We start from the raw sequence: 57,671 nt of genomic DNA on the forward strand, positions 1-57,671 counted from the left end.
CGGTTGATATCGCGTAGCAGCGCCAGAATCGACTGGGTGCTTTGCGGGTCCAGCGCCGAGGTCGCCTCGTCGCAAAGCAGCAGGTCGGGCTGCAGCACCAGCGCCCGAGCGATGCCGACGCGCTGCTTCTGGCCACCGGACAGCTGTGCGGGGAAGGCATCGCGCTTGTCCTCCAGGCCCACCAGTTGCAGCATCTCGCTCACCCGCCGCTCGCGCTCGGCGCGGCCAATGCCGGCCAGCTTGAGCGGCAGGCCGATGTTCTCGCCGACGGTTTTCACCGACATCAGGTTGAAGTGCTGGAAGATCATGCCGGTGCGCTGGCGCTGGCGGGCCAGTTGCGCGGTGTCGTAGCCGGCGATGTCCTCGCCGTCGATCAGCACCTGGCCGTTGCTGGGTTGCTCCAGGCGGTTGAGCGAACGCAGCAGCGACGACTTGCCCGCGCCGCTGCGCCCGATGATGCCGAACACCTCGCCCCGGCGTATCTCCAGGTTGATGTCGCGCAGCGCATGCACAGTGCGCTCGCGCCCCGGGTACTGCTTGCCGAGCCCCACCAGGCGGATATGCACGGCGCCTGCCAGCGGCTGTTGATTGAAACTGACCATGGATCAAGGCCTGCCCTGCGAAGGATGCGATTCGACCAAGGCCCGCGCTGTCGCCAGCGCGGGCCACCGGGGCTCAGAAGCCGGGCACTATCTGGCCCTTGTAGCGGGTCAGGATGAAGTCGCGCACCTGTGGCGAGTTCAGCGCCTTGGCCAGCTTCTGGATGCGCGGGTCATCGATGTTGTCGGGGCGTGCGACCAGGTACTCCACGTACAGGTCCTTGCCCTTCTCCACGATCAGCGCGCTGCTGGTATCGATGCCCGCCTCCAGCGCGTAGTTGGCGAAGACGAACGCCAGGTCCACCTGGTTCACCGCACGGGCCAGCAGCGCGCCTTCGAGTTCGCGAATCTTCAGGTGCCTTGGGTTGGCCGCGATGTCGCGCTGGGTCGCCAGGGTGTTGCTCGGGTCCTTGAGGGTTATCAGCCCGGCTTCGTGCAGCAGCACCAGGGCACGCCCGGCGTTGACCGGGTCGTTGGGGATGGCGACGCTGGCACCGTCCTTGAGCTCGGCGATGCTCCTGATGCGGGTGGAGTACGCACCGAAAGGCTCGATGTGCACGCCCACCACCGGCACCAGGTCGGTCTTGCGGGTGGCGTTGAATTCGTCGAGGAACGGCCGGTACTGGTAGTAGTTGGCGTCCAGGTTCTTCTCGGCCAGTTGCAGGTTGGGCTGGATGAAATCGCTGAACACCTTGATGTCCAGGTCCACGCCTTCGGCCGCCAGCGCCGGTTTGACGAACTCGAGGATCTCGGCATGCGGCACCGGGGTGGCGCCCACCACCAGTTTCTCGTTGGCGTGCGCCGACAGCGACAGCACGGCGGCCAGTACGGCCAGGGTCTTCTTCATGGGCTTGCTCCTGAACAGGTAGAACATTGGCCGCCGTGGGATACGTGGGCCGGCGGCAGCGAAACCCGGCTGCCGCTGACGGGAAACACAATTCAACGCCGGGTGAAGCGCCGCACCAGGCGGTCGCCACTCACCTGCAGCACCTGCACCAGTACGATCAGCAGCAGCACGGTCACCACCATCACGTCGGTCTGGAAGCGCTGGTAGCCGAAGCGGATCGCCAGGTCGCCCAGGCCGCCGCCGCCGACCACCCCGGCCATCGCCGTGTAGTCCACCAGCACGATGGCGGTCACCGTCACCGCCGCGATCAGGCCGGTGCGCGCCTCGGGCAGCACGGTGTGCCACACGATCTGCCAGGTGCTGCCACCCATCGACTGGGTGGCCTCCACCAGGCCGCGGTCGACCTCGCGCAGGGCGATTTCCACCAGCCGCGCAAAGAACGGCGTACAGCCGATCACCAGCGGCGGTATGGCGCCGGGCACGCCCAGCGAAGTACCGGCCACCACCTGGGTGAGCGGGATCAGCACAATCAGCAGGATGATGAACGGCATCGAACGCAGCACGTTCACCACCACCGACAGCACGCGGTACACCAGCGGCGAGGCCAGCAACTGGCGCTGGCCGGTGAGGTACAGCAGCACCCCCAGCGGCAGCCCCATCAGCACCGTGAAACCCAGCGCTACGCCGAGCATGCTCAAGGTGTCGAGGCAGGCCTGGCCCACCTCGGGCCAGTTGACATGGGCCAGCAGCTCGCTCATTGCCCAGCGCCCCTGCGCAGCGCGGCGGCCGGGTGCGGCGCGCCCAGCCGGTCACCTGCGTCGAACAGCTTGTTGCGCAGCGTGCCCGGGGCGTAATCGCGCTTGAACAGGCCACGGGCCTGCAGCTCGGGCACCAGCAGGTCGACCACCGCCTCGAAGGTTTCCGGGGCCACCACGCTGGCCAGGTTGAAGCCGTCCACGTCGGTCTCTTGCACCCATTCCTGCAACTGGTCGGCCACCGTCTGCGCCGAGCCTACCAGCACCGGGCCGTCGCCACCGATGGCGCAATAGTCGGCAATTTCGGCGGTGGTCCAGGTGCGGCTGGGGTCGGCACGGGTGAAGGCTTCCACCGCCGACTGGATCGCATCGCTCTGCACTTCGCGCAGCACCTGGTCGCTCTGGTACTGGGCGAAGTCGATGCCGGTCCAGCCCGACATCAGCGTCAGCGCACCGCTGGCGCTGGCGTACTCGCGGTACTCGCGCAGGCGCGCCAGGGCCTGTTCATCGGTGGGGGCGACAATCACCGTAAGCTGCTCCAGCACCAGGATATCGCCCGGTGCGCGGCCGGCCGCCACCGCCGCAGCGCGCACCTGCGCCACCTGGTTCTTGAGCACCGTCTTGCTCGGCGCAGCAACGAACACGCACTCGGCGTTGGCCGCCGCAAACGCCCTGCCGCGCGTCGAGGCACCGGCCTGGTACAGCACCGGGGTGCGCTGGGGCGAGGGCTCGCACAGGTGAAAGCCCGGCACCTGGAAGAACTCGCCCTGGTGGCCGATGCCGTGCACCTTGGCCGGGTCGGCATACACCCCGCTGGCGCGGTCGGCGCGCACGGCGTCGTCTTCCCAGCTGGCCTCCCACAGCTTGTAGCAGACCTGCAGGTACTCCTCGGCCAGGGCGTAGCGCTGGTCATGCGACAGCTGTTCGCGCTGGCCCAGGTTGCGCGCCCCGCTGGACAGGTACGAGGTGACGATGTTCCAGCCGGCGCGGCCACGGGTCAGGTGGTCGAGCGTGGACATGCGCCGGGCAAACGGGTACGGGTGCTCGAACGACACCGAGGCGGTCACGCCAAACCCCAGGTGCTCGGTGACGGCGGCCATGGCCGGCACCAGCTGCAGCGGGTCGTTCACCGGCACCTGCGCAGCCGTACGCAGCGCCTCGTCGGCGTTGCCGCCGTACACGTCGTAGGCGCCCAGCACATCGGCGATGAACAACCCGTCGATCTTGCCGCGCTCCAGGGTCCTGGCCAGCTCGGTCCAGTAGTGGATGTCGGTGTAGCGCGTGGCCTGGTCACGCGGATGGCGCCACAAGCCCGGCGACAGGTGGCCGACGGTGTTCATGGCAAAGGCATTGAGGCGTATCTGCTTGGGCATGGTGGCGGCCTAGTTCCAGTCGTGACGCTGTGGCTTGGCCCCGTTCAAGGCCCAGTTGCCCACCAGGTGGTACTTCCAGCGCACCGGGTCGTGCAGGGTGTGCACGCGGGCGTTGCGCCAGTGCCGGTCGAGGTTGTGGCGCACCTGGGTGGAGCGCGTGCCGCCCAGCTCGAACAGGCGGTTGCTGGCCTCGATCGCCGCTTCGGTGGTCAGCACCTTGGCCTTGGCCACGGCCACCGAGGCCTGGGCCACCGAGTCCTCGTCGGGGGCCAGGCTGGCCCGGTCGAGCACCTTGCCGGCGCGCTCCAGCAGGGCCTCGGCGGCTTCCTGGCGAATCTCCAGCGCGCCGATCTGCACGATGGTCAGCGGGTCCTGGCTGGCCTGCTCCACGCCCGCATCGATCCACGGGCGGGCCTGCTCGCGGATGAAGGTGATGGCGTCGTCCAGCGCCGCACGGCCGATGCCGGCGTCGATGGCGGCGGTGGTCAGTTGCGCGAAGGGGCCGGCCAGGGTCGGGGTTTCGTACGAGCGGTAGGTGGGAAACAGGTTGAAGGCCGGTACGATCAGTTCCTGCGCCAGCACCGTGCCGCTGGAGGTGGTGCGCTGGCCGATGTTGTCCCAGTCATCGACGATCACCAGGCCCGGGGTATCGCGGCGCACGAAGGCCAGTTGCGAGCGGTCCTGCGCGTCCAGCGCCAGCACCCCCAGCCAGTGCGCGTACAACGAGCCGGTGCAGTAACCCTTGCGCCCGTCGATGCGGTAGCCATCGGCATGGGGCACGATGCGGGTCTGGATCTCCTTGACGTTCTTGCCGCCGGTTTCCGACAGCGCATTGGCAAAGCGGTGCCCGGTCAGCACCAGGTCGAAGAAGAAGCGCTTCTGCTCTTCGCTACCCTGCAGGCGGATGTCTTCGAGCAGGCAGTAGTGGTTCTGCGGTATCTGCCCCAGCGAAGGGTCGGCGGCGGAGATGATCGCGATCACTTCGGCCAGGGTGGCGAAGGACACCTGCGCCCCGCCGTATTGTTTCGGTACGGTGATGCCCCACAGGCCGCTGTTGGAGAACGCATCCACCACGTCGGCCGGGACCTGGCGGCTGCGGTCGCGCTCGGACGCGCCTTCGCGCAGCAGCGCGGCAACCCGATGGGCAATGGCGATGGCTTCGGCATCGTCACGGATGACGTGGGCATCCGGCTGGCGGATGTCGTAGTGGGCAGAAACAGGGGTGGCAGTCATGGTCTATCTCGATGAGTACACAGAGTCCCCCGTGAGATAGCACAACCCATGCCACTTGAATTTCACCTATAAATCAATTAGTTACGCACAACAGAAAGCGGCATGGCTGGATGCACGGCAACAAAGTGTTGGCCAACTGTTCGTAGTGCAACAGTACGACAGCGGTCAGTTGCTCCCCGTACACCGCGCGCCTATTCGCAGTAACGGGCGGGCATGAAAAAACCGGCTACTGCGAGCCGGTTCCCATGCAGTACCGCCAGCCTCAGCCGCCGCTGGCTGCCACGCTCTTGCGTTCAGCCACGAAGAACAGCGGGCGAATCCGCACCCCCACCACGTTGCCGGCATACGCCGCCACCAGCCACAGCCAGCCATGCACGCTGCCCGAGGCGATACCGCTGAAGTACGCGCCGATGTTGCAGCCATACGCCAGCCGCGAGCCGTAGCCCAGCAGCAGGCCGCCGATCACCGCGGCCAGCAGCGAGCGCAGCGGAATCTTCAGGCTCGGCGCGAAGCGCCCGGCCAGGCCTGCTGCCAGCAACGCACCCAGCACGATGCCGATGTCCATCACCGTGGTCACGTCCTCCCACAGCGGTGCAGCCAGCGCCTTGGCGTTGCCCGGCATCTGCCAGAACGCCCAGCTGCCCACGTCCACGCCCAGCCCGCTCAGGGTCTTGGCGCCCCACAGGGCGAACGCCGAGGTGATGCCCCAGGGCCGGCCCGCCAGTGCCAGGGTCGCGTAGTTCAGCAGCGCCAGGCCGATCGCGCCCCACACCAGCGGCCACGGGCCACGCAGGAAGCGACGCAGGCCCTCATGCTGGCTGCCTGCCGGGGCCTCGAGGGCGCCGTGGCGACGCTTCTCCAGCACCACCGTGCCCCAGGCGATCAGGCCGAACACCACCAGGTTAAGCACCAGCGCGGGGGCCACGCCAAAGGTCTGCACCACGGAGGTGGCCGGGAACGACGGCAGCGCGAACCACCAGTCGGCGTGGTGGGTTGCAGTTACCGAACCGATGATGAAGAACAGCAGCGTCACCAGCATGCGCGCGTTGCCACCGCCCACGGTGAACAGGGTGCCCGAGGCACAGCCGCCGCCCATCTGCATGCCGATGCCGAAGATGAACGCACCGAACACCACCGACACCCCGGCCGGCGCCACCAGCCCGGTCACCGGCTGGCCGAACAGCGTGCCGGCGCCCAGGGCCGGAAAGAACAGCAGCACGGCGATAGCCAGCATCACCATCTGCGCGCGCAGGCCGGCGCCACGGCGCTCATTGATGAACACCCGCCAGGCGGACGTGAAGCCGAACGCGGCGTGGTACAGCGTGAGGCCCAGGGCGGCGCCGACGATCAGCAGCAGCACCTGTTTGATGCCCACGCTGGCATTCAGAAAGACGGCGCCGACCACCAGCAATGACAGCGCAACCAGTGGCGCGCCGAGACGGCGCTCAGGCGCCGCAGAGAGAGAAAGACCCATGACGATACTCGGATATAGACGGAACAGGCCGCGAGTATACCGTCACCAGCCACCGTGCGGGCTCACGGATAGAACAGCGGGTACATCGCAAGCGCCAGGGTCGAGGCGCAGGCATGCATCGCCATGGGCACCAGCAGGCCGCCGGTTCGGATCCGCGCATAGGCCAGCATCAGGGCGAGGATGAACAACAGCACCACGGTCGACCTGAAGGTGTACTGCAGGTGGATGGCGGCAAACGCCAGGGCGCTGACCACGATCGCCACCACCGCCCACAGCGGCTTGCGGAACGGGAACAGGTTGAGCAGAAAATGCCGGAATGCCAGCTCTTCGCCCAGGGGGGCGAGCACGATGACCATGCTGGTCAGCAGCACGCGATCGGCCAGCGAACCGGCACCGAGCAGGGTCATGAACTGCAGCATGAACGGCTCGGCGGGCTGGTCGACCAGGGCGGCGTAGTTGTAGGCCAGCAGGTAGACCACCACCACGCTGGTCAGGCCAAGCCAGAGGGCCTTGTAGCTGAAGTTGGCCCCCCTGAAGGCATGCCCGGCCAGCGGGTTGCGCCGCAGCAACAGGTACAGCCCGCCGATGGCTGCACACGCCACCAGGTGGGCGCCGAACAAAGCCAGGGTGAAGTCCAGGCCACTGCCGAACAGAAAGGCGCCGGCGAACTGCGCGGTGAAGTACAGCAGCAGACCCAGCAGCGCGAGGCCGATGCGCTTGCCGGCGGTGCTGGCGATGTAAGGGGTGGTCACGGGACTTCCTTGTACGGGGTTGTTCACAGCGTTCTCCTTGGCGGGGGGCGCATTATGGCGAGTTTCGCGGCTGCTGCGCAGCCCATCGCCGGCAGCCGGCTGCTACAGGCTAAGCGCTCAAGTAGATTCACATCTGGATACATCCGGCCATTTGCCATTCCCCTCGCCCTCTGTTTGCATCCGCGCTCTCTCCCCGTGCAGACAAGGAAATCACCCCATGAAAACCCTGGTAGTCGGTGCCAGCAAAGGGCTGGGCAAGGCCCTGATCGAAGGCCTCGGCGAGGCGGGCGACACGCTGGTCGGCGTGTCGCGCACGCGCCCCGACGGCATCGCCGCCAAGGCCGGCGTGCAGTTGAACTGGGTCGAAGCCAACCTGGCCGAGCCGGCCAGCGCCGCGCACGCCATCGCCCAGGCTGTGGCAGAGCACGGCCTCGACACGCTGATCTACAACCTCGGCATCTGGGAAGAGCTGGCCTTCGACCCGGCCTACGACTTTCTCGGCGACAGCGACGCGCAGGTACAGGCCATCGTCAGTTGCAACATCACCGCCACCCTGCTGCTGATCAAGCGCCTGCTGCCCACCCTGCTGCGCAGCGCCACCCCGCGCATCATCCTCACCGGTTCCACCTCCGGCCTGCCCCAGAGCGGGCGCCCCGAGGTGGCCTTCGGCGCCTCCAAGTTTGCCCTGCGTGGCATCGCCGATGCGCTGCGCGAAGGCTACCGCGAGCAGCGCCTGGCCGTGACCTGTCTGAACCTGGGTTACCTCAACACCGAAGACCCGCTCAGCACGCCCCGCGACGTGGCCGAACAACGCGGCGAAGGCCAGCTGATCCCCGTGCACGACGTGGTGCAGGTGGTGCGCATGGCGCTGAGCCTGTCGTCGGCCAGCTACGTCAAGGAGCTGACCTTGCCGGCCCTGCTCGACGAGCGCTTCTGAGCGCTGATCAGCACGCTGGATAAAAACCGGCGAAAGCGCCATCCTTCCCGCCTTTGACGCGCAGCCTGGCTGCGCCCACCGTTATGTGAAGGACCTTTTTCATGCAGACGCTCAACGACACCGACTTCGAGTTCATCGAAGACATCCTGCTGCAGTATGGCGATGACCATTCGGTGCTCAACGCCTCGGAACTGGACGGCTACCTCACCGCGCTGGTGTCCGGCCCGGCGCCTGTGGCTATCGACGAATGGTTCCCGGGGATCTTCGGTGGTCGCCAGCCGGAATGGGAAAGCGCTGCAGACTGCCAGCGCTTCGTCGAGCTGGTGACCCTGCACGCGAACAACCTGGCCGAGCGTTTCTCGCCGCGCTTCGAAGAGACCGAGCACAACGGCCAGCCGCTGACGCTGGCCGAAGAGTGGTGCTTTGGCTACCTGCGCGGTGCAGGCCTGGCCAACTGGCCGGCCTTGCCGGCGGCGCAGCAGGTGGCACTGGATGTGATCGAGACCTGTGCCGCACAGGACAACTTCGAACTGCCTGCCGACCTGGATGTGGTGCTGCATCGCCAGCGCGTGGCCGCCATCGAGCCGGCGGCGCGGGCGTTGCAGGGGTACTGGGCGACGCAGCGCTGAAGCGGGCTGCGGCGCCGCCCATCGCGGGTGGAGCCCGCTCCCACAGGTTCGGCGCAGTTCCTTGTGGGAGCGGGCTTGACCCGCGATGACGCCAGCACATACCCCAACAATCCGGAGCAGTGCATGCCCACCACCCTCACCGCCGCCTTCCCCCACCACCTGGCCCGCGAAGTCCAGGACCTGGCCCGGCACCTCGACCTGCCCAACGGTGACCAGGGCATCGCCGTCACCCTCGACGGCGAACCCCTGACCCTGCCCTACCGCCTTCACCTGCCGGCTGCCGATACAGCCCGGTCACTGATCCACGCCTGCCTGCTCACCCGCCACCCCGACGGCCACGTGCGCGAGCGTTACCTGCAGCAGATCATTCGGGCACCAGAGACGTGGGTCATCCCGTTCGTGTTCCAGCTCACCGGCGAATACGTGATCGAGCTGCTGGCGCTGTGCGAGGCCAACCTGCCGATCCTGGACGCCAGCGCCTACGGCCGCTTCTTCAACGACAACCCCGCCTACTTCAGCCTCACCCGCGCACGCATGGTCAGCTACTGGGATTGCTACCACCGCAGCCGCCACCCGCACCTGCGCAGCTACGTGGGCACCCGCCTGTTCCGCGCCTTCAGCGACTTCACAACGACCACTTCACGGTGAACATCACATTGCGCGGCTCGCCGAAGATGTTGGCCCCGGCCGGGTTGCTGATGCTCTGGTAGTAACGCTTGTCCGCCACGTTGTTGAGGTTGGTCTGCAACGTCACCGCCGGCGTCACGCGGTACTGGGTCATCAGGTCGACCACGCTGTACCCGCCCTGCTTCACGCTGTAGCTGGTATAGGTGCGGCTCTGGGTGCGAAAGGCCCCGCCCACGCTCCATTGATCGAGGTCGCCCGGCAACTGGTAGCTGGTCGCCAGCTTGAACAGGTTGTACGGCGAATCACTGTCGAAGCGGTCACCCTTCTGCGCCGAGCCGGTCGCCTTCACATACTCGGCCGCCGCATAGGTATAGCCGGCCGACGCCTGCCAGCCCGGCGCCAGTTCGCCGCCCAGCTCCAGTTCCAGGCCGCGGGTACGAATTTCGCCGGCCGCCTCGTAGCAGGCATCCATGGTCGGGCAATCACCTGCCGGCAACGACTTGGCCAGGTTCTCCTGGTCGAGCTGGAACAGCGCGAAACTGGCGTTCAACGCGCCACCGAAGTACTCGGCCTTGAGCCCGGCCTCGTAGTTGGTGCCGGTTACCGGCGCCAGCAGGCCACCGCTGCTGTTCTGGTACTCCTGCGGCTTGAAGATGCGCGTCCAGCTGGTGTAGACCGAGTAGGTGTCGTTCAGGTCATAGATCAGCCCCGCATACGGGGTGACCTCGCGGGTGGCCTTGTAGTCGGCGCCGAAGGCGTAGGCCCCGACCTCGGTGTGCTGCTGGTACTCATACCAGTCCAGGCGCGAGCCGAGGATCAGCTTCAGGTCATCGCGCAGGTTGAAACGCACGGCGGTGTAGGCACTGGACTGATCCACCTTGCCCTTGCGCGACCAGTTGTAGTCGATGGCCGGCCGGGGCACGTCCTTGTAGTGGAAGTTGTTGGGGTCCACGACATAGTTGAAGCTCGCATCCGGGCCGCCGCCAGGGCCGTCGTCGGTATCGTCGCGGCGGTAGCTCGCCCCCACCACCAGTTCATGGGTACGCCCGAACAGGCTGAACGGCCCGCTGGCATAACCATCGACACTCTTCTGCGTATGTTCGTAGGAGTAGCGCCCCACATTCAGTTGCAGCTCGTCGGCGGTCGGGTCCAGCCGGTAGTAGCTGCTGCCCAGCATCTCCAGGTTGGCCTTCAGCCAGCTGGCGCTCAGGCGCAGGCGCCAGTCGTTGTCCAGGCGATGTTCCACCTCGGCGAACACGCTCTTGTTGGTCTTGTCCCAGTAGGTCCAGTCGGGGCTGAAGCGCGACGAGCGGGAAATGTCGAGGAAGCTGCCATCGGCATGGGTCGGGCTGCCGTTCCAGTCCGCGCCGGGGTTGTCCTCGCGGTTGTAGTAGCCGCCCAGGGTCAGCGTGGTGGCGTCCGACAGGTCGAATTCAGTGATCCCGTACAGCAACTGGCGCTGGTTGCTGTAGGCATCGGTAAAGCTGTTCTTGTCCTGGTAGCTGCCCACCACTCGCCCGCGTACGGTACCGGCATCATTGAGGCTGCTGCTGGCGTCGATTTCGGTACGGTAATTGTCCCAGCTGCCGGCTGCCGCCGTGAGGGTGATCTGCGGCGCCAGCGTGGGGCGCTTGCGCACCAGATTGAGGGTACCCGACGGGTTGCCCGAGCCCACCATCAGGCCGGAAGCCCCGCGTACCACCTCCACCCGGTCGAACATCGCCAGGGTCGCGGTGCCCAGGGTGTCGCTGTCGTAGGCGATGGGCAGGCCGTCGACCATGATGTTGTCGATGGCCGCACCGCGCGAGTAGAACTGCGGGCGCTCGCCGCCGGTCTTGCGCAGGGTCAGCCCCGGCGTGTAACTGGCGATGTCGTCCAGGGTCTGCATGTTCTGGTCGTCCATGCGCTGGCGGGTGACCACGGTCACCGACTGCGGGGTTTCCCGGGCCGAGGCCTTGAACTTGGTGGCCGTGGCCATGCTGGCGGTGGTGTAGGAGCCAGTGTTTTCCGTGACCTCGCCCAGCGCACTGCCGGTGATGCTGGTGGCACCCAGTTGCAGCGCATCACTGCTGTCGGCCTTCTCCAGGGTCAGGGTGCCGTTGTCGGTCACGCGCAGTTGCAGGCCGCTGCCCGCCACTGCCTGGCGCACCGCTGCCTCGGCGCTCAGTTGCCCGTTCACCGCCGCGCTCTGGCGCCCGCGCAGCAGCGCCGGGTCCACCACCAGGGTGCTGGCGCTTTGCCGGGCGATCTGGCGCAGGGCCTGGTCCAGTGGTTGCGCCGGCAACGCATAGCGCTGCATGGCTGGGTCCGCCCAGGCGCGGTTCAGGTCGAGGGAGCAGGCAGAAACGGCAACCGCGACAGCCAGTGCCAGGCGCGCGGGGCTCAGGAGTTGGGGACGCATGTGAAGGGCTTTCCTCGCAGGAAGTGAATGGGCGTTTCCTGCTATGTCCAGCGAGCCGAAAAAAGCCTTCACCCTGGCGGAATGTTTTTTCAGCGCAGGTCGATCAGGGTGATCGGCCCAAACGCCTCGACACTGATCGGCAGCACCTGCGCCAGCGATTGCAGGGCGCGGTCGCTGTCGTCCAGCGGGAACACCCCGAACACGCGCAGTTGCGCCGCCGCCGGGGAAACCCGCAGCACGCCGTAGCGGTAAGGGCGCAAGGCATCGATCACGCTGCCCAGCGACGCGTCGTCCACCTCCAGGCGACCTTCCATCCAGGCATCCAGGCGGCCTTGCTCATTGCCCAGGGGTGAGAGTGCATCGTCGGCAAAGCGCAGGGTCTGCCCGCTGTCCACCACGATGCTCTGCCCGGCGCGATTGCGCACCTGCACGCTGTGCTGCTGCACGCTGACGGCACTGCGCTGATCCAGCGTGGCGACACTGAAGCGCGTGCCCAGGGCCCGCACCCGGCCTTGCGCAGTGACCACCTCGAGGGGGCGGTGCGGGTCGCGGGCCACCTGGATGTTCAGCTCGCCGTGACGCAGATGGATCACCCGGGCTTCGGCACTGAACGCCACCTCCACGGTAGTGCGCGCATTGAGCAGCAGCACGCTGCCGTCGGCCAGTTGAATGCGCCTGCGCTCGCCGGTGCCGCTGTAGTGGTCGCTGAACATGGCGTCCAGTGGCATGCGCCGTTGCACCGTCAACAACGCCGGCAGGCCCAGCATCAGCAGCAAGGCGCTGCCGCCGCGCAGCAACCGGCGCCGCTGCAGCGACAACCCGCTGCTGCGCAGGGCGCGCGTGGCCGCACTGGCGCTGCCGGGCACTTCCAGCAAGGGGTTCAAGGGTGTGTGGGTGGCCTGGGTAACCGCCTGCCAGGCCTGGCGATGGCTTGCGTCCAGCGCCTGCCACTGCTCGAAGGCGTCGCGGTCGGCTGCCGTCGCCGCCCCCGAGCCCAGGCGCACGCTCCATTCGATGGCTTCGCGCACCGCCGGGGTCAGCGCTGCCAGGCTGCGGCCGCTCACGTGCCCGCGCCCAGTTTCGCCAGGTAGCAATGGGTCACGGCGCGCCGCACCCAGCGCTCGACGCTGCTCAACGACACCTGCATCTGGTCGGCGATCTGCTGGTGGGTCAGGCCCTCCAGGCGGTTGAGCAGAAAGGCATGGCGCACCTTGGCCGGCAACCCGGCCAGCAAGGCATCCACCGCCTCCAGCGCCTCGCGCAGCACCGCCAGGGTTTCCTCGCACGGCGCCACCGGCTCGGGCAGGTTGGCCAGCGCTTCAAGGTAGGCGCGCTCCAGCTCGCCGCGACGCCAGAAGGTGTACAGCACCCGCTTGGCGACCATGCACAGGAACGCCCGCGGCTCATCCAGCTGGCCCAGGTGCGGCGAAGTCAGGGTACGCAGGAAGGTGTCGTGGGTGAGGTCCGCGGCATCGGCGTGGGAATTGAGCCGACGGGCCAGCCAGCCGCGCAACCAGTGATGGTGTTCGGCGTACAGCAGGTGCAACGGGTGCTGGGCGGACGGGCGCGGGTTGGACATGCGAGGGGCACACTAATGGTAATTGTTCGCATTCTTATCCCTCGCCCTGGGATTTGCAAGCCGTGCCCTACTCGCGGCAACTGGGCGAGCCGCCCCAGCGCATGTTGCGAATGCAGAAGTAGCGGTCCTTTTTCAGGGTCACGGGGGCGATCGTGCAAGGCAGCACCGCCGGGTCGATCTCGATCGACATCTCATCGGCCGCGTAGCGATCGTCATCGAATTCGATCACGCAGGTGCCGTCCTCCTGCGCCCGCTCGGGAAAGCGCAGGCCCTGTACCACCTGATCGCCCATCTTCACCCGCAGCGGGCTCGGTGCCGATGAGCTGCACGCCTTGAGGGCCGGATGGTTGACGGTTATCCACAGGGGGTACTCGCCGCCTGTGCGGTCAGGGAACAACGGAATGAACAACAGCGACTGGTAGGTCGACTGACCGTGATTCACCACCTTGAGCCACAACGGGCTGGCGTTGCAGGTGGCGCCCAGCGACGCGCCGTAGCGCAGCTTGGGGTCGGTGTGGTCCTGCCAGCCGCCCAGGCGGTCGGGCTTCCAGTCATGGCCCCATTTGTATTCGGTACAGCCGCCCAGGGTGAGCAGCAAGCACAACAGCGTGGCGATACGGTGCACGGTGAAGTCCTTCCTTGGTGGAGCATCCATCGGGAACACATTGTCGGGGCCAGGCGCCTCGCCGGCAAGGCCGGCTCCTGCACGCCGGCTCCTGAACGGCTCAGCCGCGCTGGAAGCAGCCCGGGGTGATGCCGACCACTTTCTTGAAGGCCCGGGTCATGTGGCTCTGGTCGAAGAACCCGCAACGCAGCGACGCCTCGGCGATGCCCACGCCACTGCGCAGCAACTGCTGCACCCGCGCCACCCGCGTCTGGATCTGATAGCTGTGCGGCGATACGCCCACGCTCTTCTTGAACACCCGTATCAGGTACAGCGGATCGAGCCCCACCCACTGCGCCAGGTCGTTCAGCGCGATGTTCTGCGCGTACTGCTCGTCGAGCATCTGCCGCACCCGTCGCACCACTTCGCGTTCGTCGGCCACCGCCCGGGGCTGCGGCCCGCCGCACCGCTCGAACAGCTGGCTGACCAGGTGCAGCAGCACGCTCTCGCGCTCAAGGCTCGAACACGACTGCTCGATCACCTGATGCTGGTGCAGGAAGGCCTGGGCAAAGCCCATGTCGTGGGTCAGCGCCTGCTGGAACAGGTGGATATGCCCGTCACCGAAACGCCCTTCGAACACCGCACGGTTGAGCCACTGCGGGTCGAGGTAGAGCATGCGGTAGCTCCAACCCTCGGCGCTGCCCGGCACGCCGTCGTGCATCTCGCCCGGGGTCAGGGTGACGATGCTGCCGGCGGTGCCCAGGTGCTGGGTGCCACGGTAGAAGAGCTTCTCCACGCCCGCGCCGATCACCCCCACCGCGTAGCGCTCATGGGAATGGCGGCCGAAGGCCCGTGCGCTGTAGCGCGCCGCCAGCAATTCACAGCCTCCTTCGGGGACGCGCCAGAAGCGCGAGAAGTCCTGTTGCTCCATAGCCTGTCCAGTTTTGTGCAATACGCGCGCAGGGCGGGTGGATAAATTTGCCCGACTTCTTCGCAACAGACCAGAGAAAACCATGCAGTCATCCAACGGGGTCACCCTCTCCAGCAACCGGGCCATCGTCGAACTGACACTGGGCGGGCTGATGCTCAGCCTGTCGGCGCTGGCGGTGGCCTTCGCCCATATCGGCGCCGGGGGCGCGGGTTTCTACCGGATGCTGATCGCCTCGGTGCTGTTCTACCTGCTGCTGCGGGTGAGAAGGCAACCTGCTCGCCTGGCCCACCCCAGGGCTCGACGCTACACCGCCCTGGCCGGCGTGTTCCTGGCCATCGACCTGATCCTGTGGCACCACAGCATCTACATCGTCGGGCCGGGCATCGGCTCGATCCTGACCAACTGCCAGGTGTTCTTCATGACCTTGCTCGGGCTGTGCCTGCTCAAAGAGAAACCGTCGCTGTATTTCGTCGCCTCCATCAGCCTGGCCTTCGTCGGCCTGTACCTGTTGCTGCTGCCGGAGATGGGCAGCGCGCTGGGTATCCAGGGCGTGGTCTATGGCGTGCTGTCGGGGCTGGCCTATGCCGTGTGCGTGTACTACCTGAAAGTCACCACCCAACTGCCCCAGGGCGGCGGCGACAAGATCGCGCAGATGCTGCACCTGAGCCTGTGGGCGGCCGGGGTGATGCTGGGGTACGCGCTGTTGCGGGGCGAGAGCCTGGCCATCGCCGACCAGCAGACCTTCTACATGCTGGTGATCTATGGCGTGCTGGTGCAGTTCGTCGGCTGGTTGCTGGTCAACCGCTCGATTGGTGCCATCAGCCTCGGGCTGGCAGGGCTGATCCTGCTGCTGGAGCCGGTGATCACCTACTTCATCGACGTGGCGTTTCTGGATAAGGCCAGTTCGGCCATGCAGATCACCGGGGCGCTGGTGACGGTGCTGGCGGTGTACATTGGCTCGATAAAGCCGCCGAGCAAGGCCCCGGCGCTGAGCGAGCCGGCCTGACACGGCGCTCGCGCAGCTGCTGCCTGAGCACATGCAGGGGCGGTGCGTAGAGGAAGCCGAACGACACGCTGTGCCTGCGCCCCTTCACCGCGTGGTGCATCAGGTGTGCGTGGTACAGCCGACGCAGATAGGGGTGGCGCGGCCTGGGGCGCGCGGGCCAGTGGCGGTGCACGATGCCGTCGTGCACCAACACGTAGATCAGCCCGAACCCCGCCACCCCGGCGCCCACCCACTGCAACGGGTCGTGGCCGGCATTGCCCAGCACGATCAGGGTGATCGCGGCCAGGGCCAGGATCAGCAGGTAGATATCGTTGGTTTCAAGCGTGCCCAGGTGCGGTTCGTGGTGCGAGCGATGCAGAAACCAGCCCCAGCCGTGCATCACGTACCTGTGCGCCAGATAACCGACACCTTCCATGGCGACCAGGGTGCAGAGAAAAATCGCGAAGTGGGCAATCATGGTCGGTACGGGGTTGGGAAATGACGGTGTCAGGGTATTTGATCGGCGGCCGATGGTCCATGCCCACCGGTAGCCAGGGCCAGCATCTGCATGGCCGGCGCCACTGCCTTGAGCAGGCGCTCACGCGCGACCCCGTCGCGGGCCTGCACCGACAACCCATGCAGCAGCGTGGCAAAAAAATCGCCCAGCGATTGCACATCGACCTCGGGTTTCAACTCGCCCGCCTCGGCCGCCTGCTGCAAGCGCTGAATGATCGACAAGGTTTTTTCGCGGCGGTGGTCGGCCAGCCATTCACGCACGGCGTCGTTGTCGGCCGAGCAGTTGGTGGCTGCCGACACCACCATGCAGCCCAGTGGACCCGCTGGGCGGGTGTACAGGTCGACGGCATCGAGCAACAGCCGCTCGATGGCCTGGTAGGCCGTGGGTTGCTCGCTCAGCGCCTGGGTCGAAAATGCGCCCTCTTCGCGCTCATACAGCTCGATGGCCTCCTTGAACAAGCGCTCCTTGGAGCCGAACGCGGCATAGATGCGCGCCGAAGCGATACCCAGCGCAGCTACCAGGTCGCTCATGGACGTGGCTTCGAACCCTCGTGCCCAGAACACATCCCGGGCGGTGCGCAACGCGGCTTCACGGTCGAACTGGCGTGGTCGGCCTGCCATCTCGATAGTCTCCAACCAGGAATGAAGGCGGCATTATCCGTAATTGTTTGTCGAAAGACAAAGAATACTTGACGGCGCGCAGACTGCATCCTTATTGTTTGTCGATCAACAAACAATAGGAGTTCCACATGATCACGTTGAAAGGCCCCAGCCTGCATCTGGCGCAATTCAGTGCCGACCAGGCACCGTTCGACTCACTGCCCAACATCGCCCGGTGGGCTGCGCACATGGGCTTCAAGGCGTTGCAGATACCGGCCTGGGACAAGCGTCTGTTCGATGTCGAGCTCGCCGCAAGCAGCCAGGCCTACTGCGACGACATCACTGCCATGCTGGCCGAACACGGGCTGGTGATCAGTGAGCTGACCACGCATCTCTTCGGCCAGCTGGTGGCGGTACACCCGGCATACGACGCCTTGTGCGACAGTTTTGCACCGGCCCACCTGCAGGGCGACGCGGCTGCCCGCAGTGCCTGGGCGGTGCACCAGCTCACCTGCGCGGCCATCGCGTCGCGGCGCCTGGGCCTGAGCGACATGGGGACTTTTTCCGGTGCACTGGCATGGCCGTACGTCTTTCCCTTCCCGCAACGACCCGACGGCCTTGTTGAAACAGCCTTCGCCGAGTTGGCCAGGCGCTGGCTGCCGGTGCTCGATACCTGCGCCGAACAGGGCATCAACCTGTGCTTCGAAATTCACCCCGCCGAAGACCTGCACGACGGTGCAAGCTTCGAGCTGTTTCTCGAACACGTCGGCCACCACCCGCGCTGCAAGATGCTGTTCGATCCCAGCCACCTGATCCTGCAGCAACTCGACTACCTGGCGTTCATCGACCACTACCGGGACTACATCCGCATGTTCCACGTCAAGGACGCCGAGTTCCTGCCCACCGGCAAGCAGGGCCTGTTCGGCGGTTATCAACCCTGGCTCAAGCGCGCCGCACGCTTCCGTTCGCTGGGGGACGGGCAGGTCGACTTCAAGGGCATCTTCAGCAAGCTGGCCGAATACGACTACAGCGGCTGGGCCACGCTGGAGTGGGAGTGCTGCCTGAAAAACCAGCACGATGGGGCACGTGAAGGGGTGGCGTTCATCAACCGGCACATCATCCAGGTCACCGACACGGTGTTCGACGACTTCGCCGGTACCCCGGTGGCGCCGGCGGTCATCGCCAGGATGCTCGGCCTTGAAGGCAACCCTGTCGGGGAGCTGCAACGATGAGCACGCATTCTCACCATTACGCCCATGTGCACGGCCTGCGCCTGCACTACGTCACCCAGGGCGAAGGGGCACCGGTACTGCTGATCCCCGGCTGGCCACAGACCTGGTACACCTGGCGGCACGTCATGGCGGCCCTGGCCGACAACGGTTACCAGGCGATTGCCGTGGACCTTCCCGGCATGGGGCTTTCCGACAAGCCGCTGGACGGCTACGACACCGGCACCTGCGCCGCCCGCCTGCACGCGCTGATGGGGCAACTGGGGCACGAACGCTATGCCGTGGTGGGCCACGATGTGGGCATGTGGGTGGGGTATGCCCTGGCCAGCGATTTTCCGGGGGTGGTGAACCGGCTGTGCCTGAGCGAAGCGGTGATTCCGGGCCTGGCGCCGGCGCCGTCGATCTTCGCGCCGCCGGAGCAGAACATCTTCCTGTGGCACTTCATGTTCAACCAGTTGCAGGACCTGCCCGAGGCGCTGATTACCGGGCGCGAAGCGCAGTACCTGAGGTTCATGTTCGAGAAATGGGCTGTGCGCCTGGATCGGGTGGCGGTGGATACCTATGTGCAGGCGTACTCGGCGCCGGGGGGCTTGCGTGGCGGGTTTGCCTACTACCGCGCGATACCCGAAACGATTCGCCAGAACCAGCAGCGCGGGCAGGTGCCACTGGGCATGCCGGTGCTGGCGATCGGGGCGCAACTGGCAACCAATGATGCGCCGCGGGTAACCCTGGAGGGGCGCGCCGCCACGTTGCAGGGCGCGATCATCGAGGGCTGCGGGCACTTTGTGACCGAAGAGGCGCCCGAGGCATTTGTCGGGCACCTGCTGCCGTTTCTGCGCTGAGGGTTGCGGCGCGGCCTTCGCCAGCAAGGCGCGCGCCTGTCATCGAGCGCGTGCCATTGCCGGCGAAGGGCGTTCAAGGCGCCTGCAATGCCTCCAGCTCATCCGCGCGTTCGGAGGTCATGCGCAGGCGGCAGCCACCGCCATTGAGGATGTCCATGGTGCCGCCGGTCTGCGTGAAGTAGAAATCGCAGTTGCTGTCGATGTACTTGATCCACGCCCGCTGCGCATCCCGGAGCTTGCCCTGCTGCACCGGCCCAAACGCGGCCATGGCCTTCTTGTAGACCTGGTTCAGGCGTTTGTCCTGGCGGGCGATCTCGGCGTTGTTGCATTCGTTCATGCTCACCGTGGTGTTCGCGGTGTCCATGCAGGCCTTGTACGCCACCGAAGTCTTGTCCTGCGCCAGCGCCAGCGGCGCAACTGCCGCCAGCGACAGCACCGCAACCCCCATCATCCGCTTGATACTCATGGCTTGCCTCTCCTGTTCTGACTGCCTAGGGCGCACAGGCTCGCATGACCTGCTCGCGCAACCAATGGTGCGCCGCTTCCTTTTTGCGTCGCTCGTGCCACACCTGCTGAAAGGCGAACGCGCGAATCGCCAGCGGCGGCTCGAAACAGCGCAACCCACGCAGCGCCTTGATGTTCTGCACGCTGCGCCGCGCCACGGTCAGCACCAGGTCGGTACCCACCAGCACGTCGCTGGCCGCCGCCCAGTGCGGCAACGCCAGCACCACCCGGCGCTGCTGCCCCAGCGCCGCCAGGGCCTGGTCGATCTCGTTGTCGGCCCCGGGTCGCATCGCCACCAGCACATGGGGGCGCGCCAGCCAGGCGGGCAATGTCAGCCCGCCACGGGCCGGCAGCGTGGCGCGGTCGGCCACACACACGAACCCCTCCTCGAACAGCGTGGCGGCCTGCAACGGCTCGGCCAGGGTGGGGAATACGCCCAGCGCCAGGTCCACCTCGCCATCGAGCAACTGGCCGAGCATCGCCTCGCGGCTGCCCTGGCTGACCACCAGGTCGATGCCCGGTGCGGTCTCGCGCAGGCAGCGCATCAGGCCCGGCAGCACCACCCGCGCGCCATAGTCCGACATCGCCAGGCGAAAGCTGCGCCGCGCCCGCGCCGGCTCGAAACCGGGGCTGCCCAGCAGCGCATCCAGTTGCTGCAGGGCATCCTGCAACGGCGCCGCCAGTTCCAGCGCACGCAACGTGGGCTGCAGGCGGCCCGCACGGCGCACCAGCAGCGGGTCCTGGAAGATCTCGCGCAACTGCGCCAGCGCATGGCTCACCGCCGGCTGGCTGCGGTGCAGGCGCAAGGCCGCGCGCGAGACGTGCTGCTCGGCCAGCAGCGCATGCAGGGTCAGCAGCAGGTTGAGGTCGATACGGCGCAGATCATCCATGTGGCGAATAGCCCCTGTGCACAATTCGAATTTCCATCAGTGAAACAGATAACCAAGACTGTACCAAGCCCTCCATAGCCAGAAGGAAACCACCATGAACCTCAACCTCGCTGTCGCCATACCGCTGCTTGTCGCCCTGCTGGCCGGTGCCGCCGTGCCGTTCCAGGCCGGCGCCAACGCCGCGCTCGGGCGCCTGCTCGGGCACCCGCTGTGGGCCACGCTGATCTCGCTGGCGGTGAGCGTGCTGATGGTGCTGCCGGCCCTGCTGCTGATGCGCGCACCGCTGCCGCAACTGGCCAACCTCGGCCAGGCGCCGTGGTGGGCGTGGCTGGGTGGCGTGGCCGGGGTGGCCTACATCACCGCGGCGCTGATCCTCACCCCGCGCCTGGGCGCGGCCGGTTTCATCGTGTGCGTGATCGCCGGCCAGGTACTCTCGTCGCTGATCATCGACCAGTGGGGGCTGATGGGCCTGCCATCGCGCCCGGTCAACGGCCTGCGCATCGCCGGGGTGGCGCTGATCATCGTCGGCATGCTGGTGGTGCAATGGGGCACCCGCGCCAACCGTTGAGGGCTCACCAGGGGTGGGTGCGCTCGAACACGTAGCCGTGCTGGGGGAACGCATTGAACAGGATCACCCCCAGCACCACCAGCAACAGCAGCCAGTCGACAACGCGCAGACGCGGCACCTGGCGCACCTCGCGCCGGTCATGACAGTGCAGCGCCTGCCCCAGGGTCATCAGTACGAAGGCGCCGATCCACAGGTAGTACCCCACGCCCAGCGCGGTGAGTTGCACGAAATCGTAGGACTGCGGCGTGTTGTCCGGCACCGTGCTCACCACCAGGAACGACAGCCCCAGCAGCAGCGCCAGCACCGACAGGCCCAACCCCACCCGCGGCCACCAGCGATGGGCCAGCAGCGCCAGGCCGAAGACCGGGTTGGCAAACCAGCCATAGATCTGGAACGGGATGCCCCACAGCCCGTACACCAGCAACCATACCGAACTCATGTGGGCACCGTTGTCGGTGTAGTAGGCATTGAAATACAGGCAGGCCACGTACAGCACCAGGCTGAGCGTGAGGTAATGACGTTTCACAGGAGTGTCCGCAGGTCAGATGGAATTGGAGGGTATTGCCGGGGCCGAGGGCGTGACATTGGCGCCGCTGCCCACGCTGAACGAGAACGCCGCCGTGGCATAGATCGCCGCCACCAGCACCCAGGCCAGCCAGCCCTGGCCCGGCCCGCCCGGCGCCTGCCGACGGTTGAGAAACTGGCCGGCTACGTATGCCGCCAACGCCAGCAACCACAGGTAGTAGGCGCCGAGCAGGTTGGCCTGGCCATTGGCCTTGCGCGGCACCAGCGCGCTGTCGCCCCAGCCGATCACTGGCAGCCACTGCGCCGCCAGCACCAGTGCCGCGACCGCCGCCAACAGCGACAGCAGCGGCCGGTTGCGCCGCAGCATCAGTGCCAGGCACAGCAGCGGGTTGGCCCACCAGGCGCTGCCACCCAGCCAGCCGAGGGTCAGCACATGCATGCCGCGCATGGTCACCTCGCTGACCGGCACGGCATCCAGAAACAGGCTGCCCAGGTACAGCGCCAGGCTCAGTACCACGTAATGCCGCTTGAACAGTGCCAGCATCTAGTTGACCCCGAGTTCGCAGTCGTCGCAGGCCGCTGGTGGCTCGCCGAGGTTCATGTAGACCGGTCGCGCCGGCGCGACGGTGGCCTTGACGAACGACAGTGGAATGGTCAGCACGATACCCGCCACCAGCACCCAGTGCAGCCAGCCCAGCGCTGGCTGGGTAAGCCTGGGCTGGCGCCGGTAGCGGTGCTGGCCGATCACGAATGCCAGCATCGAGGCCAGCCACAGGTAGTAGCCGGTGCGCACGTCAGGCCCGCCGTGGGGCGCCGGCGGGATCGGCGACCAGTCGGTCCAGCCCAGCGCCAGGGCCGAGCCCGCCAGCAGCAGTGCGCACCAGCCCAGGCGGTAAGCGGTTTTGGGGTCTTTGCGGTGGGTTGCGAAGGCGCCCAGCAGCAGCGGATTGGCGAACCACAGGCCGCCGGCCAGCCAGCCCATCGACAGCGCGTGCATGCCGCGCAGCACCGAATCGTGCCCCCAGGCGCAGGCCTCCGGGTACAGGCAGGCGAGGTACAGCAGCAGGCTCAGCAAGCGGAAATCGAAGCGCACCAGTAAGTCCATTCAGCCGGGTGGGAAGCGGGGCGCGACGATAGCCCATCGCCTGCCCCGCTGTCCAAGTCATTCAGGCCGATTCGAGCAGCAGCCCGTACAACGCCGAATCCGACACCTCGCCGGCGATGCACCAGCGCTCGCGCAGCAGCCCTTCACGCTCGAAGCCCATGCGTTCGAGGGTGCGCGCCGAGGCACCGTTGCGCGGGTCGATCTCGGCCTCGAGGCGGCGCATGTTCAGGCCGATGGCAAGGTACTCGACGAACAGCTCCAGCGCCTCGCCCATGTAGCCCTGGCCCTGGGCGCTGCTGGCCAGGCAGTAGCCGATTTCGCCGCGGCGCGACTCGGCGTCGATGTTGAAAAACTGGCACATGCCCAGCAGCAGGTCGCTGCCCTGCGGGTAGATACCCAGCTTGAGGCTGCGCCCGGCCAGGTAGGCGGCGCGGTCGGCCAGCAAGGCCACTTCGGCTTCGTCCAGGGTCTGCCACGGCCCGTGGTGCCAGTAACGCATCACCTCGGGGTCGGCCATGATCCCCAGCCACTGCTCGGCATCGCGGGCCTGCATGGGCCGCAGTTGCAGGCGCGGCCCGTTCAGGCACAGCGCGGTGTCGAAAGCTTCAGGCAAACTCATGAAATTACTCCTGGTGGGTGAACCTGCCACCACGCCACCACGCCCACCGTTACCAGCAGGACCGCGGCCTGGGCCAGGTTGAATTCGTAGAGCCGGTGCAGCGTCACCCACGGCTGGCGCCACGCCGGGCCGCCTTCCTGTGGTGGCTGATACGGCAACAGGCCAAGCAGCCCGACAGCGAAGTAGCCCGTCAGCGCGACGATACCGGTCCACGGGTGGGTACCGGCCAGCATCGGGTAGATCGGCAGTGCCAGCAGCAGGCGCGGCACGCCATGGCGCAGCAGCAGACGCTCGCCATCGGGGTTGAGCCGACGCGGGATCAGCCATTCGCTCAGGCGCAGGTCCAGCGCCAGCAGGTTCGGCGCGGTCCACAGCCAGAAACGCATGAACACCGCCGACAGTTGCACCGTCAGCAGCGAGCCCACCACGGCGGCAATCAGTACATTGGAGGGGTGCGCGAAGAAATCCGGCCCCGCCAGCCACAGCACGATCACCAGCACCATGCAGCTCATCACCCGCAGGTAGCTGCGCGGGTGCAGCGGGCGCGGCGCCAGCCTGCGCCAGAAGTACAGGTCGCGGTGCGGCACCTGGTCGAGCAGTTCAGGGTAGTGGTAGAGCAGGGTTTGCGTCAGGTGCTCACAGGCTTCCCAGTCGGCCTCGCTGAAGCCCTGGGCCAGCGCCACCTGCTGCTTGAACTCGAGGTTGCGCAGCAGCAGGTAGGCCGCATTGCCCTCGGGGTTGGTGTGCCAGTGCCACTGCTCGGCCAGGGCCTGCTGGCGGGCGAACCAGGTATCGCGACGGCAGCGCTCGTTCAGGCCCTGCCACAGGTGCGCGGGCCGGGGGCCACCGTCATCGTCGCTCCAGTTGAAGTAGCCGCACACGCGTTCGAACAGCGCGGTGCTGCTGCCGGGGTGATCGTGCAGCAGCTCCAGCAGCATGGCCTGGAACTGCTCGCGGCGGTCGAAGGGCTCCAGCCAGGCCTGCCCGCCCCAGTGCTGCAGGCTGGCGAAAAACGCCTGTTCGTCGCCCGCCTGCAAATAGTGCTGCAACTGCGCGTGGCAGGCTTGCCAGAGGCTGCCCAGCAGTTCGTCGCCCTGGTACGCGCCGATCGGCACCGCCTGCCAGGGGGTGAACCAGCCACGCCTCGGCACCGCCCAGTGCAGGATGGGCAGGCGCAGGGTTTCGTCATCCAGGCTGCGCTGCAGCAACTGCTGCTCGAAGGCCGCCTCGCACCCCAGTTCACCGGCCTGGCGCCACAGGTTGTCGAGCTGCGCAGGGTCCAGCCCTTCGAGCAGCGCGCGGGCCTGTTGCTCCCTGGCGGGTGTGGGTTCGACGTCGACGTGCACCGCCGCGGCCTGCGGGGCTGGCACATCGGCCGATTCCAGCGCTGGCGCTGCATCGTCCTCGTGTGCCCAGCGGCTGCGCGCCAGCGCCTGTTCATAGGCCTCGCGCAGGCGCTGGAAGGCCTCGGGGTCCTCGTCGGGGCGGTGCACCTTGAGCAGGCGCGCATACTGGCGCCTGATACTGCGTTCATCAGCGCCCGGGGCCAGGGCCAGCACGCTCCAGCAGTCTTCGATCACGTCACTCATTGCCGCTCCTTCAGCGCCAGCTGTCCTGGCCCAGTTCATTCACGCGCTGTTCGAGCTCGTGGCGCACCTCGCGGATCTGGCGCTCGTCCTGGGTTTCCAGCACGCGCTGGAACTGCGCGGCCCAGGCCCCGATCAGCTCACGTACCTCGCCCAGGCTTTCCTGATACAGGCGCTCCAGGCGCGCCAGCAACAGGGTGTTGGGTTGCTGGTCACGCGGGTGGGTCTTGAGCTCGGCCAGCGCCGCCAGGCGTTCGCGTACCTCTTCGGGGCTGAGTACGCCGGGGTTGTTCTCGATCACCAGGGCATGCTGCTCGCCGGTCAGCGGGATGCTCACCTGGGCTTCGAGAATGCCGTTGATGTCGTAGGTGAAGCGCACGTCCAGGGCCACCTCGCCGGCCTTGCGCCGTGGCACCGGAATCTCCAGCACGCCCAGCAGCACGTTGTCGCGCACCAGGCGGCTCTCGCCCTGGAACACCTTGACCAGCACCTGCTCCTGCTGGTCGCCGACGGTGTACACCGTCTGCACCCGGCTCACCGGCACCACGCTGTTGCGCTCGATGATCGGCAGGTAGTGCCCGCTCTCGTGGCGGTCACCGACCTGGCGCACGGTTTCCATGCCCAGGGTGTAGGAGCACACGTCGGTCAGCACCACCTCTTCGAGCGCGGCATCCCGGGCCTTGAGCGCGGCCTGCACGGCGGCGCCGTGGGCCACCACTTCATCGGGGTTGAGGCTGATCGAAGGGAAGCGCCCGAACAGCCCGGCCGCCAGCTTGCGCACCAGCGGCATGCGCGTGGTACCGCCCACCAGCAGCACTTCGTCCAGGTCCGAGGCGCGGATGCGCGCATCGCGCAGGGCGCGTTCGATAGGGGTGCGCAGGCGTGCCAGCAGCGGTGCGAACAGGTCGGCCAGGGCGTCCTGGGTGTACACGTGGCGCCATTCGCGGCCCTCCACGCGCACCACGAAGTCGGCCTGCTGGGCCTGACCCAGCTGCCGGCGTACACGCTCGGCCTCGCGGCGCAGCGGCTGCAGCAGCGTGGTCGCGCCGGGGAAGTCGTTGCCCTGCTGGGCCTGCACGAAATGCTTCAGCAGCAACTGGTCGAAGTCTTCACCGCCCAGGTAGTTGTCGCCGGCGCTGGCGCGCACCTCCATCACCCCTTCGAACAGCTCCAGAATCGACACGTCGAAGGTGCCGCCGCCCAGGTCGAAGACCAGAAACGAGGTTTCCTTGTCGCGCTGGTGCAGGCCATAGGCGAGTGCGGCGGCGGTGGGTTCGTTGATCAGTTTGTCGACGCGCAGCCCGGCCAGTTCGCCGGCCACGCGGGTGGCCTTGCGCTGGGCATCGCTGAAGTAGGCCGGCACGCTGATGACCGCCTCGGTGACCGGCTCGCCATAGGCACGCTCGACGTCTTCCTTGAGGCTCTTGAGCACCAGTGCCGAGAGTTCTTCGGGGCGGTAGGCACGCCCACCCAGGGTGACCTGCTGATTGCTGCCCATGTAGCGCTTGAACAATGCGGTGGTCAGGTGCGGATGGGTGTGCAGGCGCTCGCGCGCCGCCTGCCCGACCAGCACCCGGCCCTGGTCGTCGAGCCCCACCACGCTGGGGGTGAGCGTGTGGCCGAGTGCGTTGGCCACCAGTTCAGTGGCGCCATCGCGCCACACCGCCACCAGGCTGTGGGTCGTGCCCAGGTCGATACCGACGATCATCAGCGACTTCCCTCTCATCAAATCAGAGGGCGATGGTACTTGAGGTACCTGCGCTCAAGCCACCGCCTTCACGCGCCGTGATCGTCGTTCGCCGACTAGAACCCCATGCTGAAACTCACCGTTACCGCATGGTCGCGGGTGTCGCTGGACAGCTGCCCCGAATAGCCCAGGCCCAGTTTGCCGGCCTGCCCGATCGACAGGTCCAGCCCCGCCTCGACCACCGCCGCATCGCGGGCGATCGGCACGCCCTGGGTGGTGAAGCCGGCGCCGCCCTCGATGAAGCGCAGGTCGGCATCAGGCTTGGTGTCGCCGTAGGCATGCCGCCAGCCCAGGCTGCCACGCGGGGTCAGGGTGCTGCCGTTGGCCAGCTTGAACGCCTTGCCCGCCCGCAGGCCCACGGTGGAGAAGGTGATGTCCTGGTCGGCACTGGCCTTGAGCCGCGCCGCGCCGCCCTTCTCGCGTGCAGTGTCGCTGTCGTAGTTGACGTAGGCCAGGCCCGCGAACGGTTCCAGCGCCACGCCGCCTGCCTCGATGGCGTAGCTCACCTCGCCGAACACCTGCGCGGTGCGCGCCTTGTACTTGGCCTTGAGGCGGTCGTCGTAGCTGCCGATGGCGACGTCACGCTTGCTCTCGATGTCGTGCCAGCTGTACGCCGCACCCACGCGGGCCGAGAAGGCATCGAGCTGGTAGCCCAGGTAGGTGGCCAGGTGGTAGCTGTCGATGCTCGCATCGGAACGGCGGCCGCTGGCATCCAGGTCGCTGCGGGTATAGCCGGCGGCCACGCCCACGCGCCAGTCGCTGTTCAGGCTGCGGTCCACCCCGAGCAGGAAGCCCTGCACGTTGCGGTCGATGCTGGCGCTGTTGCTGTTGCCGTCCATCTTGCCCCAGGTGCCCAGTGCCTGCGCCCAGCCCACGGCCTCGTCGTGGCAACCGTCGCTGGTGAGCTGGTTGGCGTTCGGTGCCAGGGCCCGACGCGGATCCTCCTCGCGCATGCAGCCTGGCTGGCGCAGGCGGTCGTTGACCGCTTCGCGCACGTAGCGCGAGTCTTCGATCAGCGCACTGGCGGTACTGGCATGGATCTCGCCCGACAGGCTGTCCAGCGCCGCCTGAACGCCACCACGGTTCTGCGCCATGACCGCGCCCAGCACCGCCGCCGGTGCCCCGCTGCTGCCCAGTGCGCCGGCCACGGCCTGCTGGTTGGGGGTCGCAGCCACATCGCCGAGGCTGGTGCCGTTGCGGCTGATGGTGACGCCGACCTGATTGCTGCCGTAGTTGAGCGTGGTGTCGTAGAACGGCGTATCCGGCAACTGCACGGTGGTGAAGGTGCCATTCACCCCGCCGCCGGCAGTCACCACGGTGTACTGCGCGTTGCCCGAGGCCGGTGCCGAGTTCAGCACCACCAGGCTGCCGCCCAGGTTGGCCGTGCCGCCCACGGTCAGGCCGCTGCTGGCGGGGTTGCCGACCACCACCTGCAGGGTGCCGCCCGGGGCGTTGGTGAAGTTGCCGCCGACCTTGAGCCCGCTGGCCGGGTCAGGCTGCACCACACCGTTGTTGACCAGCGAGCCCACGCTGCCGTTGCCGCTCAGTGCGGCACCGGCCCCCACCGTGACCTTGGCCCCGAGCACCGTGCCCGGGTTGGCCGCATTGCCCACCAGCAGCAGGCCCTGGTTGACCGCCAGGTTGCCGCTGAACGGCTGGTTGCCGGTCAGCAGCAGGCTGCCACTACCCTGCTTGACGGTGTTGCCGGTGCCGCTGAGCACACCGTTGAAGCGGCCGTCGGTGTCCTGCTGGAACACCAGGCTGGCGTTGTCGACGATGTTGCCTTGCAGGCTGGTGGTGTTGCCCACCAGCGTACCGCCGCTGACCCTGGTGCCGCCGGTGTAGGTGTTGGCGCCGCTCAGGATCAGCGTGCCTGCGTCGAGTTTTTCGATACCGCCCGCGCCCACCAGCGGCGCGGAGATCTGCGTGCTGTCGCCGGTGTTCACGCGCACGGCGGCCAGGTCGCCATTGGCTGCATTGACCGGTGTCAGGCTGCCGCCGCTGCCGGCCACCAATTGGTAGCCGCCGCTGAGGAACTGCAGGCCGGTGAAGGACTGGTTGCCGGCCACGGTGACGGTCCCCGCCTGGCCACCGAACACGCCGAACTGCGCATCCCAGGTTTCGCTCAGGTTGCCGTTGACGTCGGTCCAGTTGGTGCCGTTGCCCCAGGTACCGCTGCCGCCACCGATGGTGCCGTCGGCATTGGTCTTGCCGCCGTTCCAGAACTGCAGTGCGCCACCTGCGCCCTGCACCACCAGGTTGATCTGCTGGGCGATGGCCGTCTGCAGGGTCAGTTGGCCTGGCAAGGTGCCGCCTGGCAGCAGGCCGAACAGCAGGCCGTTGTCGGTCAGGTTGCCACCGTAGCTGAACAGCTGGTAAACGCCGCTGCCGAAGCCACCGGCATTGCTGATGTTGAGCGTGCCATCAAGGGTGAGGTCGCCCGCCACCTTGACCACGGTGGTCGAGGCCGATGCCTGCCCGAGCGCCAGGTCGACATTGCTGCCGGCATCCAGGTTGAGCGCGCCGACCTTGAGTGGCGTGGCGCCGCTGCCCGCCGCCAGGGTCGCACCGCTGGCCAGGTTGACCGTGCCGGCGTAGTTGCCGCTGCCGCCCAGGGTCGCCCCGTTGTTGACCTGCACCGTGGCACTGGCCAGGCTGCCGTTGACCAGCAGGCTGCCGGCGTTGACCGTGGTGGCGCCGGTGAAGCCGCTGTTGCCGGTCATCAGCAGTTGCCCGCTGCCGATCTTGATCAACGTGCCGCTGCCGGTGAGGTTGCCGGTGTAGGTACCGTTGCTGGCCTGTTCGAAGGTCAGCGCGGCGTTGTTGAGGATCGCGCCCTGCAGGCTGCTGGTATTGCCCTGCACGCTGCCGGCGTTGAAGGTGCTGCCGCCGCTGTAGGTGTTGGCACCGCTCAGCAGCAGTGCGCCATTGCCGTTTTTCACCAGGCTGCCGTTGCCGCTGATCACCCCGTTCAGGGTCAGGTCGTGGCTGCCGCCCAGGGTCAGTTGCGAGGCCAGGCTGACGGCGTTGCCCAGTTGCAGGTCAAGCGTGCCGTCCAGCTGCGCAGTGCCACCCACCGTAAGCGCGCCGCTGCCCAGTGCAGCGTTGTCGCCCAGGGTCAGGCTGCCGGCATTGAGGCGCGTGCCGCCCTGGTAGGTGTTGGCGCCGGCCAGGGTCAGGTCGGCCGTACCGTTCTTCACCAGGCTGCCGCTGCCGCTGACGAGGTTGGTGAGATCAAGGTCATTGCTGCCCGCGATGGTCAGCGCACCGCCGAGCGTCACGGCGTTGCCCAGGGTCACGGCCTGGTTGGCATCCAGCATGGTGCCGTCGGCAGCCGTCAGCGCGCCGCTGCCCAGGGCGGTGTTGCTGCCCACCACCAACGTGCCGCCGTTGAGCTGGGTGCCGCCGGTATAGCCGTTGTTGCCGTTGAGCACCAGGGTGCCGCCTTCGAGCTTGGCCAGGGTGCCGCTGCCGTTGATGTCCACGTTCAGTGTGGCGCTCACGCCGTTGCCGATACGCACGTTGCCGGTGCCCTGGGCACCGTTGGTGAGGTTCAGCGCGTCACCGCTCAGCACGTAGCCATTGTCGAGGAACTGCAGGCCGTTGACGGTCTGCACACCATCGACGGTCACCGCGCCGCCCGTGCCCTGGAACACCGCGAAGGTGCCGTTCCAGGCCTGGTTGAGCGCTCCGTTGGCATCGGTCCAGTTGGTGCCGCCGACGCTCCAGACACCGGCGCCGCCGTCGACCGATCCATTGCCGACGGTCTGGCTGCCGTCCCAGAACAGCACGTTGTTGTTGCTGCCGCCCACCACCAGGTTGACCTGGTTGTTGACGGCGGTCTGCACATCCAGATCGCCCGCGATGACCCCATTGGGCACGCTGCCGATGGCCAGGCCGTTGTTGGTCAGCGCGCCGCTGTAGTCGATCAGGCGATACACGCCCGCACCGAACCCGCCCAGGTCGGTGACATTGAGCTTGCCGTCCAGGGTCAGGTTGCCGCCCACGTTGATCAGCGCCGGGGTACCCACCACAGGGGCGCCCAGGGCCGCATCCAGGTTGGCGTCCGCGCCCAGTACCAGCGAGCCGACGCTCAGGGTATCGCCGCTGCGCAGCGACAGGTGCCCGCCGTCGGCGACGGTCAGCGCGCCGCCGAGGCTGCCGGTGCCGCCCAGGGTGCTGCCGCTGTTCACCGTGACCGTGCTGCTGGCCAGGCTGCCATTGACGATGAGGCTGCCGCCGCTGACGGTGGTGGCCCCGCTCAGGGTATTGCCACCGCCCAGGGTCAGCGTGCCGGTGCCGGTCTTGTCCAGCGTACCGGTGCCGCTGAGCACCCCGCCGAACGTGCCCTCGCCCACTTGCAGGCCGGTACCGGCGCCCACGTTCACGGTGCCGCTGCCGCTGAGCTCGCCCAGGTTGGTGGTGCCGCCCAGGTTGAGGCTGGCGCCGTTGCCCAGGTTGAGCTCGGCCGGGTTGCCGAGTGCACCGCTGCCCACCGTGCTGAGGCTGCCGGAGAGAATGTTGAGGATGCCGCTGAAGCTGTTGTTGCCGCTGAGGGTGAGGTTGGCCGCACCGTTCTTGTTCAGGGTGCCCGCACCGCTTAGCACGCCGGCCAGCGTCAGGTTGTTGGTGCCCGCCACGTTGAGCGTGCCGCCCACATCCACCGCGTTGGCCAGGGTCATGGCGCTGGTGGTGGTCAGGGTGGAGGTGCCGCTGACACTCAGGGCACCGCTGCCCAGCGCCGAGCCGTTGCCCAGGGTCAGGTTGCCGGCACCCAGCTGGGTGCCGCCGCTGTAGGTGTTCACCCCGGTGAGGGTCAGGCCGCCGCTGCCGGTGTGGTTCAGGCTGCCCGTGCCACTGATGACACCGCCCAGGGTGAGGTTGTTGCTGCCCGGCAGGGTCAGGCCGGCGTTGAGCACGATGGCATTGGCCAGCGACAGCGCACTGCCATTGACCAGGCTGGAGGCGCCACTGACGGTGAGCGCACCACTGCCCAGCGCCCCGGCGTTGCCGACATTCAGGGTGCCGCTCTGCAGTACGGTACCGCCCGTGAAACCGTTGGCACCGTTGAGCGTGAGGCTGCCGCTGCCCTGCTTGGTGAGGCTGCCGGCGCCGTTGACCAGGCCATTGAGGGTCAGGTCATTGCTGCCGAGCAGCGTCAGGTTGCCGCTAAGGTTGAAGGTGTTGGCCAGCGACAGTGCGCTGCTGCTGTCCAGTTGCGTGCCCGCGGCCGCGTTGAGGGCGCCGACGCCCAGTGCGGTGTCACTGCCCAGTACCAGCGTGCCGGCATTCAGGGCGGTAGGGCCGGTGTAGCTGTTGTCGCCGTTGAGCGTCAGGCTGGCGCCGCCCGCCTTGAGCAGGCCGCCGGTGCCGCTGATGTCACCGTCCAGCGTCAGTGCGTTGCTGCCGGCAATGCTCAGTTGGCCGAGCAGGCCGATGGTGTTGGCCAGGCTCACCGCCTTGTTGCTGTCCAGGGTGGTGCCATTGGCCGCAGTCAGCGTGCCGCTGCCCAGCGCGCCGTCATTGCCGACCACCAGGGTGCCGCCATTGAGCTGCGTACCGCCGGTGTAGCCGTTGGCGCCGTTGAGCACCAGCGTGCCGCTGTCGAGCTTGGCCAGGGTCGCGCTGCCATTGACCGGCAGGCCCAGGGTGGCGGTCACGTTCGGGTCGACACGTACCGCAAAGCTGCCACTGTTGCCGTTGACGGCGTTGAGCACGCCGCCGCTGCCGGCGACCAGCTGGTAGCCGTCGGTGATGAACTGCAGGGCATTGACGGCCTGGCCACCTTCGACCGTGACCACGCCGCCCGCAGCGCCCTGGAACACCGCGAACTGCCCCTGCCAGACGTCGTTGACGGTGCCGTTGAGGTCGGTCCAGTTGGTGGTGGTGCTGTTCCAGGTGCCGCTGCCGCCCTGCACCACGCCATCGGGGACAGTGCCCGCCCCATCCCAGAACTGCACGATCAGGTTGGGCGAGTTGACCAGCACGTTGACCTGGCCGGTAATCGCGGTTTGCAGTTGCAGCTCGCCGGGCGTGACGCTGCCCGGCAGGCTGCCCAGCACCAACCCGTTGTTGGTCAGCGAGCCGTAATCGAACAGGCGATAGATACCATTGCCGAAGCCGCCGTCATCGGTGATGTTGAGCGTGCCACCCAGGGTCAGGTTGCCGGCAACATTGAACAACGAGGTACCGCCGGTGACGGGCGAGCCGAGTGCGACGTCGATGCTGGCGTTGGGCGCCAGCGCCAGCGAGCCGAAGCTGAGCTGGGTGCCGCTGGTGCCGGCCAGGTGGCCGCCGTTGACGATGGTGGTCAGCCCGCCCACGCTGCCGCTGCCGGTCAGGGTCGCGCCGGAATTGACCGTCAGGTTCCCCCCGTTCAGGGCGCCCGACACGTTCAAGGTACCGCCGCTGACCTGGCTGGCGCCGCCCAGGTTGCTGATGCCGGCAAGTTCCAGCACGCCGGTGCCGACCTTGTTCAAGCCGCCGCTGCCGACCAGGGCACCGGCGAAGACGCTGTCCAGGTTGGTACTGCCCAGGCTCAGCGTGCTGCCCAGGCCGATATTGGTGGTGCCGCTGCCGGTGAGTGCACCGATGCTGGTGTTGCCGTTCAGGTTCAGGTCGGTGCCGCTGCCCAGGTTGACACTGGCGACATTGCCCAGGGCGTTGCTATTCAAGGTGGTCAGCATGCCCTGGGTGATATCGAGTGTGCCGCTGAAGGTGTTGTTACCGAACACCACCAGTTCCTGGGCGCCGCTTTTGATCAGGTTGCCCGAGCCACTGATAACCCCACCCAGGGTCAGGTTGGCGGCCGTGTCCAGGGTCAGGTCGCCATTGACCGCGATGGCATTCAGCAGCGTGACAGCCTGGGTATTGCCCAGGGTGCTGGTGCCCGTCGCGCTCAGTGCGCCGCTGCCCAGCGCAGCGCCATTGGTGACGGTCAGGGTGCCGCCGCCCAGGCTGGTACCACCGGAGTAGGTGTTGGTGCCGCTCAGGGTCAGGTTGCCGCTACCGGTCTTGATCAGTTGGCCGTTGCCGCTGATCACGCCGCCCAGGCCGAAGTCGTTGCTGCCGTTGACGGTGAGGTTGGCATTGAGGCCGATGCCGTTGTTCACTACCACGGCGCTGTTGCCGCTGCTCAGGGTCGAGTTGCCGGTGACCGACAGCACCCCGGTGCCCAGCGCATTGTTATTGCCCAGCACCAGGGTGCCGGCGGTGAGGATAGTCTCGCCGCTGTAGGTGTTGCTGCCGTTGAGGGTGAGGGTCGCAGCGCCGTTCTTGGTCAGGTCGCCGGGGCCGTCGATCACGCCGTTCAGGGTCAGGTCGTTGCTGCCGCCGACGTTCAGGTTGCCGACAATGTTCAGCGCATTGCCCAGCGTCACCGCCGTGCTGGCATCGAGGATGGTGTTGTTGCTGGTGCGCAGGGTACCGACGCCCAGTGCGCTGTCGCTGCCCACGATCAAGCGGCCGGCGCCCAGCAGGGTGTCGCCGCTGTAGGTGTTGGCGCCGCTCAGGGTCAGGTCGCTGGCACCGGTCTTGACCAGGCCGCCCGCGCCGCTGATCGCGCCCGTCAGGGCCAGGTTCTGCGCGCCGAGCAGGGTCAGGTTGCCGGTCAGTACCAGGGCATTGTCCAGGGTCAGCGCGGTGCTGGTGTCCAGCGTGGTGGCGCCGGCGGCGGTCAGGGTGCCACTGCCCAGCGCCGTGGCCGAGGTCAGCAGCAAGCCGCCGGCATTGAGCGCGGTACCGCCCTGGTAGGTATTGTTGCCGCCCAGGGTCAGCACCCCGGTGCCGGTCTTGATCAGGCCGCCCGCACCGCTGATGTCGCCGCCCAGGGTCAGGCCGGCGCTGTTGGCGACGGTCAGGTCGGCATTCAGGCCGATGGCGTTGCCCAGGTTCAGCGCGGTGTTGCTGGCCAGGGTGGAGGCGCCGCCGACCGTCAGCGCGCCGCTGCCCAGTGCGGTGACGTTGCCTACGGTGAGGGTGCCGGCATTCAGGGTGGTGCCGCCGCTGTAGGTGTTGGCACCGGTGAGGGCGAGGTTGCCGCCACCGGTCTTGATCAGCCCGCCAGTGCCGCTGACCACGCCCGTCAGGCCCAGGTCGGTGTTGCCGGCGACCGTCAGGTTGGCGCCCAGGTTGACCGCGTTGGCCAGGTTCACCGCAGCGCTGCTGGCCAGGGTGGACGCCCCGCCCACGCTGAGGCTGCCGTTGCCCAGCGCCAGCGCATTGCCCACGGTAAGGGTGCCGGCGTTCAGGGTGGTGCCGCCCTGCCAGGCGTTGGCACCGGTCAGGGTCAGGTTGCCCGCGCCATTCTTGGTGAGGCTGCCGGCACCGTTGACCTGGCCGCCCAGGGTGATGTCGTGGGTGCCGCCAACGGTCAGGTTGCCGGCCAGCGATACGGCGTTGAGCACGGTGACATCCAGGCTGCTGTCCAGCGTGGTGCCGCCTGCTGCCACCAGGTTACCCAGGCCCAGCGCCTGGTCACTGCCCAGGACCAGGCGGCCGCCATTGAGCAAGGTGTTGCCCAGGTGGGTGTTGCTGCCCGACAGGGTGAGCGTCGCGCCACCATTCTTGCTCAGTCCGCCGCTGCCGGTGAGGTTGCCGGCAAGGGTCAGGTCGTTGCTGCCGACCACCGTCAGGCCGCCGAGCAGGCCGATGGCATTGCCCAGGGTCACGGCGCTGCTGGCGTCCAGTGACGTGCCGGCCTGTGCAGTGAGCGTGCTGGTGCCCAGTGCGGTGTTGCTGCCGACGATCAGGGTGCCGCCGGCGAGGCTGGTGCTGCCCTGATAGGTGTTGTTGCCATTGAGGGTCAGGCTGGCCGAACCGTTCTTGACCAACCCGCTGCTGCCGCCGATCACGCCATTGAGCACCAGGTTGCTGGTGCCCGGCAGGGTCAAGTCGGCGCCCAGGTTGATCGCGTTGGCCAGGCTCAGCGGGGTGCTGGTCGCCAGGCTGGACGCGCCGGTGACGTTCAGCGCACCACTGCCCAGTGCCGCACCATTGCCCAGGGTGAGGGTGCCGCCGCCGACGCTGGTGCCGCCCTGGTAGGTGTTGGCACCATTGAGGGTCAGGTTGCCCGTGCCGGTCTTGTTCAGGGCACCGCTGCCGCTGACGATGCCGTTGAGGGTCATGGCGTTGAGGCCGTCGAGGGTCAGGTTGGCGCCCAGGTCGATGGCGTTGGCCAGGTTGGTCGTGGTAGTGCCTGCCAGGCTGCTGGCAGCGGTCACGTGCAGCGCGCCTGTGCCCAGGGCCAGGTCATTGCCCAGCAGCAGCCGGCCAGCGGCCAGGGTGGTGCCGCCGGTGTAGCTGTTGGCGCCGCCCAGGGTGAGCGTGGCAGCGCCGTTCTTGGTCAGGTTGCCGGCGCCGTTGATGCTGCCGTTCAGGGCCAGATCGTTGCTGCCGGCCACCGTCAGGCCGCCGAGCAGGTTGACGCTGTTGCCCAGGGCGATGCTGGCGTTGCTGTCCAGCGTGGTGCCGTTGGCGGCAGTCAGCGCACCGCTGCCCAGCGCCAGGTTGTTGCCCACCACCAGGGTGCCGCCATTGAGGGCGGTGCCGCCGCTGTAGCTGTTGCTGGCGTTTAGCACCAGCGTGCCGCTGTCGACCTTGCTCAGCAGGCCGCTGCCGCCCAGGGCGACACCAACCGTGGCGGTCACACCCGGATCGACACGCACCGTAGTGGCGCCATTGCTGCCATTGACCAGGTTCAGCTGGCCGGTCACGCCATTGAGCAGGCGGTAGCCATCGGTGACGAACTGCAGGCCGGTGATCGACTGCGCGCCATTGACCAGCACGTCGCCTGCGGCGCCCTGGAATACCGCGAAGTTGCTGCTCCAGTCACGGTTGCCGGTGCCGTTGACCGTGGTCCAGTTGGTACTCAGGGCATCCCAGGTGCCGTTGCCGCCCTGGATCACGCCGTTGCCGACCAGGCCGGTGCCGTCCCAGAACAACACGCTGCCATTGGCGCCACCGACCAGCAGGTTGACCTGGCTGCCGATCGAGGTCTGTACCTGCAGGTCGCCCAGCTGCACGCTGCCGGGAATGCTGCCGATCACCAGGCCGTTGTCGGTGAGCTGGCCGGTGTAGTTGATCAGGCTGTAGATACCGGTGCCAAAGCCGCCGATGTCGCTGACATTGAGGGTGCCGTCCAGGGTCAGGTTGCCGTTGACCTTGATCAGCGCATTGCCGCCGGTAGCCGGCGAACCAAGGCCCACGTCGAGATTGGAGTTGGCGTTGAGCACCAGCGAGCCCAGGGTCAGGCTGCTGCCGCTGTTGGCCGCCAGGTGGCCGCCATCGGCGATGGTCACCGCGCCCAGCACGCTGCCAGTGCCGGTACTGGTGAGGGTGGCGCCGGTATTGACCTGCACCAGGTTGCTGCCCAGCGAACCGGTGACGTTCAGGGTGCCGCCATTGACCTGGGTGGTACCGCTCAGCAGGCCGTTGTTGCCGGCCAGTTCCAGGCTGCCGCCGCCGACCTTGATCAGGCCACCGGCCCCGGCCAGGCCGCCGGTGAATACGCTGCTGGCATCCCCCGCGCCCACGCTCAGGTTGGTACCGGCCCCCAGGTTCACGCTGCCGCTGCCGGTGAGGCTGGCAAGGCTGCTGCTGTTGCCCAGGTTGAGGCTGGCGCCCAGCCCCACGTTCACCGCCGAGGCGTTGCCCAGCGCGCCGGCACCGACCGTGGTCAGGCTGCCGTTGAGCACGTTGACCGCGCCGCTGAAAGTGTTGTTGCCACTCAGGGTCAGGTCGGCCAGGCCATTCTTGATCAGGCCACCGGTGCCGCTGATCACCCCGCCCAGGCTCAGGTCGTTGTTGCCCGCCAGGCTCAGGTCGGCATTGAGTATCAGGTTGTTGCCCAGTGCGAAGCTGGCGCTGTTGTCCAGGCTGGCGTTGCCGGCCACGGTCAACGCGCCGGTGCCCAGGGCATTGGCATTGCCCAGGGTCAGGCCGCCGGCATTGAGCACGGTGCCGCCCTGGAAGGTGTTGACGCCATTGAGGGTCAGGTTGCTCGCCCCGTTCTTGACCAGCCCGGCGGCGCCGCTGATCACGCCGCCCAGGGTCAGGTCGTTGCTGCCGGCCAGGGTCAGGTTGGCACCCAGGTTGATCGCGTTGGCCAAGGCGAAGCTGGCGCTGTTGTCGAGGCTGGCCGCACCGGTCACGTTCAGTGCGCCATTGCCCAGCGCCGAGGCATTGCCCAGCACCAGCGCGCCGGCGTTGAGCAAGGTCCCGCCGGTGAAGGTGTTGAGGCCATTGAGGGTCAGGGTGGCGGCACCATTCTTGATCAATTGGCCGGCCCCGGCGATCACACCGCCCAGGGTCAGGTCATTGCTGCCGACAACGCTCAGGTTGGCGTTCAGGTTCACCTGGTTGGCCAGGTTGAGCGCCACGCTGTTGTCGAGCGTGGCAGCGCCGCCCACGTTCAGTGCGCCGCTGCCCAGTGCCTGGTTGTTGCCCAGGCTGAGGCCGCCGCCATTGAGGTTGGTACCGCCTTGATAGGTATTGGCCGCGTTCAGGCCGAGGGTGGCCGTGCCCGTCTTGGTCAGGCTGCCGGTGCCGCCCACCACGCCGTTGAGCGTCAGGTTCGCGGCCCCGCCGATGCCCAGGTTGCCGGCCAGGTTGACCAGGTTGGCCAGGCTGACCGCCGTGCTGGCCTCCAGTTGGGTGTTGCCGGCTGCGTTCAGCACGCCGGTGCCCAGCGCGGTGTTGCTGCCGACGATCAATTTGCCGGCGTTCAGGTTGGTGGCGCCGCTGAAGGTGTTGGCACCGCTCAGGGTCAGGTCGGCACCGCCGGCCTTGGTCAGGCCGCCTGCGCCGCTGATCACGCCGCCGAGGTTGAGGGTGTTGCTGCCCAGCAGGTTGAGGTTGCCGGCCAGGGTCACGGCATTGCCCACCGTCAGGGCTTTGGTGGCGTCCAGCGAGGTGTTGCCGGCAGCAGCCAGCGTACCGGTGCCCAGTGCGGTGTTGTTGCCCAGGATCAGCGTGCCGGCATTGAGCGCCACGCCGCCACCGAAGGTATTGGCAGCGCCCAGCGTCAGGTTGGCCGCGCCGTTCTTGCTCAGGCCCGAGGCGCCGCTGATGACGCCGTTCAGGGTCAGGTTGCTGGTGCCCGGCAGGGTCAGCACGCCATTGAGAACCACGGCATTGGCCAGTACCAGCGGTGAACTGTTGGCAAGGCTCGCCGCGCCGCCGACAGTCAGGGCGCCGGTGCCCAGCGCTGCGGCACTGGCCAGGGTCAGGGTACCGGCGTTCAGGGTGGTACCGCCGAGGAAGGTGTTGTTGCCGCTGAGGGTCAGGTTGGTGGTGCCGTTCTTGATCAGGCTGCCATTGCCGCTGATCAGGCCTTGCAAGGCCAGGTCGTTGCTGCCGTCGAGGGTCAGCGCGCCGTTGAGCGTGAGGGCGTTGCCCAGGGTCACGCCCGGGGCGGCGTCAAGGCGGGTACCGTCCGCCGCGATCAGTGCGCCCTGCCCCAGCGCCGTGCTGCTGCCGAGCACCAGCTTGCCGGCGTTGAGCCGGGTGTTGCCCACGTAGGTGTTGTTGCCGGAAAGGGTCAGGTCGGCCGCGCCGTTCTTGATCACGCCGCCCGCGCCACTGATCGGGCCGCCCAGGCCAAGATTGGCCGTGCCGCCGACGGTCAGGTCGGCGCCAAGGTTGACCGCGTTGGCCAGGCTGAGTGCCACGCTCGCATCCAGGCTGGCGGTGCCCGTGGTGTTCAGGGCGCCGCTGCCCAGGGCGTTGGCCGCGCCCACCATCAGGCCGCCGGCATTGAGCGTCACACCGCCCTGGAAGCTGTTGTTGCCGTTGAGCGTGAGCAACGCGGCGCCGTTCTTGACCAGCCCGCCGCTGCCCGACACCACGCCGCCGAGCGTCAGGGCATTGCTGCCGGCCAGGGTCAGGTTGCCGCCCAGGCTGATGGCATTGGCCAGTGCAACCGAGCTGGTGCTGTCCAGCGTGGTGCCATCGGCCACGGCCAGCGTGCCGGTACCCAGCGCCGCATTGTTGCCGACGATCAGCTTGCCGGCCTGCAACTGCACGCCGCCGCCGAAGGTATTGGCCGCGCCCAGGGTGAGGTCGGCCGCACCGCTCTTGATCAGCCCGCCCGTACCGCTGACCACGCCCCCCAGGGTGGTCGCGCTGGTGCCCAGCAGGCTCAGCGTGTTGGCGCCGAGCACCACGGCGTTGTTGAGGTTGACTGCGCTGCTGGCGTCCAGGCTGGCATTGGCGCCCAGGGTAAGCGCGCCGGTACCCAGCGCCGCACCGTTGCCTACGGTCAGGCTGCCGCCGTTGAGCAGCAGGCCGCCGGTGAAGGTGTTGGTGCCCGTGAGGTTGAGGTTGGTGGTGCCGTTCTTGACCAGGCTGCCGTTGCCGCCGATGACGCCGCCGAGGGTCAGGTTGTTGCTGCCGGTGAGGGTCAGCGCACCGCCCAGGCTGATGGCGTTGGCCAGGGTCAGCGCACTGCTGGTGTCCAGGCTGGTGCCGGCGGCCGCAGTCAATGTACCGCCCCCCAGCGCGGCGGCATTGCCGAGAATCAGCTTGCCGGCGCCCAGCGTGGTACCGCCGCTGTAGGTGTTGCTGGCGGCCAGGGTCAGGTCGCCGCTGCCGGTCTTGTTCAGCGAACCGGTGCCGCTGACCACACCGCCCAGGGTCAGCGCATTGCTGCCGGGCAGGCTCAGCGCTGCCGACAGCTGCACAGCGTTGCTCAGCACCAGCGGTACCGAGCCCTGCAGGCTGCCGGCCCCGGTAACGCTCAGGCTGCCGGTGCCCAGGGCCGCGGCGTTGGCGAGCGACAGTACGCCAGCATTGAGGAAGGTGCCGCCGGTATAGGTATTGGCCCCGCTCAGGCCCAGGGTGCCGGCGCCTGTCTTGGTCAAGGGGCCGCTACCGCTGACGATGCCGGTGAGGGTCAGGTTGTTGTCGCCGATGATGCCGAGCCCGCCGGCACCGAGGGTGACGGCGTTGGCCAGCGACAGGTTGGCCGCGCCCGCACCCAGCGCGCCACCGTTGGCCGCGATGGTGCCGGTGCCGAAGGTCGAGGCGTCGTCGAACACCAGCGAGCCGCCGTTGAGGCTGGTGCTGGTGACCCCGAGCAACGCGCCGGAGAGTGTCCAGGTGCCGCTCTGCACGAGCAGGTTGTTGAAGTTGATGTAGTTGCTGGCCGAAAGCGTGCCCGTGCCGCCGGTACCGGTGCCCCCGCCGATGGCGTTCTGCAGGGCAAGGGTGTTGCTGCCGCCGGCACCGCCGTCGACCTTGCCGCTAGGCGCATACAGCAGGTTGATGCCGGCGATGCCCAGGTCGACGCCTACACCTCCCCCGCTACTGACACTGGAACCTGTGATTGCGTTGAAGCGGTTGGTGGAGTTCGCCCCCATCGACACGCCGCCACTGATCGCGCCACTGTTGGTAAAGGTATTGCCGGTGGCAGTGCCCGATGCCTGGAACGCCACGCGACCGATGATGGTGCCGGTGTTGGTCATGTTCACGCTGCCGCCGCCATACACCGCCACCACCGGGGCGTCTGGGGCCAGCACGCTGACGCCGACAATGTTCGATGAACCGATGGTGCCGTCGTTGACCAGCGTGGTAACGCCACCGTTGCCGTTCTGCACGCTCAGGGCCAGGCCGTTGAGGTTGAGCAGGCTGGCACTGAGCACACCGGTGGTGCCCTTGATCACGCCACCGCTGAAGTTGGTGATGCTGACCGTGCTGGCCGCCGAGTTGCCGACCTTGATCCCGGAGCTGAGCCCGCTCAGGATCCCGAGGAATGCGGGGTCGATGGTGCCCGAGTTGTTCAGGGTGACGTTATTGCCGCTCAGGTTGACTGCCGTGCCGAGCAACGGCGCGTTGATCTGCGAGCCATTGCTCAGGTTAAGGGTCAGGTTGTTGGCGGAGGAACTGACGTTGCCGTTCAACCCCGGGGTGCAGGTGACCGTCGCGCCCGCACCGGGGATCAGCGGGGTACAGGCGGCACTGGCCGTTGCACTGAACAGGCCGAAAGCGATTCCCGCGGTGGCCAGGCTCACGGCCAGCGACAAGGGGCGAACACGGGTGGGGGCAAGCTTGACGGCACGTCTGTCCACGGGCGACTCCTTCGTGGATCAGGCAGTTCGTTCCTTGAATGCGTGCGACGGGTACGCCGTGGAAACTACACACACTAACGTCGAAATGCCTGACCTTGGCGACTACGATTCCAGTGCTGGAATATGTAGCCGCTTTCCCGGAGCCCTTGCGCAAAGGCGTTACGTCAAATGGTGTTAATACTTTGGCAATGGGCCCCGTGAATACAGGGCCTCGTCAAACTTACAGCGTCAGCCAACCGACGAACGGTCAGGCCACCTCCGGGTCTTCGGCGGGCCAGAACGGCTCGTTGGCTTCCAGAGGGGGCAGGCCGTGGGCGGCCCGCGCCGCGTTGCAGTCGTCGTTGGGCTGGCCATTGTCCCAGGCGGCATCGAACTCGCGGCAGGGGCTGGAGCGCTGGGCATAGAGCGAACAGCTGACGCTCTTGCCGATCTCGCCTTCAAGCCCTATGCAGCGACACGGCTTGGCGTCGGTGCCGATCATCGCCACCCGGGTCGGGTTGATCTGCACCACCAGTTCATCAGGCACGACACCCCCGGCCGAGGTGCATTCACCCCAGAAAAAGGACACACGGAAATACGCGCAGCAGGCACCGCAAGTCAAACAAGGATTGTTTTCGGACATGATTTGGGAGGGGGGGAGAAGTATCGTTGGAGGGAGAAACCCGACGATCATTCTATGCTTCGGCGTGGCGTTGAAAAGGGGGGCAGTGAAAGAAATATGGGCGGCCGACGGAAGGCGGTGTCGCGCCCTTCGCCGGCAAGGCCGGCTCCTACGGGAGCAGGCCTTGCCGGCGAGGTGCATCACGACGTGCGTGAAGCCCTGGCCGCCTTCGGCGCCTCGATGCCATCGGCACGGAACATCTGGCGGATGCCGCGCACCGCCTGGCGAATGCGGTCCTGGTTCTCGATCAGGGCAAAGCGCACATGGTCATCGCCATAGTCGCCAAAGCCGATGCCCGGCGACACGCATACCTTGGCTTCGGCCAGCAGCTTCTTGGCGAACTCCAGCGAACCCAGGTGCGCGTACTGCTCGGGGATCTTGGCCCACACGTACATCGAGGCCTTGGGGTTCTCGACCATCCAGCCGGTCTCGTGCAGCCCCTTGACCAGCACGTTGCGCCGCTGGCGGTACTGCTCGGCGATGTCGCGCACGCACTGCTGGTCGCCTTCGAGCGCCGCGATCGCCGCCACCTGCAACGGGGTGAAGGTGCCGTAGTCGTGGTAGCTCTTGATTCGCGCCAGGGCGTTGACCAGCTCCGGGTTGCCGACCATGAAGCCGATCCGCCAGCCGGCCATGTTGTAGCTCTTGGACAGCGTGAAGAACTCCACGGCGATGTCCTTGGCACCCGGCACCTGCATGATCGACGGGGCCTTCCAGCCGTCGTAGACGATGTCGGCATAGGCCAGGTCGTGGATCACCAGCACGTCGTACTGCTTGGCCAGTGCCACCACCCGCTCGAAGAAGTCCAGCTCCACGCACTGCGCGGTGGGGTTGGAGGGGAACCCCAGGATCATCATCTTGGGCTTGGGGATCGACTCGCGGATCGCCCGCTCCAGCTCGTTGAAGAAGTCCACGCCGGGCACCAGCGGCACCGAACGCACCTGGGCCCCAGCGATCACCGCGCCGTAGATGTGGATCGGGTAGCTGGGGTTGGGCACCAGCACGGTATCGCCGTGGTCCAGGGTGGCCAGCATCAGGTGGGCCAGGCCCTCCTTGGAGCCGATGGTGACAATGGCTTCGGACTCGGGGTCGATCTCGACGTCGTAGCGGTCCTTGTACCAGTGCGAGATGGCCCGGCGCAGGCGCGGGATACCGCGCGAGGTGGAGTAGCCGTGGGTGTCTTCGCGCTGGGCGACCTGTACCAGTTTTTCGACAATGTGCGGCGGCGTGGCCCCGTCGGGGTTGCCCATGCTCAGGTCGATGATGTCTTCGCCACGACGGCGCGCGGCCATCTTGAGTTCGGCGGTGATGTTGAATACGTAGGGGGGGAGACGATCTATGCGCGCAAAGCGGCGCGGCGAACCTTGGTCAGCCATGGTTACCTCGAGGACGTAAGCGCCCGGAACCGTCCGAGCGACGTTGGCCACTGCGGTGGCCGAGGCAGAAGATAGTGCCTGCAGGCAATGCCTGTAAAGTGGATTCGATCGCGGGCCGCGCAGCGCGGCCGCGACCGATGCCGCGGTGTCAGCACAGACGCTCGAACGACAGCGAGCGCCAGCTCCCCACATCCAGGCCCTCCTCCGGCGCCATGTGGGCCCCGCGCACGAAGCTGAAAGCCTTGCGCATATCGCCCTGGTGGACCAGCCGATGCTCCCCTTCGGACTCGCTCAGCAGCGTGTAGGAGTGCTTGCGCATGGCCCTGTAGCGGGCATCGTCGCGGTCCATGGCATCCAGGTAGTCGGCCACCTGCCCTTCGCTCAGCTCAAGGCGTTTTTGCAGCGTCACGCCCCAGCGGGTCAGGCAGGTTTCGGCAAAATGGCGCACGATCAGGCCCGGGTCGGGCAGCTCGTTGCCGGCACTGGCGCCATCGGCCGAGGCATTGCCCACCAGCGTGGCGTGGCGTCCTGGCAGTGGAAAGATGTGGACACGGGTATCGGGGTAGGTGGACGGGATGACGCAGGCGAAGCCCTTGGAGCGCTCGTCGCGAGAAAAGAAACCCACGTACTCCTTCACGTTGGTGCGCAGGTGCAGGCGGTGTGGCTGCAGGTTGTTGATCCCGGGCACGGGGTCGATGGCAAAGATGTTCACCGGCACGTGGGCCAGTTGCGGGTCGTCGGCCATGGCGTTGGCGAGCATGTGGGCACTGATGCCGCCGCGGCTCCAGCCCACGATGTTGACCTGATCGGGAATCAGGCCGTCCTTGCGGTGCATGCGGATGATGCCTTCCTGGAGTTGCTGCGGGGTCACGCCGCGGTCGCCATAGTCGTACTGGCGCCAGAACCAGGAACCCTCCTTCTTCACGTCCTCGATCGGCACGCCGGCTGACTTCAGGCGGTTGTAGTCCTGCTCGGTGAGTTTTTCGCGCTGCCAGGTGCAGGAGCCCTTGATGACCTGCAGGGCGTGGGCCACGTTCTGCTCCCAGCCGGCGCCGAACAGGGTGCCGGTGAGGCCGTATTCCTTGTTTTCGATGAACAGGTCATCGGCCTGCAGGTTGCCGCTGCCCGGGCCGTCGATGGCGATCCAGTTGGCGAACTCGCGGCTCTGGTCGTTGGAAGCAAGGGTGGCGACCAGTTCGCCGTTCCAGAAATTGGGGTTCTGGTCATCGAAACGGTGCGATCCGGTGCCGCAGAAGTAAACGGTCAGAATGCTCATGGCGGTGTGCTCCTTGGGGTGGGGAGCCGTCACGCTAGCAATGCCGGGGGTTGCGTGTTCAGCGGGGAGTGGTGCCCGGGTGGGAGGGATTGCCGGCCGTTGCCACGCACCGATCCAGAGGCCTTGCTCCGGCTGGTGATCTTGCTCTGGTTTTTGATCTGCTTTTGATCTGCTTTTGATCTTCTGGCCCTTCAGGAGGCCGAGTGGAGCGCCTGCGTAGTGGGGTGTAGGGCCATGGATGGCCCGGAAAGTGCCGACGGGCAGGGACGCCCGTGCGGCGCGGCCCCCGGAGCAGGTGCGGAGCGAGGGGACCCGGAGCGAAGCGTAGGGCCGTATGCAGGGCCCAGCCTTTTTGGTTACTTTTGGGGCGTTTGCCAAAAGTGACCCGCTGTAAGAGCGGAAGGCGCCGCTCGCAGCGCTATCCATGTCGGATAATCACACCGACTGTAGTGGTCTAATGAAACCGGACACCCATTTAGGCGAGAATGCTCGCCATAGAGAGGTGTCTGATGACCAAGCAACGTCGTACCTTTACCCCTGAGTTCAAGCGCGAGGCTGCGTGCCTGGTGCTCGACCAAGGCTACAGCCATATCGAAGCCGCCCGTTCGCTCGGATTGGTCGAATCGGCGCTTCGTCGATGGGTGAGCCAGCTTCAGCAAGAACGTAGCGGTGTTACTCCCACCAGCAAGGCTCTGACACCTGAGCAGCAAAAAATCCAGGAACTCGAAGCCCGTATCAATCGGCTAGAACGGGAAAAATCGATCTTAAAAAAGGCCACCGCGCTCTTGATGGCCGAGGAACACGAGCGTTCGCGTTAATCGATCAACTGCGGGCTCAAGAGCCTGTTGATCTGTTGTGCTCGGTATTTGATGTCACCCGATCTTGCTACTACGCGTACTGCCGGAAACGTCGGTATCCGGATGCCGAACGAGTAGTCTTGCGTAGCCGCGTGAACGAGTTGTTTACGCAAAGCCGAAGCGCTGCGGGCAGCCGGAGCATCATGCTGATGATGAAAGAGGACGGCATGCAGATCGGGCGATTCAAGGTACGTAGGTTGATGCGCGAGCTGAACTTGATCAGCAAACAGCCGGGCTCCCATGCCTACAAAAAGGCTACCGTGGAGCGGCCTGATATCCCGAACGTGCTTGATCGCGGGTTCAGCGTGGCATCCCCGAACACAGTCTGGTGCGGTGACATTACGTACGTCTGGGCTGAAGGCCAATGGCACTATCTGGCGGCTGTCATCGACCTTTGTGCCCGGCGTGTTGTAGGTTGGGCGTTCTCAGCCAAGCCTGATGCCAACCTAGTGATCAAGGCATTGGATATGGCCTATGAGCAGCGTGGCCGGCCTCAGAATGTGCTGTTTCACAGCGACCAGGGCAGCCAATACGGCAGCCTGAGTTTCCGCCAGAGACTATGGAGATACCGCTTCACGCAGAGCATGAGTCGGCGCGGCAACTGCCACGACAACGCGCCGATGGAGCGGCTATTTCGCAGCCTGAAGACTGAATGGATACCGACGGTGGGCTACATGAGCGCTGTGCTGGCGCAGCAAGATATCAGTCGGTTTTTGATGGAGCGGTACAACTGGCGGCGACCGCATCAATTCAACGAAGGGCTACCGCCTGCGGTCGCAGAGGAAAAACTCAATTCAGTGTCCGGGATCAGTTGACCACTACAGACATGAAAATCGACAATCATGTGCTTATCCAGCATGGATATCGACATTTAGGGCCCCTTCCGCTCTTACAGCGGCTTACTTTTTTCTTGGAAAAAGTAAGCAAAACCGCTCCGTCCAGCATCCGGCCCTACGCTTCGCTACGGGTCCCCTCACTCCACCCACGCTCCGTGGGGCCGCGCCGCACGGGCGTCCCTGCCCGTCGGCACTTTCCGGGCCATCCATGGCCCTACACCCCACTACACGCGGGCTCCATTCGGCCTCCTGAAGGACGGAAAGATCAAAAGCAAAAGCAAAAGCAAAAGCAAGAGCAAGAGCAAGAGCAAGAGCAAGAGCAAGAGCAAGAGCAAGAGCAAGAGCGGGAGCGGGAGCGGGAGCAAGAGCGAAGCCGTTTCTGAAGGGCAAAAAAAACCCCGGCACCTTTCGGCCCGGGGTCTCTTTCAACACATCAGATCAATGCGCGTAGGTCAGCAGCAGTTCGGTCGGCACCTTGGTGTCCAACGACATCATCACGCTCAACGCAGTGATGGTGAAGATGGAAAACACGAACAGCTTGCGCGCCCACAGGCGATCATCCACAGCCTTGTAGCCGGTCCAGGCCATGTACAACCAGTACATGCCCATCGCCGCGGCCACGGCCATGTAGCTCATGCCGGCATAACCACCGATGGTCAGCATCAGGGTCGCTGCCAGGAACGCCACGATGTACCAAAGGATGTGCTTCTTGGCCACCAGGATGCCACGCTTGACCGGCAGTACCGGAATCGAGGCCGCCAGGTAGTCGTTGAAGCGGAAGATCGCGATCGCATAGGAATGCGGCATCTGCCACAGGCTGAACATCACCAGCAGGGTCAACGCAGCCAGGTCGAAGCTGTTGCTCACGGCGCAGTAGCCGATCACCGGAGGCATGGCACCGGACAGGCTGCCTACCAGGGTGCCGTGCACCGATTTGCGCTTCAGGTACAGGCTGTAGAAACCCACGTAGATGATGAACCCGATCAGGCCGAACAACGCTGCCAGGGCATTGGCCTGCACGTACAGCAGGCCAAGCCCGGCCACCCCGAGCAGGGTGGCGTAGGCCAGCGCGATCTTCAGCGAGACCTGCCCTTGAACCATCACACGGTTCTTGGTGCGCTCCATCTTGATGTCGATGTCACGGTCGATGCAGTTGTTGAACACGCAACCGGACGCCACCACCAGCGAAGTGCCGATCACCGTGGCCAGGAACAGCATGAAGTCCACATGCCCTTGCGCGGCAAGGAAGAAACCGCCTGCCACAGAAAGCACGTTACCGAAAATGATCCCCGGTTTGGTGATTTGGATAAAGTGCTTAAAGGACATGCCGTCTTACCTCACTTCGCCATCATGCTGGTGTGGATGCTGAACATGATCCACAGCGACAGGCCGACCAACAGTGCAATGACCAACCCGGTGAACAGGAAGGCGCTGACGTTCTCACGCTGCTCTGGCGAACGGTCCAGGTGCAGGAAGTAGTACAGGTGCACGACGATCTGGATGACCGCGAAGGCCACCACGATCAGTACGGTCATGTCTTTGGGCAAGGTCGGGTACATCACCAGACCGAACGGGATCAGCGTCAGGATCACCGACAGTACGAAGCCGATTGCGTACGACTTCACGCTGCCGTGGCTGCCCTCGGCGTGCTCGTTATGTGCGTTAGCCATTTACAGAACCCCCAGCAGATAGACAACGGTGAATACGCAGATCCAGACCACGTCCAGGAAGTGCCAGAACAGGCTCAGGCAACCCATGCGGGTCTTGGCCGAACCGGTGATGCCCTTCTTCTGGATCTGGTACATCATCACGGCCATCCAGATCAGACCACCGGTCACGTGCAGACCGTGGGTGCCGACCAGGGCGAAGAAGCCCGACAGGAAGCCGCTGCGCTGCGGGCCGAAGCCTTCGCTGATCAGCAGGTGGAACTCGTTGACTTCCATGACGATGAAGCCAAGGCCGAGCAGGAAGGTGACTGCCAGCCAGGCCAGTACACCGTTCTTGTTGCCCTTGTACATCTGCAGCATGGCGAAGCCGAAGGTGATACTGGAGAACAGCAGCAGCGCGGTTTCAGCCAGTACATACGGCAGTTCGAAGATGTCGTGACCCGACGGGCCGCCGGCAAAGTTGCCGGACAGCACCGCGTAGGCTGCGAAGATCGACGCAAACAGGATGCAGTCGGTCATCAGGTACAGCCAGAAACCGAATACGGTCATCTGGCCCGAGTCGTGGTGTTCTTCGTGCCCATGGTCGTGACCATGAGCAGCATCAGCATTGATTACATGACTGGACATTGATTAAACCCGTTCAAACGATTCGACAGGCGCACCGACTGGCGAGCCGGTAGCCAGACCGAGGTGCTTCAGACGCTCACCTTCGATACGTGCCACTTCCTCGGCAGGAACCATGTAGCCCTGGTCGTCACGCGCAGCGTGAGCAACGAAGACAGCGATGGTGCCGATCAGGCCGACCGCGGCCAACCACCAGATGTGCCAGATGGTGGCGAAACCGAAGACGGTCAACAGCGCGCCCATATACAGACCGGTAGCGGTGTTGTTCGGCATGTGGATCGGTGCGTACTGGGCCGGAGCCTTGTAGGCGATACCGGCGCGCTTGGCTTCGGTCCATGCGTCCAGGCCGACTTTTTCCGGCATGGTGGCGAAGTTGTAGAACGGCGGTGGCGACGAGGTCGACCATTCCAGGGTGTGCGCATTCCATGGGTCGCCAGTGACGTCCATGTTGTCCTTGCGATCGCGGATCGACACGTACAGCTGGATCAGCTGGCAGGCGATACCGAACAGGATCAGCACGGCACCGACCACGGCCACGTACAGGTACGGTTCCCAGGCAGGGTTGTCCGAGTGGTTCAGACGACGGGTCATGCCCATGAAGCCCAGTGCGTACAGCGGCATGAAAGCCACGTAGAAACCGGAGATCCAGAACCAGAAGGCAGCCTTGCCCCACTTCTCGTTCAGGGTGAAACCGAAGGCTTTCGGGAACCAGAAGGCGAAGCCGGCAATGTAGCCGAACACCGCACCACCGATGATCACGTTGTGGAAGTGAGCGATCACGAACAGGCTGTTGTGCAGCACGAAGTCAGCACCAGGTACGGCCAGCAGTACGCCGGTCATGCCGCCGATCGAGAAGGTCACCATGAAGCCCAGGGTCCACAGCACTGGCGCGGTGAAGCGCAGACGGCCCTGGTAGATCGTGAACAGCCAGTTGAACAGCTTGACCCCGGTCGGGATCGAAATGAGCATGGTCGCCAGACCGAAGAAGGTGTTGACGCTGGCGCCCGAACCCATGGTGAAGAAGTGGTGCAGCCATACGCCGAAGCCCAGAACCGAGATCGCACCCGAGGCGTAGATCATCGACTTGTGGCCGAACAGGCGCTTGCCGGTAAAGGTCGAGATGACTTCCGAGAACACGCCGAACGCCGGCAGGATCAGGATGTACACCTCAGGGTGACCCCATGCCCAGAACAGGTTGACGTACATCATCGGGTTCCCACCAAGCTCGTTGGTGAAAATGTGGAAGTCCAGATAACGGTCAACGGTCAGCAGTGCCAGGGTCGCGGTCAGGATCGGGAACGAAGCCACGATCAGGATGTTGGCCCAGGTGCAGGTCCAGGTGAAGATCGGCATGTCCATCAGCTTCATGCCAGGGGCGCGCATTTTCAGCACGGTGGCCAGGAAGTTGACACCGGTCAGCGTTGTCCCCAATCCGGATATCTGTAGCGCCCAGATGTAGTAGTCGACACCGACCCCAGGGCTGTACTGGATACCCGCCAGCGGTGGATAGGCCACCCAGCCGGTCTTGGCGAACTCGCCCACGCCCAGGGAGATGTTGACCAGCGCAACGCCGGACACCAGCAGCCAGAAGCTCAGGGAGTTGAGGAACGGGAAGGCAACGTCACGTGCACCGATCTGCAGAGGCAGGGCCAGGTTCATCAGGCCGGTGAAGAATGGCATCGCCATGAAGATGATCATGATCACACCGTGAGCGGTGAAGATCTGGTCATAGTGTTCAGGAGGCAGATAGCCCTCGGCGCCGCCAGTGGCCATGGCCAGCTGGGTACGCATCATGATGGCGTCGGCAAAGCCGCGCAGCAGCATGACCATCGCGACGATGATGTACATCACCCCGATCTTCTTGTGGTCGACCGACGTCAGCCACTCGGTCCACAAGTAGGTCCACTTGCGGAAATAGGTGATTGCAGCAACCAACGCGAGACCGCCGAGCGCGATCATGGCGAGGGTCACCATGACTATCGGCTCGTGATACGGGATCGCGTCCAGACTAAGTTTACCGAACATCTTTTACTCCTCTGCCCCAGCAGCTGAATGCATACTCACGTCCATCGCTTCGGCCGCTTCTTTGTGCTCTTTCTTCTCGTGCACCACCGGCTTGCCACGGTTCATGCCCTCGTACTTGTCGACGATGGACTGGAACATGTTTTCCGGGGCCACGCTGTAGAGCGCAACCGGGTTGTTTTCGCTAGGTTTGGCCAGAGCCTCGTAGGTGGCCTTGTCCAGTTGTTGCGGCGACTGCTTGACCTCGTTGACCCACGCCTCGAAATCTTCCTGGGACGTGGCGATCGCCTTGAACTTCATGCCGGTGAAGCCGGCACCGCTGTAGTTGGCGGAGATCCCGTCGAACTCGGCGTTCTGGTTGGCAATCAGGTGCAGCTTGGTGGTCATGCCCGCCATCGCGTAGATCTGGCCGCCCAGGCCCGGGATGAAGAACGAGTTCATCACGGCGTCGGAGGTCACGCGGAAATTGACCGGGGTGTTGGCCGGGAAGACGATCTTGTTGACCGTGGCAATACCCTGTTCCGGGTAGATGAACAGCCATTTCCAGTCCAGCGCGACCACGTCGATCTGCACCGGCTTCACGTCGGAATCCAGTGGACGGTACGGGTCCAGCTTGTGGGTGGAGAGGTAGGTGACATAACCCAGGGCGATGATGATCAGCACCGGGATGGACCATACGGCCACTTCGATCTTGGTCGAGTGCGACCAGTCAGGGGTGTAGGTGGCAGCCTTGTTGGAGGCGCGATACTTCCACGCGAACGCGATCGTCATGAAAATGACAGGAATCACCACCAGCAACATCAGGCCGGTAGCGATCAGGATCAGGTTCCTTTGCTCAATGCCGACCTGGCCCTTCGGGTCGAGCAGGGTCCAGTTGCACCCACTGAGTAAAAGCATGCCTAAAAAGGGCAGAATGCCAAACAGTCTGGGGTAACGCTTTTTACTCATCTCACGACCTCTAGAGCAGCTTGCTTCAATGCAATTTGTGTTTTGGTCGCCAACACTTCGTCCTGCCAAGCGTCAGCATTTATGGGATCGAATACGGTCACGCCGGAATTCAGCTGCGGCTGCTCGGCAGAACCGGTGTGCAACGGTGCTTATTGTTTTGACTTCGTAGGCAATCAGGCCTGTTTACAGACCAATTCCATTTGGTGCGGAAAATCACGGGAGGGGGGTCAGCCCGGCATCGCCGCAGGCGATGCTCGTCAGAGTCACGAAAGGGGCCGGAGCTCCTTTAATCCTGCAACTCGCAAGCGGTGCCGAACGGAAATTGGGGGCGATTGTAGTGACGTAACATGGCCATGACTATGACTTATTGAGCAACAGTCCTTTACAGAAAACGTAACAATAGCGCAGCAAAAATCAATTTCGCGACAGTTTGTCGCACCCCTGGCTGTAGCCCTGAAATGCCCGTACCGCAAGGGTTGGGACTTGATCCAGGTCAACCTGGAGGCGACTTCTTCGGAAAATTCTCAAGCCCTGAGCACTTGCCTCGACACGGGACTTTTGTCTAACGCTGGCGACGGTTGCGGTAGATGCCCAGCGGCACCAGCACGGCGGTCAGCACGAAGGCCAGCAGCGCCCATTGCGCCAGCGACAGCCCCAGCACCGGCGGGTACGGCGTCGAGCAGAAACCATCCACCTGGAACACCAGCGGCAGCACCGAGGCCAGCGGCAGGCCGTCGACGATCGGCTGCAGTGTGTCGATGCCGCAGCTGACGGCCGGGTTGGCCAGAATGTAGGCGTGGTTGCCCGCTGCAGCAATGCCGCCGATGGCGCTCAGCACCACCAGGGCCTCGAACAGCGTGAGGCTGCGCCGCCCGGGCATGGCCGCACCGATGAAGGCGAACAGGGCGATGAACAGCAATGCATAGCGCTGCAGGATGCACAGTGGGCACGGTGCCTCGCCCAGCACGATCTGCATGTACAGGGCACCGCCGATCAGCGCCAGGCAGATGGCGCCCAGCAGTACCAGAAAGCGCCGTTCCCGATTCAGGCGCTGCGTTAGATCGTTCATTCCCGTTCCCTTCACTAGATAGGTGGCTCAAGCCTGGGCGCAATTCTACACGCCGACCATGACCACAGGGAGTGAAGGTTAAACCGATTAAAAGAAGATTAAGGTCGGCAGCTTAGCCGGCGCCTGCAGCACATACGCTTAGCTGCAGGCGCCGGCATTGCCGGCGAACAGGCCCCGGCCCTTACTCGAGTGCCGCCGCCGGCCCGAAGAACTCGTAGCGGCTCTGCTGCTCCGGCACCCCCAGGGCCTTGAGCTGACGCCTGATCGCCGCCATGAAGCCCTTGGGCCCCAGGAAGTACGCGTCCAGGTCACGCTCGACCGGCAGCCACTGCGCCAGTTGATCCTGGCTCAGCAGCCCCACGGCGTCGGCCGGCAGGCTCACCCCGTCATCCTCGGCGTAGCAATAGAAGCGCTTGAGCTGCGGATGACGCGCCGCGCGTTCGTCCACCCAGTCGCGAAACGCATGCACCGCACCGTTGCGCGCGCAATGAATGAAGTGCACCAGGCGACCGCTGGCCAGGGCCGCGTCGAGCATCGCCAGGGTCGGGGTGATCCCTACCCCGCCGCTGATCAGCACCAGCGGCTTGTCGCTGGCGCTCAGGGTGAACTCGCCCGCCGGCGGGAACAGCTCCAGGGTATCGCCCACCTGCAGGTGCTCATGCAGGTAGTTGGACACCTTGCCGCCCGCCTCGCGCTTGACGCTGATGCGGTACTCGCGGCCGTCACCCAGCGCCGACAATGAATAGTTGCGCCGGTGCTCCTGGCCATCGATCTGCACCTTCAGGCCCAGGTACTGACCGGGCTCGCCCTTGAGAACCGGGCCGCCATCGAGCGGGGCGAAGTGAAACGAGACGATCTCGCTGCTCTCCTGCACCCGCGCCGCCAGCCGGAACGCCCGCGCACCGCGCCAGCCACCCGGCGCCTGGGCCTTCTGCTGGTACAGGCCCTCTTCGGCGCCGATCAGGATATCGGCCAGTTGCTGGTAGGCCGCGCCCCAGGCCGCGATGACCTCGGGGGTGGCGACCTCCTTGCCGAGCACCTCTTCGATGGCACGCAGCAGGCAGGCGCCGACGATCGGGTAATGCTCGGGCAGGATCTGCAGCGCCACGTGCTTGTTGATGATCTGGTTCACCAGGCCGCCCAGTTGCTCGAGCTGGTCGATATGGCGTGCATACATCAGTACGCCATTGGCCAGCGCCCGCGGCTGGTCGCCGCTGGCCTGGTTGGCCTGGTTGAACAACGGACGCACCTCGGGGTATTCGCTGAGCATCAGTTTGTAGAAATGCGTGGTCAGCGCCTCGCCGCCGCTTTCCAGCAGCGGAACGGTGGCTTTGACGATGGCACGATCTTGGGCATTGAGCATGGGTAACTCCCGGGCCTTATGGCTTCTGGATAATCTGCCCGGGTTGTTTCAGCTTTCGTGCCAACTATTAAATCCATATAAATCAATAGCTTGAATATTTTTGAGTCAAATTGACCACAGCCCTGCTAGAGTCATAAAGACTCGAAGGAGTCATCATGACCGCAAAATCCCTGCTTACCGCACTGCTGCCCCTGGTCAGCGACCTGTCTCGCGAGCTGCCCGAACGCGAACGCTACCGTCGCCTGCTCGAAGCCATGCGCGCCCTGTTGCCATGCGACGCCGCCGCGCTGCTGCGCCTGGATGGCGAATGGCTGGTCCCCCTGGCGGTGGACGGCCTGAGCCCCGACACCCTGGGCCGGCGCTTCAAGGTCAGCGAACACCCGCGCTTCGCCGCCCTGCTCAGCCGCAACGAGCCGACCCGCTTTGCCAGCGACAGCCAGTTGCCCGACCCCTACGACGGCCTGGTCGAGGGCCTGCACCAGCACCTGGAGGTACACGACTGCATGGGCTGCCCGCTGTTCGTCGACGAACGGCCCTGGGGCCTGATCACCCTCGATGCGCTGGCCCCGGAGCGCTTCCAGCAGGTCGAGCTGGACGCCCTGCAGGCCTTCGCCAGCCTGGCCGCCGCCACGGTCAACGTGGCGCAACGTATCGAACGCCTGGCCCTGCGCGCCGAAGACGAACACCAGCGCGCCGAGATCTACCGCCAGGCCAGCGGCCAGCAGCACCAGGAACTGATCGGCCAGAGCAAGGCCCACAAGCACCTGCTCGAAGAGATCCGCCTGGTCGCCGGCAGCGACCTGACCGTACTGGTCACCGGTGAAACCGGGGTCGGCAAGGAGCTGGTGGCCCAGGCCATCCACCAGCAGTCGGCGCGTGCCGACAAGCCGATGATCAGCCTCAACTGCGCCGCCTTGCCCGACACCCTGGTCGAGAGCGAGCTGTTCGGCCATGTGCGCGGCGCCTTCACCGGCGCGGTGGGCGAGCGACGCGGCAAGTTCGAGCTGGCCAACGGCGGCACACTGTTTCTCGACGAAGTGGGCGAACTGTCGCTGGCCGTGCAGGCCAAGTTGCTGCGCGTGCTGCAAAGCGGACAGCTGCAGCGCCTGGGCTCGGACCAGGAGCACCAGGTGGATGTGCGCCTGATTGCCGCCACCAACCGCGACCTGGCCGAGGAAGTGCGTGCCGGGCGCTACCGCGCCGACTTCTACCACCGCCTGAGCGTGTACCCGCTGCGGGTGCCGGCGCTGCGCGAGCGCGGGCGCGACGTGCTGCTGCTCAGCGGCTACTTCCTGGAGCAGAACCGCTCGCGCATGGGCCTGAACAGCCTGCGCCTGAGCAGCGATGCCCAGGCCGCGCTGCTGGCGTACGACTGGCCGGGCAATGTGCGCGAACTGGAGCACCTGATCGGCCGCTCGTCGCTCAAGGCGCTGGGCCAGCACCCCGAGCGGCCGAAGATCCTCACCCTGGAGGCCCGCGACTTCGACCTGCCCGGCGCCGGCCCGGGGGCAGCGCCCAGCGTGGCGGCGCCACTGCCACCGCCGCCCGGCACCGACCTGCGCCAGGCCCTGGACCTGTACCAGCGCCAGCTGATCGAGGCCTGCCTGGAGCGCCACCAGCACAACTGGGCCAGTGCCGCGCGCGAGCTGGGCCTGGACCGCGCCAACCTCAGCCGCCTGGCCCGCCGACTGGGGCTACGCTGAAGTGCAGTGGCGGATTAAAGCCTGGCGCGCTCGGGTCGATAACCCGGCAGATCCCTTATTCTCTTTGCCCTGAAGGTGCCTATGGCCTCGCAAAATGCCCGCGCCGACTCGCTGTCGCTGCTGCTGTTCACCCTGCGCAGCGGCAAGCTGATGGCAATCAACCTGCTCAAGGTCAGCGAGATCATCCCTTGCCCGCCCCTGACCAAGCTCCCGGAATCGCACCCGCACGTCAAAGGCGTGGCCACCCTGCGGGGCAACTCGCTGTCGGTCATCGACCTGTCGCGCGCCATCGGCGAACGCCCGCTGGAAGACCCCAACGGCGGCTGCCTGATCGTCACCGACATCAGCCGCTCCAAGCAGGGCCTGCACGTGCAGGCGGTGAGCCGCATCGTGCATTGCCTGAGTACCGACATCAAGCCGCCGCCCTACGGGTCGAGCAGCAAGGCATTCATCACCGGGGTAACCCAGGTGGACGGCACGCTGGTGCAGGTGCTGGACATCGAAAAGGTCATTCACGGCATTGCGCCGCCGCCGCGTGAAGTGAGCAGCAGCGAGCTGAACCCCGAAGACGCCGCCGTTCTGCAGGCCACCAACATACTGGTGGTCGATGACAGCCATGTGGCACTCCACCAGTCGGTGCTGACCCTGCGCGGCCTGGGGCTGGAATGCCACACCGCCAAGAGTGCCAAGGATGCCATCGACACCCTGCTGGAGCTGCAGGGCACCGACCGGGAGATCAACGTGGTGGTCTCGGACATCGAGATGTCCGAGATGGACGGCTACGCCTTCACCCGCACACTGCGCGAAACGCCTGACTTCCAGCACCTCTATGTACTGCTGCACACCTCGCTGGACAGCGCGATGAACAGCGAGAAAGCCCGGCTGGCAGGGGCGAACGCGGTGCTGACCAAGTTCTCCTCGCCGGAGCTCACCGATTGCCTGATCGTGGCAGCGCGGGCGGTGGCTTTCGCCGAGCGCTGAGCCGGCCCCCTTCGCCGGCAGGGCGACTCCTATAGGGGCCGCGATCCCTTGCCGGCGAAGGGGCCAGGACAAACGCTGAAACGCTCCTGCTCCTGCAAAAACCGATGCTCTGGCATAATCAGCGGCCTCTCCCCTCATGAGCCGCCCATCATGAAAGCCCTCACCTTCGCCCTGCTGGCCCTGTTCAGCCTCGGCGCCCATGCCTCCAGCGACCAGGCCTGGGCCGACCACGAACAAGCCCTGACCAGGGCCTGCCTCGCCGCCAGCCAGTTCAAGGATGCCCGGCCCGCCAGCAAGCCGGCCGAGTTCGACGACCGCGTCGGCTACAGTGCCCTGCTGATCAGCGGCCACTACCCGCAAAAGCACATGAAGAACCAGAAAGGCAGCGAGCTGTGCCTGTTCGACAAGCAGCGCAAGACTGCCTTCATCACCGAATGGACCCCCGCCAAACCGTGACCAGCGCTGCAACCTCACTCCAGTTCGACTGCACCGGCTGTGGCAAATGCTGCAATGGCCACCACGTTCCCCTGACCCTCGACGAAGCGCGCCACTGGGTGGCAGATGGCGGCCAGCTCATCGTGCTGGTGGAAGCCTTTCTGGCCAACGGCCTGGGCCTGCCCGACGCCCAGCGCGAGCACGCCACCCGCCGTGCCTGCGCCGTGCCCTGCGGCAGTACCCAGGCACACGTGGCCATCACCTTCGCCGCGTTCAACCCCGGCGCCTGCCGCAATCTGGATGCCGACAACCTGTGCCGCATCTATGAGCG

At 66.0% G+C, this 57,671-nt stretch carries 45 protein-coding genes (2 of these 45 running past the window's edge); 12 read left to right on the forward strand and 33 right to left on the reverse strand.

Annotated elements, in window-relative coordinates; genetic code table 11:
* The 7 genes from ACPRTJ_RS05605 to ACPRTJ_RS05635 all read right to left on the reverse strand — a co-directional run.
* Positions 1 to 602: the 5' portion of a methionine ABC transporter ATP-binding protein gene (locus ACPRTJ_RS05605; protein ID WP_058541401.1), read on the reverse strand. 451 nt of this gene lie to the left of the window's left edge; the window shows 602 of its 1,053 coding nt (coding positions 1-602); the start codon lies at positions 600 to 602; its stop codon lies off the left edge, out of view.
* 73 nt (positions 603 to 675) lie between these two features.
* On the reverse strand, positions 676 to 1,446 hold the full coding sequence (locus ACPRTJ_RS05610) for a MetQ/NlpA family ABC transporter substrate-binding protein (protein WP_078479931.1): 771 nt from the start codon (positions 1,444 to 1,446) through the stop codon (positions 676 to 678).
* 92 nt (positions 1,447 to 1,538) lie between these two features.
* Positions 1,539 to 2,204, reverse strand: coding sequence for a methionine ABC transporter permease (locus tag ACPRTJ_RS05615; RefSeq protein WP_054916316.1), 666 nt, complete (start codon positions 2,202 to 2,204; stop codon positions 1,539 to 1,541).
* The gene (locus ACPRTJ_RS05620; RefSeq protein WP_123752911.1) at positions 2,201 to 3,574 is read right to left on the reverse strand and encodes an LLM class flavin-dependent oxidoreductase; all 1,374 of its coding nucleotides are present in this window, start codon (positions 3,572 to 3,574) and stop codon (positions 2,201 to 2,203) included. Before ACPRTJ_RS05620 ends, ACPRTJ_RS05615 begins: the two co-directional genes overlap by 4 nt.
* 9 nt (positions 3,575 to 3,583) lie before the next feature.
* Positions 3,584 to 4,807: an SfnB family sulfur acquisition oxidoreductase gene (locus tag ACPRTJ_RS05625; RefSeq protein ID WP_229589529.1), complete on the reverse strand. Its 1,224-nt coding sequence runs from the start codon at positions 4,805 to 4,807 to the stop codon at positions 3,584 to 3,586.
* Between the two features lie 262 nt (positions 4,808 to 5,069).
* Entirely contained in the window at positions 5,070 to 6,281 is a 1,212-nt protein-coding gene (locus ACPRTJ_RS05630; RefSeq protein ID WP_058541398.1) for a YeeE/YedE family protein, read from the reverse strand.
* A 62-nt stretch (positions 6,282 to 6,343) separates the two neighbouring features.
* Positions 6,344 to 7,033, reverse strand: a complete 690-nt coding sequence (locus ACPRTJ_RS05635) for a CPBP family intramembrane glutamic endopeptidase (protein WP_052504326.1) — start codon at positions 7,031 to 7,033, stop codon at positions 6,344 to 6,346.
* Positions 7,034 to 7,250: 217 nt separating this feature from the next.
* On the opposite strand from ACPRTJ_RS05635, the gene ACPRTJ_RS05640 reads away from it, so the two are divergent.
* The 3 genes from ACPRTJ_RS05640 to ACPRTJ_RS05650 all read left to right on the forward strand — a co-directional run bounded on the left by ACPRTJ_RS05640 (position 7,251) and on the right by ACPRTJ_RS05650 (position 9,247).
* A complete protein-coding gene (locus ACPRTJ_RS05640) occupies positions 7,251 to 7,970 on the forward strand; it encodes an SDR family oxidoreductase (RefSeq protein ID WP_043864432.1) in 720 nt (239 codons plus the stop codon).
* A gap of 101 nt (positions 7,971 to 8,071) precedes the next feature.
* Positions 8,072 to 8,599 carry a UPF0149 family protein gene (locus ACPRTJ_RS05645; RefSeq protein ID WP_100633012.1) on the forward strand — a complete coding sequence of 176 codons (528 nt, stop codon included), beginning with the start codon at positions 8,072 to 8,074 and terminating at the stop codon, positions 8,597 to 8,599.
* A 123-nt stretch (positions 8,600 to 8,722) separates the two neighbouring features.
* Entirely contained in the window at positions 8,723 to 9,247 is a 525-nt protein-coding gene (locus ACPRTJ_RS05650) for a hypothetical protein (protein ID WP_426428326.1), read from the forward strand.
* On the opposite strand, the gene ACPRTJ_RS05655 is transcribed toward ACPRTJ_RS05650, so the two are convergent.
* The 5 genes from ACPRTJ_RS05655 to ACPRTJ_RS05675 form a co-directional block, all read right to left on the reverse strand.
* Positions 9,225 to 11,627: a TonB-dependent siderophore receptor gene (locus tag ACPRTJ_RS05655; protein WP_210014489.1), complete on the reverse strand. Its 2,403-nt coding sequence runs from the start codon at positions 11,625 to 11,627 to the stop codon at positions 9,225 to 9,227. The two genes, ACPRTJ_RS05650 and ACPRTJ_RS05655, sit on opposite strands and share 23 nt — an antisense overlap.
* Positions 11,628 to 11,716: 89 nt before the next feature.
* Entirely contained in the window at positions 11,717 to 12,691 is a 975-nt protein-coding gene (locus ACPRTJ_RS05660) for a FecR domain-containing protein (protein ID WP_426428328.1), read from the reverse strand.
* Positions 12,688 to 13,206: a sigma-70 family RNA polymerase sigma factor gene (locus tag ACPRTJ_RS05665; protein ID WP_253086823.1), complete on the reverse strand. Its 519-nt coding sequence runs from the start codon at positions 13,204 to 13,206 to the stop codon at positions 12,688 to 12,690. The genes ACPRTJ_RS05660 and ACPRTJ_RS05665 overlap by 4 nt, the downstream gene beginning before the upstream one ends.
* A 67-nt stretch (positions 13,207 to 13,273) precedes the next feature.
* Positions 13,274 to 13,861 carry a hypothetical protein gene (locus ACPRTJ_RS05670; RefSeq protein WP_043864427.1) on the reverse strand — a complete coding sequence of 196 codons (588 nt, stop codon included), beginning with the start codon at positions 13,859 to 13,861 and terminating at the stop codon, positions 13,274 to 13,276.
* Positions 13,862 to 13,931: 70 nt separating this feature from the next.
* Entirely contained in the window at positions 13,932 to 14,741 is an 810-nt protein-coding gene (locus tag ACPRTJ_RS05675; RefSeq protein ID WP_058541391.1) for an AraC family transcriptional regulator, read from the reverse strand.
* An 82-nt stretch (positions 14,742 to 14,823) separates the two neighbouring features.
* On the opposite strand from ACPRTJ_RS05675, the gene ACPRTJ_RS05680 reads away from it, so the two are divergent.
* Positions 14,824 to 15,747, forward strand: coding sequence for a DMT family transporter (locus ACPRTJ_RS05680; protein WP_054916306.1), 924 nt, complete (start codon positions 14,824 to 14,826; stop codon positions 15,745 to 15,747).
* On the opposite strand, the gene ACPRTJ_RS05685 is transcribed toward ACPRTJ_RS05680, so the two are convergent.
* Positions 15,659 to 16,204 (reverse strand): sterol desaturase family protein, encoded by a 546-nt coding sequence (locus ACPRTJ_RS05685; protein ID WP_054916305.1) that lies wholly within the window; start codon positions 16,202 to 16,204, stop codon positions 15,659 to 15,661. The genes ACPRTJ_RS05680 and ACPRTJ_RS05685 overlap by 89 nt on opposite strands.
* Positions 16,205 to 16,233: 29 nt before the next feature.
* On the reverse strand, positions 16,234 to 16,863 hold the full coding sequence (locus tag ACPRTJ_RS05690) for a TetR/AcrR family transcriptional regulator (RefSeq protein WP_236177011.1): 630 nt from the start codon (positions 16,861 to 16,863) through the stop codon (positions 16,234 to 16,236).
* 128 nt (positions 16,864 to 16,991) lie between these two features.
* Between ACPRTJ_RS05690 and ACPRTJ_RS05695 the strand changes: the two genes are divergently transcribed.
* Together ACPRTJ_RS05695 and ACPRTJ_RS05700 are read left to right on the forward strand one after the other, a co-directional pair.
* Complete coding sequence (locus ACPRTJ_RS05695) at positions 16,992 to 18,074, forward strand: sugar phosphate isomerase/epimerase family protein (protein WP_058541390.1); 1,083 nt, start codon at positions 16,992 to 16,994, stop codon at positions 18,072 to 18,074.
* Positions 18,071 to 18,913, forward strand: a complete 843-nt coding sequence (locus ACPRTJ_RS05700; protein ID WP_123752905.1) for an alpha/beta fold hydrolase — start codon at positions 18,071 to 18,073, stop codon at positions 18,911 to 18,913. Before ACPRTJ_RS05695 ends, ACPRTJ_RS05700 begins: the two co-directional genes overlap by 4 nt.
* A gap of 73 nt (positions 18,914 to 18,986) precedes the next feature.
* Here ACPRTJ_RS05700 and ACPRTJ_RS05705 read toward each other — a convergent pair whose 3' ends face one another.
* Both ACPRTJ_RS05705 and ACPRTJ_RS05710 read right to left on the reverse strand, forming a co-directional pair.
* Complete coding sequence (locus ACPRTJ_RS05705) at positions 18,987 to 19,379, reverse strand: lysozyme inhibitor LprI family protein (RefSeq protein WP_078479919.1); 393 nt, start codon at positions 19,377 to 19,379, stop codon at positions 18,987 to 18,989.
* 25 nt (positions 19,380 to 19,404) lie between these two features.
* Entirely contained in the window at positions 19,405 to 20,307 is a 903-nt protein-coding gene (locus tag ACPRTJ_RS05710; protein WP_100633007.1) for a LysR family transcriptional regulator, read from the reverse strand.
* A 94-nt stretch (positions 20,308 to 20,401) separates the two neighbouring features.
* Here ACPRTJ_RS05710 and ACPRTJ_RS05715 point away from each other — a divergent pair, with 94 nt between their 5' ends.
* Positions 20,402 to 20,875, forward strand: a complete 474-nt coding sequence (locus tag ACPRTJ_RS05715; RefSeq protein WP_054916300.1) for a DMT family transporter — start codon at positions 20,402 to 20,404, stop codon at positions 20,873 to 20,875.
* A 4-nt stretch (positions 20,876 to 20,879) separates the two neighbouring features.
* Here the strand turns inward: ACPRTJ_RS05715 and ACPRTJ_RS05720 are convergent, their stop codons facing one another.
* The 10 genes from ACPRTJ_RS05720 to ACPRTJ_RS05765 form a co-directional block, all read right to left on the reverse strand.
* The gene (locus ACPRTJ_RS05720; protein WP_426428332.1) at positions 20,880 to 21,401 is read right to left on the reverse strand and encodes a hypothetical protein; all 522 of its coding nucleotides are present in this window, start codon (positions 21,399 to 21,401) and stop codon (positions 20,880 to 20,882) included.
* A gap of 15 nt (positions 21,402 to 21,416) precedes the next feature.
* Entirely contained in the window at positions 21,417 to 21,944 is a 528-nt protein-coding gene (locus ACPRTJ_RS05725; RefSeq protein ID WP_278929260.1) for a hypothetical protein, read from the reverse strand.
* Positions 21,945 to 22,493, reverse strand: a complete 549-nt coding sequence (locus ACPRTJ_RS05730; protein WP_054916297.1) for a hypothetical protein — start codon at positions 22,491 to 22,493, stop codon at positions 21,945 to 21,947.
* 73 nt (positions 22,494 to 22,566) lie between these two features.
* The gene (locus ACPRTJ_RS05735; protein WP_043864414.1) at positions 22,567 to 23,124 is read right to left on the reverse strand and encodes a GNAT family N-acetyltransferase; all 558 of its coding nucleotides are present in this window, start codon (positions 23,122 to 23,124) and stop codon (positions 22,567 to 22,569) included.
* Positions 23,121 to 24,713: a J domain-containing protein gene (locus ACPRTJ_RS05740; RefSeq protein WP_426428335.1), complete on the reverse strand. Its 1,593-nt coding sequence runs from the start codon at positions 24,711 to 24,713 to the stop codon at positions 23,121 to 23,123. The genes ACPRTJ_RS05735 and ACPRTJ_RS05740 overlap by 4 nt, the downstream gene beginning before the upstream one ends.
* 10 nt (positions 24,714 to 24,723) lie before the next feature.
* Positions 24,724 to 26,418 carry a molecular chaperone HscC gene (locus tag ACPRTJ_RS05745; RefSeq protein WP_426428337.1) on the reverse strand — a complete coding sequence of 565 codons (1,695 nt, stop codon included), beginning with the start codon at positions 26,416 to 26,418 and terminating at the stop codon, positions 24,724 to 24,726.
* Positions 26,419 to 26,513: 95 nt separating this feature from the next.
* The gene (locus tag ACPRTJ_RS05750) at positions 26,514 to 41,522 is read right to left on the reverse strand and encodes an autotransporter-associated beta strand repeat-containing protein (protein ID WP_426428339.1); all 15,009 of its coding nucleotides are present in this window, start codon (positions 41,520 to 41,522) and stop codon (positions 26,514 to 26,516) included.
* 247 nt (positions 41,523 to 41,769) lie between these two features.
* Positions 41,770 to 42,144: a YkgJ family cysteine cluster protein gene (locus tag ACPRTJ_RS05755; protein WP_426428340.1), complete on the reverse strand. Its 375-nt coding sequence runs from the start codon at positions 42,142 to 42,144 to the stop codon at positions 41,770 to 41,772.
* A 179-nt stretch (positions 42,145 to 42,323) separates the two neighbouring features.
* Positions 42,324 to 43,559, reverse strand: a complete 1,236-nt coding sequence (gene alaC / locus ACPRTJ_RS05760) for an alanine transaminase (RefSeq protein WP_043864411.1) — start codon at positions 43,557 to 43,559, stop codon at positions 42,324 to 42,326.
* Between the two features lie 148 nt (positions 43,560 to 43,707).
* The gene (locus tag ACPRTJ_RS05765) at positions 43,708 to 44,835 is read right to left on the reverse strand and encodes a hypothetical protein (protein ID WP_058541385.1); all 1,128 of its coding nucleotides are present in this window, start codon (positions 44,833 to 44,835) and stop codon (positions 43,708 to 43,710) included.
* Between the two features lie 509 nt (positions 44,836 to 45,344).
* Here ACPRTJ_RS05765 and ACPRTJ_RS05770 point away from each other — a divergent pair.
* Positions 45,345 to 46,507 (forward strand): IS3 family transposase gene (locus tag ACPRTJ_RS05770; RefSeq protein WP_100632666.1). Its coding sequence is split into 2 segments (ribosomal slippage): positions 45,345 to 45,597 and positions 45,597 to 46,507, totalling 1,164 coding nucleotides; the frame shifts between segments, so codons are not numbered across the junction.
* 459 nt (positions 46,508 to 46,966) lie between these two features.
* On the opposite strand, the gene cyoE is transcribed toward ACPRTJ_RS05770, so the two are convergent.
* From cyoE to hmpA, 7 genes are all read right to left on the reverse strand, one after another.
* Positions 46,967 to 47,854 (reverse strand): heme o synthase, encoded by an 888-nt coding sequence (cyoE, locus tag ACPRTJ_RS05775; RefSeq protein ID WP_043864408.1) that lies wholly within the window; start codon positions 47,852 to 47,854, stop codon positions 46,967 to 46,969.
* A gap of 11 nt (positions 47,855 to 47,865) precedes the next feature.
* Entirely contained in the window at positions 47,866 to 48,198 is a 333-nt protein-coding gene (gene cyoD / locus ACPRTJ_RS05780; RefSeq protein ID WP_043864407.1) for a cytochrome o ubiquinol oxidase subunit IV, read from the reverse strand.
* The gene (gene cyoC / locus ACPRTJ_RS05785) at positions 48,199 to 48,822 is read right to left on the reverse strand and encodes a cytochrome o ubiquinol oxidase subunit III (protein WP_043864406.1); all 624 of its coding nucleotides are present in this window, start codon (positions 48,820 to 48,822) and stop codon (positions 48,199 to 48,201) included.
* Between the two features lie 3 nt (positions 48,823 to 48,825).
* A complete protein-coding gene (gene cyoB / locus ACPRTJ_RS05790; RefSeq protein WP_043864405.1) occupies positions 48,826 to 50,844 on the reverse strand; it encodes a cytochrome o ubiquinol oxidase subunit I in 2,019 nt (672 codons plus the stop codon).
* Between the two features lie 3 nt (positions 50,845 to 50,847).
* A complete protein-coding gene (gene cyoA / locus ACPRTJ_RS05795; RefSeq protein WP_043864404.1) occupies positions 50,848 to 51,789 on the reverse strand; it encodes a ubiquinol oxidase subunit II in 942 nt (313 codons plus the stop codon).
* 562 nt (positions 51,790 to 52,351) lie between these two features.
* Complete coding sequence (locus ACPRTJ_RS05800; protein ID WP_043864403.1) at positions 52,352 to 52,858, reverse strand: disulfide bond formation protein B; 507 nt, start codon at positions 52,856 to 52,858, stop codon at positions 52,352 to 52,354.
* Positions 52,859 to 53,039: 181 nt separating this feature from the next.
* A complete protein-coding gene (gene hmpA, locus ACPRTJ_RS05805) occupies positions 53,040 to 54,221 on the reverse strand; it encodes an NO-inducible flavohemoprotein (RefSeq protein ID WP_104572932.1) in 1,182 nt (393 codons plus the stop codon).
* A 155-nt stretch (positions 54,222 to 54,376) separates the two neighbouring features.
* On the opposite strand from hmpA, the gene norR reads away from it, so the two are divergent.
* From norR to ACPRTJ_RS05825, 4 genes are all read left to right on the forward strand, one after another.
* Positions 54,377 to 55,924 (forward strand): nitric oxide reductase transcriptional regulator NorR, encoded by a 1,548-nt coding sequence (gene norR, locus ACPRTJ_RS05810; protein WP_426428343.1) that lies wholly within the window; start codon positions 54,377 to 54,379, stop codon positions 55,922 to 55,924.
* Positions 55,925 to 56,005: 81 nt separating this feature from the next.
* Positions 56,006 to 56,905, forward strand: a complete 900-nt coding sequence (locus tag ACPRTJ_RS05815) for a chemotaxis protein (RefSeq protein ID WP_043864400.1) — start codon at positions 56,006 to 56,008, stop codon at positions 56,903 to 56,905.
* Positions 56,906 to 57,055: 150 nt separating this feature from the next.
* On the forward strand, positions 57,056 to 57,361 hold the full coding sequence (locus tag ACPRTJ_RS05820; RefSeq protein WP_043864399.1) for a hypothetical protein: 306 nt from the start codon (positions 57,056 to 57,058) through the stop codon (positions 57,359 to 57,361).
* Positions 57,340 to 57,671, forward strand: partial view of a YkgJ family cysteine cluster protein gene (locus tag ACPRTJ_RS05825; protein ID WP_078479911.1) — the 5' portion only. 430 nt of this gene lie beyond the right edge of the window; only the first 332 of its 762 coding nucleotides appear in the window; it begins with the start codon at positions 57,340 to 57,342; its stop codon lies off the right edge, out of view. The genes ACPRTJ_RS05820 and ACPRTJ_RS05825 overlap by 22 nt, the downstream gene beginning before the upstream one ends.

The organism is Pseudomonas palmensis (genome assembly GCF_049942755.1).
Lineage (GTDB): Bacteria > Pseudomonadota > Gammaproteobacteria > Pseudomonadales > Pseudomonadaceae > Aquipseudomonas > Aquipseudomonas palmensis.

Coding starts and splice junctions, on each gene's coding strand:
- ACPRTJ_RS05610 (WP_078479931.1), bottom strand. CDS start 1,446: ATGAAGAAGACCCTGGCCGTACTGGCCGCCGTGCTGTCGCTGTCGGCG.
- ACPRTJ_RS05615 (WP_054916316.1), bottom strand. CDS start 2,204: ATGAGCGAGCTGCTGGCCCATGTCAACTGGCCCGAGGTGGGCCAGGCC.
- ACPRTJ_RS05620 (WP_123752911.1), bottom strand. CDS start 3,574: ATGCCCAAGCAGATACGCCTCAATGCCTTTGCCATGAACACCGTCGGC.
- ACPRTJ_RS05625 (WP_229589529.1), bottom strand. CDS start 4,807: ATGACTGCCACCCCTGTTTCTGCCCACTACGACATCCGCCAGCCGGAT.
- ACPRTJ_RS05630 (WP_058541398.1), bottom strand. CDS start 6,281: ATGGGTCTTTCTCTCTCTGCGGCGCCTGAGCGCCGTCTCGGCGCGCCA.
- ACPRTJ_RS05640 (WP_043864432.1), top strand. CDS start 7,251: ATGAAAACCCTGGTAGTCGGTGCCAGCAAAGGGCTGGGCAAGGCCCTG.
- ACPRTJ_RS05645 (WP_100633012.1), top strand. CDS start 8,072: ATGCAGACGCTCAACGACACCGACTTCGAGTTCATCGAAGACATCCTG.
- ACPRTJ_RS05650 (WP_426428326.1), top strand. CDS start 8,723: ATGCCCACCACCCTCACCGCCGCCTTCCCCCACCACCTGGCCCGCGAA.
- ACPRTJ_RS05655 (WP_210014489.1), bottom strand. CDS start 11,627: ATGCGTCCCCAACTCCTGAGCCCCGCGCGCCTGGCACTGGCTGTCGCG.
- ACPRTJ_RS05665 (WP_253086823.1), bottom strand. CDS start 13,206: ATGTCCAACCCGCGCCCGTCCGCCCAGCACCCGTTGCACCTGCTGTAC.
- ACPRTJ_RS05670 (WP_043864427.1), bottom strand. CDS start 13,861: ATGGATGCTCCACCAAGGAAGGACTTCACCGTGCACCGTATCGCCACG.
- ACPRTJ_RS05675 (WP_058541391.1), bottom strand. CDS start 14,741: ATGGAGCAACAGGACTTCTCGCGCTTCTGGCGCGTCCCCGAAGGAGGC.
- ACPRTJ_RS05680 (WP_054916306.1), top strand. CDS start 14,824: ATGCAGTCATCCAACGGGGTCACCCTCTCCAGCAACCGGGCCATCGTC.
- ACPRTJ_RS05685 (WP_054916305.1), bottom strand. CDS start 16,204: ATGATTGCCCACTTCGCGATTTTTCTCTGCACCCTGGTCGCCATGGAA.
- ACPRTJ_RS05690 (WP_236177011.1), bottom strand. CDS start 16,863: ATGGCAGGCCGACCACGCCAGTTCGACCGTGAAGCCGCGTTGCGCACC.
- ACPRTJ_RS05695 (WP_058541390.1), top strand. CDS start 16,992: ATGATCACGTTGAAAGGCCCCAGCCTGCATCTGGCGCAATTCAGTGCC.
- ACPRTJ_RS05700 (WP_123752905.1), top strand. CDS start 18,071: ATGAGCACGCATTCTCACCATTACGCCCATGTGCACGGCCTGCGCCTG.
- ACPRTJ_RS05705 (WP_078479919.1), bottom strand. CDS start 19,379: ATGAGTATCAAGCGGATGATGGGGGTTGCGGTGCTGTCGCTGGCGGCA.
- ACPRTJ_RS05710 (WP_100633007.1), bottom strand. CDS start 20,307: ATGGATGATCTGCGCCGTATCGACCTCAACCTGCTGCTGACCCTGCAT.
- ACPRTJ_RS05715 (WP_054916300.1), top strand. CDS start 20,402: ATGAACCTCAACCTCGCTGTCGCCATACCGCTGCTTGTCGCCCTGCTG.
- ACPRTJ_RS05725 (WP_278929260.1), bottom strand. CDS start 21,944: ATGCTGGCACTGTTCAAGCGGCATTACGTGGTACTGAGCCTGGCGCTG.
- ACPRTJ_RS05735 (WP_043864414.1), bottom strand. CDS start 23,124: ATGAGTTTGCCTGAAGCTTTCGACACCGCGCTGTGCCTGAACGGGCCG.
- ACPRTJ_RS05740 (WP_426428335.1), bottom strand. CDS start 24,713: ATGAGTGACGTGATCGAAGACTGCTGGAGCGTGCTGGCCCTGGCCCCG.
- ACPRTJ_RS05745 (WP_426428337.1), bottom strand. CDS start 26,418: ATGATCGTCGGTATCGACCTGGGCACGACCCACAGCCTGGTGGCGGTG.
- ACPRTJ_RS05755 (WP_426428340.1), bottom strand. CDS start 42,144: ATGTCCGAAAACAATCCTTGTTTGACTTGCGGTGCCTGCTGCGCGTAT.
- alaC (WP_043864411.1), bottom strand. CDS start 43,559: ATGGCTGACCAAGGTTCGCCGCGCCGCTTTGCGCGCATAGATCGTCTC.
- ACPRTJ_RS05765 (WP_058541385.1), bottom strand. CDS start 44,835: ATGAGCATTCTGACCGTTTACTTCTGCGGCACCGGATCGCACCGTTTC.
- cyoE (WP_043864408.1), bottom strand. CDS start 47,854: ATGTCCTTTAAGCACTTTATCCAAATCACCAAACCGGGGATCATTTTC.
- cyoD (WP_043864407.1), bottom strand. CDS start 48,198: ATGGCTAACGCACATAACGAGCACGCCGAGGGCAGCCACGGCAGCGTG.
- cyoC (WP_043864406.1), bottom strand. CDS start 48,822: ATGTCCAGTCATGTAATCAATGCTGATGCTGCTCATGGTCACGACCAT.
- cyoB (WP_043864405.1), bottom strand. CDS start 50,844: ATGTTCGGTAAACTTAGTCTGGACGCGATCCCGTATCACGAGCCGATA.
- cyoA (WP_043864404.1), bottom strand. CDS start 51,789: ATGAGTAAAAAGCGTTACCCCAGACTGTTTGGCATTCTGCCCTTTTTA.
- ACPRTJ_RS05800 (WP_043864403.1), bottom strand. CDS start 52,858: ATGAACGATCTAACGCAGCGCCTGAATCGGGAACGGCGCTTTCTGGTA.
- hmpA (WP_104572932.1), bottom strand. CDS start 54,221: ATGCTCAATGCCCAAGATCGTGCCATCGTCAAAGCCACCGTTCCGCTG.
- norR (WP_426428343.1), top strand. CDS start 54,377: ATGACCGCAAAATCCCTGCTTACCGCACTGCTGCCCCTGGTCAGCGAC.
- ACPRTJ_RS05815 (WP_043864400.1), top strand. CDS start 56,006: ATGGCCTCGCAAAATGCCCGCGCCGACTCGCTGTCGCTGCTGCTGTTC.
- ACPRTJ_RS05820 (WP_043864399.1), top strand. CDS start 57,056: ATGAAAGCCCTCACCTTCGCCCTGCTGGCCCTGTTCAGCCTCGGCGCC.